This is a genomic window from Candidatus Thiopontia autotrophica, from assembly GCF_982804495.1.
Genome location: NZ_CEYDPX010000002.1, coordinates 1 through 49,255, shown reverse-complemented (window position 1 = coordinate 49,255; position 49,255 = coordinate 1). Strand labels below are relative to the sequence as shown.

At 49.2% G+C, this 49,255-nt stretch carries 48 protein-coding genes and 1 pseudogene; 31 read left to right on the top strand and 18 right to left on the bottom strand.

Annotated features, from left to right (window positions below):
• The first annotated feature begins 312 nt into the window (after positions 1–312).
• On the top strand, positions 313–660 hold the full coding sequence (arsC, locus tag AC3ZFK_RS01650; RefSeq protein WP_487506039.1) for an arsenate reductase (glutaredoxin): 348 nt from the start codon (positions 313–315) through the stop codon (positions 658–660).
• A 7-nt stretch (positions 661–667) separates the two neighbouring features.
• Here the strand turns inward: arsC and AC3ZFK_RS01645 are convergent, their stop codons facing one another.
• Positions 668–1,438, bottom strand: a complete 771-nt coding sequence (locus AC3ZFK_RS01645; protein ID WP_489433712.1) for an MlaA family lipoprotein — start codon at positions 1,436–1,438, stop codon at positions 668–670.
• A 90-nt stretch (positions 1,439–1,528) separates the two neighbouring features.
• Between AC3ZFK_RS01645 and AC3ZFK_RS01640 the strand changes: the two genes are divergently transcribed.
• From AC3ZFK_RS01640 to glmU, 15 genes are all read left to right on the top strand, one after another.
• A complete protein-coding gene (locus tag AC3ZFK_RS01640) occupies positions 1,529–2,314 on the top strand; it encodes a YdcF family protein (protein ID WP_487506041.1) in 786 nt (261 codons plus the stop codon).
• A 16-nt stretch (positions 2,315–2,330) separates the two neighbouring features.
• On the top strand, positions 2,331–4,223 hold the full coding sequence (gene mnmG, locus AC3ZFK_RS01635) for a tRNA uridine-5-carboxymethylaminomethyl(34) synthesis enzyme MnmG (protein WP_487506042.1): 1,893 nt from the start codon (positions 2,331–2,333) through the stop codon (positions 4,221–4,223).
• Positions 4,220–4,840, top strand: a complete 621-nt coding sequence (gene rsmG / locus AC3ZFK_RS01630; protein ID WP_487506043.1) for a 16S rRNA (guanine(527)-N(7))-methyltransferase RsmG — start codon at positions 4,220–4,222, stop codon at positions 4,838–4,840. Before mnmG ends, rsmG begins: the two co-directional genes overlap by 4 nt.
• Positions 4,841–4,890: 50 nt before the next feature.
• Complete coding sequence (locus tag AC3ZFK_RS01625; RefSeq protein WP_487506044.1) at positions 4,891–5,691, top strand: ParA family protein; 801 nt, start codon at positions 4,891–4,893, stop codon at positions 5,689–5,691.
• Entirely contained in the window at positions 5,691–6,617 is a 927-nt protein-coding gene (locus AC3ZFK_RS01620; protein WP_487506045.1) for a ParB/RepB/Spo0J family partition protein, read from the top strand. Before AC3ZFK_RS01625 ends, AC3ZFK_RS01620 begins: the two co-directional genes overlap by 1 nt.
• 36 nt (positions 6,618–6,653) lie before the next feature.
• On the top strand, positions 6,654–7,085 hold the full coding sequence (locus AC3ZFK_RS01615) for an ATP synthase subunit I (protein WP_487506046.1): 432 nt from the start codon (positions 6,654–6,656) through the stop codon (positions 7,083–7,085).
• Between the two features lie 14 nt (positions 7,086–7,099).
• Entirely contained in the window at positions 7,100–7,966 is an 867-nt protein-coding gene (gene atpB, locus AC3ZFK_RS01610; RefSeq protein ID WP_487506047.1) for a F0F1 ATP synthase subunit A, read from the top strand.
• Positions 7,967–8,000: 34 nt separating this feature from the next.
• Complete coding sequence (gene atpE, locus AC3ZFK_RS01605) at positions 8,001–8,234, top strand: F0F1 ATP synthase subunit C (protein ID WP_487506048.1); 234 nt, start codon at positions 8,001–8,003, stop codon at positions 8,232–8,234.
• A 27-nt stretch (positions 8,235–8,261) separates the two neighbouring features.
• Positions 8,262–8,732 (top strand): F0F1 ATP synthase subunit B, encoded by a 471-nt coding sequence (locus AC3ZFK_RS01600; RefSeq protein ID WP_487506049.1) that lies wholly within the window; start codon positions 8,262–8,264, stop codon positions 8,730–8,732.
• A 12-nt stretch (positions 8,733–8,744) separates the two neighbouring features.
• On the top strand, positions 8,745–9,281 hold the full coding sequence (locus AC3ZFK_RS01595; protein ID WP_487506050.1) for a F0F1 ATP synthase subunit delta: 537 nt from the start codon (positions 8,745–8,747) through the stop codon (positions 9,279–9,281).
• Positions 9,282–9,329: 48 nt separating this feature from the next.
• The gene (atpA, locus tag AC3ZFK_RS01590; protein ID WP_487506051.1) at positions 9,330–10,871 is read left to right on the top strand and encodes a F0F1 ATP synthase subunit alpha; all 1,542 of its coding nucleotides are present in this window, start codon (positions 9,330–9,332) and stop codon (positions 10,869–10,871) included.
• 15 nt (positions 10,872–10,886) lie between these two features.
• Positions 10,887–11,747 carry a F0F1 ATP synthase subunit gamma gene (gene atpG / locus AC3ZFK_RS01585; RefSeq protein WP_487506052.1) on the top strand — a complete coding sequence of 287 codons (861 nt, stop codon included), beginning with the start codon at positions 10,887–10,889 and terminating at the stop codon, positions 11,745–11,747.
• A gap of 46 nt (positions 11,748–11,793) precedes the next feature.
• Positions 11,794–13,167, top strand: coding sequence for a F0F1 ATP synthase subunit beta (gene atpD, locus AC3ZFK_RS01580; RefSeq protein ID WP_487541296.1), 1,374 nt, complete (start codon positions 11,794–11,796; stop codon positions 13,165–13,167).
• Positions 13,168–13,193: 26 nt separating this feature from the next.
• The gene (locus tag AC3ZFK_RS01575) at positions 13,194–13,622 is read left to right on the top strand and encodes a F0F1 ATP synthase subunit epsilon (RefSeq protein ID WP_487506054.1); all 429 of its coding nucleotides are present in this window, start codon (positions 13,194–13,196) and stop codon (positions 13,620–13,622) included.
• Positions 13,623–13,756: 134 nt separating this feature from the next.
• Positions 13,757–15,133 (top strand): bifunctional UDP-N-acetylglucosamine diphosphorylase/glucosamine-1-phosphate N-acetyltransferase GlmU, encoded by a 1,377-nt coding sequence (gene glmU / locus AC3ZFK_RS01570; protein WP_489433716.1) that lies wholly within the window; start codon positions 13,757–13,759, stop codon positions 15,131–15,133.
• Between the two features lie 4 nt (positions 15,134–15,137).
• Here the strand turns inward: glmU and AC3ZFK_RS01565 are convergent, their stop codons facing one another.
• Entirely contained in the window at positions 15,138–15,707 is a 570-nt protein-coding gene (locus tag AC3ZFK_RS01565; RefSeq protein ID WP_487506055.1) for a chorismate--pyruvate lyase family protein, read from the bottom strand.
• Positions 15,708–15,822: 115 nt separating this feature from the next.
• On the opposite strand from AC3ZFK_RS01565, the gene AC3ZFK_RS01560 reads away from it, so the two are divergent.
• The 5 genes from AC3ZFK_RS01560 to AC3ZFK_RS01540 are packed head-to-tail and all read left to right on the top strand — an operon-like array spanning position 15,823 to position 20,864.
• Complete coding sequence (locus tag AC3ZFK_RS01560) at positions 15,823–17,232, top strand: PhoH family protein (RefSeq protein ID WP_489433711.1); 1,410 nt, start codon at positions 15,823–15,825, stop codon at positions 17,230–17,232.
• 44 nt (positions 17,233–17,276) lie between these two features.
• A complete protein-coding gene (locus AC3ZFK_RS01555; protein WP_487506057.1) occupies positions 17,277–17,915 on the top strand; it encodes a paraquat-inducible protein A in 639 nt (212 codons plus the stop codon).
• On the top strand, positions 17,915–18,547 hold the full coding sequence (locus AC3ZFK_RS01550) for a paraquat-inducible protein A (protein WP_487506058.1): 633 nt from the start codon (positions 17,915–17,917) through the stop codon (positions 18,545–18,547). The genes AC3ZFK_RS01555 and AC3ZFK_RS01550 overlap by 1 nt, the downstream gene beginning before the upstream one ends.
• Entirely contained in the window at positions 18,547–20,244 is a 1,698-nt protein-coding gene (locus AC3ZFK_RS01545; RefSeq protein WP_487506059.1) for a PqiB family protein, read from the top strand. The genes AC3ZFK_RS01550 and AC3ZFK_RS01545 overlap by 1 nt, the downstream gene beginning before the upstream one ends.
• Positions 20,241–20,864 carry a PqiC family protein gene (locus AC3ZFK_RS01540; RefSeq protein ID WP_487506060.1) on the top strand — a complete coding sequence of 208 codons (624 nt, stop codon included), beginning with the start codon at positions 20,241–20,243 and terminating at the stop codon, positions 20,862–20,864. The genes AC3ZFK_RS01545 and AC3ZFK_RS01540 overlap by 4 nt, the downstream gene beginning before the upstream one ends.
• A 23-nt stretch (positions 20,865–20,887) precedes the next feature.
• Here AC3ZFK_RS01540 and AC3ZFK_RS01535 read toward each other — a convergent pair whose 3' ends face one another.
• The 11 genes from AC3ZFK_RS01535 to AC3ZFK_RS01485 all read right to left on the bottom strand — a co-directional run bounded on the left by AC3ZFK_RS01535 (position 20,888) and on the right by AC3ZFK_RS01485 (position 38,127).
• Positions 20,888–21,535, bottom strand: coding sequence for a class I SAM-dependent methyltransferase (locus tag AC3ZFK_RS01535; protein ID WP_487506061.1), 648 nt, complete (start codon positions 21,533–21,535; stop codon positions 20,888–20,890).
• Between the two features lies 1 nt (position 21,536).
• Positions 21,537–22,790, bottom strand: a complete 1,254-nt coding sequence (locus AC3ZFK_RS01530; RefSeq protein ID WP_487506062.1) for a malic enzyme-like NAD(P)-binding protein — start codon at positions 22,788–22,790, stop codon at positions 21,537–21,539.
• A 49-nt stretch (positions 22,791–22,839) separates the two neighbouring features.
• Positions 22,840–24,246, bottom strand: a complete 1,407-nt coding sequence (locus AC3ZFK_RS01525) for a glutamate synthase subunit beta (RefSeq protein ID WP_489433710.1) — start codon at positions 24,244–24,246, stop codon at positions 22,840–22,842.
• Positions 24,246–28,745 carry a glutamate synthase large subunit gene (gltB, locus tag AC3ZFK_RS01520; RefSeq protein WP_487506064.1) on the bottom strand — a complete coding sequence of 1,500 codons (4,500 nt, stop codon included), beginning with the start codon at positions 28,743–28,745 and terminating at the stop codon, positions 24,246–24,248. Before gltB ends, AC3ZFK_RS01525 begins: the two co-directional genes overlap by 1 nt.
• Before the next feature lie 222 nt (positions 28,746–28,967).
• Entirely contained in the window at positions 28,968–32,303 is a 3,336-nt protein-coding gene (locus tag AC3ZFK_RS01515) for an efflux RND transporter permease subunit (RefSeq protein ID WP_487506065.1), read from the bottom strand.
• Between the two features lie 9 nt (positions 32,304–32,312).
• Complete coding sequence (locus AC3ZFK_RS01510; RefSeq protein WP_489433709.1) at positions 32,313–33,413, bottom strand: efflux RND transporter periplasmic adaptor subunit; 1,101 nt, start codon at positions 33,411–33,413, stop codon at positions 32,313–32,315.
• Positions 33,414–33,530: 117 nt separating this feature from the next.
• Positions 33,531–33,800, bottom strand: coding sequence for a WGR domain-containing protein (locus AC3ZFK_RS01505; RefSeq protein ID WP_489433708.1), 270 nt, complete (start codon positions 33,798–33,800; stop codon positions 33,531–33,533).
• Position 33,801: 1 nt separating this feature from the next.
• Entirely contained in the window at positions 33,802–34,965 is a 1,164-nt protein-coding gene (locus AC3ZFK_RS01500) for a deoxyguanosinetriphosphate triphosphohydrolase (RefSeq protein ID WP_487506067.1), read from the bottom strand.
• Between the two features lie 11 nt (positions 34,966–34,976).
• Positions 34,977–36,062: a 3-dehydroquinate synthase gene (gene aroB, locus AC3ZFK_RS01495; protein WP_487506068.1), complete on the bottom strand. Its 1,086-nt coding sequence runs from the start codon at positions 36,060–36,062 to the stop codon at positions 34,977–34,979.
• Positions 36,059–36,580 carry a shikimate kinase AroK gene (gene aroK / locus AC3ZFK_RS01490; protein WP_487506069.1) on the bottom strand — a complete coding sequence of 174 codons (522 nt, stop codon included), beginning with the start codon at positions 36,578–36,580 and terminating at the stop codon, positions 36,059–36,061. The genes aroB and aroK overlap by 4 nt, the downstream gene beginning before the upstream one ends.
• 2 nt (positions 36,581–36,582) lie before the next feature.
• Positions 36,583–38,127 (bottom strand): type IV pilus secretin PilQ, encoded by a 1,545-nt coding sequence (locus tag AC3ZFK_RS01485; RefSeq protein WP_489433707.1) that lies wholly within the window; start codon positions 38,125–38,127, stop codon positions 36,583–36,585.
• Positions 38,128–38,337: 210 nt separating this feature from the next.
• Between AC3ZFK_RS01485 and tsaC the strand changes: the two genes are divergently transcribed.
• Both tsaC and AC3ZFK_RS01475 read left to right on the top strand, forming a co-directional pair.
• Complete coding sequence (gene tsaC / locus AC3ZFK_RS01480) at positions 38,338–38,934, top strand: L-threonylcarbamoyladenylate synthase type 1 TsaC (protein ID WP_489433706.1); 597 nt, start codon at positions 38,338–38,340, stop codon at positions 38,932–38,934.
• Between the two features lie 77 nt (positions 38,935–39,011).
• Positions 39,012–39,620 (top strand): helix-turn-helix domain-containing protein, encoded by a 609-nt coding sequence (locus AC3ZFK_RS01475; RefSeq protein ID WP_487506072.1) that lies wholly within the window; start codon positions 39,012–39,014, stop codon positions 39,618–39,620.
• Positions 39,621–39,728: 108 nt separating this feature from the next.
• On the opposite strand, the gene AC3ZFK_RS01470 is transcribed toward AC3ZFK_RS01475, so the two are convergent.
• Positions 39,729–40,076 carry an ArsR/SmtB family transcription factor gene (locus AC3ZFK_RS01470; protein WP_487506073.1) on the bottom strand — a complete coding sequence of 116 codons (348 nt, stop codon included), beginning with the start codon at positions 40,074–40,076 and terminating at the stop codon, positions 39,729–39,731.
• Positions 40,077–40,150: 74 nt separating this feature from the next.
• Positions 40,151–40,486, bottom strand: coding sequence for a helix-turn-helix domain-containing protein (locus tag AC3ZFK_RS01465; RefSeq protein WP_487506074.1), 336 nt, complete (start codon positions 40,484–40,486; stop codon positions 40,151–40,153).
• A 222-nt stretch (positions 40,487–40,708) separates the two neighbouring features.
• On the opposite strand from AC3ZFK_RS01465, the gene AC3ZFK_RS01460 reads away from it, so the two are divergent.
• The 3 genes from AC3ZFK_RS01460 (at position 40,709) to tsaD (ending at position 44,192) form a co-directional block, all read left to right on the top strand.
• Positions 40,709–42,250 (top strand): hypothetical protein, encoded by a 1,542-nt coding sequence (locus AC3ZFK_RS01460; RefSeq protein ID WP_489433705.1) that lies wholly within the window; start codon positions 40,709–40,711, stop codon positions 42,248–42,250.
• An 11-nt stretch (positions 42,251–42,261) separates the two neighbouring features.
• Entirely contained in the window at positions 42,262–43,104 is an 843-nt protein-coding gene (locus tag AC3ZFK_RS01455) for a DNA ligase (protein WP_489433704.1), read from the top strand.
• A 71-nt stretch (positions 43,105–43,175) separates the two neighbouring features.
• Positions 43,176–44,192: a tRNA (adenosine(37)-N6)-threonylcarbamoyltransferase complex transferase subunit TsaD gene (tsaD, locus tag AC3ZFK_RS01450; protein ID WP_489433703.1), complete on the top strand. Its 1,017-nt coding sequence runs from the start codon at positions 43,176–43,178 to the stop codon at positions 44,190–44,192.
• Here tsaD and plsY read toward each other — a convergent pair.
• On the bottom strand, positions 44,185–44,799 hold the full coding sequence (plsY, locus tag AC3ZFK_RS01445; protein ID WP_487506078.1) for a glycerol-3-phosphate 1-O-acyltransferase PlsY: 615 nt from the start codon (positions 44,797–44,799) through the stop codon (positions 44,185–44,187). The genes tsaD and plsY overlap by 8 nt on opposite strands.
• 66 nt (positions 44,800–44,865) lie before the next feature.
• Between plsY and folB the strand changes: the two genes are divergently transcribed.
• Complete coding sequence (gene folB, locus AC3ZFK_RS01440; RefSeq protein ID WP_487506079.1) at positions 44,866–45,222, top strand: dihydroneopterin aldolase; 357 nt, start codon at positions 44,866–44,868, stop codon at positions 45,220–45,222.
• Positions 45,222–45,710 (top strand): 2-amino-4-hydroxy-6-hydroxymethyldihydropteridine diphosphokinase, encoded by a 489-nt coding sequence (gene folK / locus AC3ZFK_RS01435; protein ID WP_487506080.1) that lies wholly within the window; start codon positions 45,222–45,224, stop codon positions 45,708–45,710. Before folB ends, folK begins: the two co-directional genes overlap by 1 nt.
• Here folK and AC3ZFK_RS01430 read toward each other — a convergent pair whose 3' ends face one another.
• On the bottom strand, positions 45,711–46,466 hold the full coding sequence (locus AC3ZFK_RS01430) for a pteridine reductase (protein ID WP_487541310.1): 756 nt from the start codon (positions 46,464–46,466) through the stop codon (positions 45,711–45,713).
• Positions 46,467–46,504: 38 nt separating this feature from the next.
• Between AC3ZFK_RS01430 and AC3ZFK_RS01425 the strand changes: the two genes are divergently transcribed.
• From AC3ZFK_RS01425 to AC3ZFK_RS01415, 3 genes are read left to right on the top strand one after another with little or no spacing between them, the layout of a single operon-like run.
• Positions 46,505–47,665: a class I SAM-dependent methyltransferase gene (locus tag AC3ZFK_RS01425; RefSeq protein ID WP_489433702.1), complete on the top strand. Its 1,161-nt coding sequence runs from the start codon at positions 46,505–46,507 to the stop codon at positions 47,663–47,665.
• Between the two features lie 13 nt (positions 47,666–47,678).
• The gene (locus AC3ZFK_RS01420) at positions 47,679–48,476 is read left to right on the top strand and encodes an undecaprenyl-diphosphate phosphatase (protein ID WP_489433701.1); all 798 of its coding nucleotides are present in this window, start codon (positions 47,679–47,681) and stop codon (positions 48,474–48,476) included.
• 8 nt (positions 48,477–48,484) lie between these two features.
• Positions 48,485–48,952 carry a methyltransferase family protein gene (locus tag AC3ZFK_RS01415; protein WP_487506084.1) on the top strand — a complete coding sequence of 156 codons (468 nt, stop codon included), beginning with the start codon at positions 48,485–48,487 and terminating at the stop codon, positions 48,950–48,952.
• Positions 48,953–49,001: 49 nt separating this feature from the next.
• On the opposite strand, the pseudogene AC3ZFK_RS01410 reads toward AC3ZFK_RS01415, so the two are convergent.
• Positions 49,002–49,255 (bottom strand): annotated as a pseudogene (locus AC3ZFK_RS01410) (multifunctional CCA tRNA nucleotidyl transferase/2'3'-cyclic phosphodiesterase/2'nucleotidase/phosphatase); the annotation flags it as partial.

Genomic DNA, 49,255 nt, shown 5'->3' with positions numbered 1-49,255 from the left:
GTCTGGAGGCATATCCAGAGTTCACCAATACGGGCAAATAACCTCCCAAGTCGCCCATAGGTGCGACATTTGCCCCAGCCGAATGGCTGGGGTTTTTTTTGGGCAAAACATTTCAATTCTTGACATAATTACACGGTTTTTGTGAGTGAGAAATGCGGGTTAATAGGATGGGGGCCTGGGGAAAGGCTCTATAGGTATTGTTGTAACATACTGAACCATAACCATTCCCCCATAGGATAATTTGTGATGGAGAGCTGATTGGGTAACGAAGTGACTTAATCAGAGCTTCCTTAGATAAGGAATCAACAGCTGATGAGTGTGAAAATTTACCATAACCCAAAATGCTCCAAGTGTCGTCAGACCCTGGAGTTGATCAAAAATAAGAGTATTGAGCCTGAGATCGTGGAGTATATGAATACTCCGCCCACAGTAGATGAGCTGGATAATATTCTCAATATGTTGGGGCTGGAGCCAGAGGCATTGATGCGCAAAAGAGAGACAGAGTATAAGGAGTCTGGTCTGGATCAGCCAGGGCTAAGCCGTTCACAACAGATCGAAAAGATGGTTGCCTTCCCCAGAGTAATTGAGCGCCCTATTGTTGTTAACGATGGCAAGGCTGCTGTAGGCCGCCCACCAGAGATGGTGCTCGATATCCTGTAAAGATTTATTAAAAGTCTTCTGGAAGCTCAGGAAGCGGAGCATTGCCATCAAAGATCAGATCTTCACGTTTCTGCAGGTAGGAGTCACGCATGAAGGCATAGGGATCAAAGCTTGCATCGTCAATAATCTCTTTCGTGCCCTGTAGATCTGCACGGGTACTGATTGCCTTGGTAACAAACAGAGTGTTTCTTGTCCCTTTTGAGTCTATCTCGTCAGTGAGCTTGAAGATTTGGGTGTCATCAACCTCTACGGTATTTCCGATCCACATCTCCGTACCTGTTCCAAAAGCATCACGTATTGTGCTTGGGCCCAGGATAGGGATTACAAAGTATGGCCCACTACCAACACCCCATACTGCAAGTGTCTGCCCCAGATCCTCGTCATGCTTTGTGAGGCCTGCCGCGGTAGCAACGTCAAACAGTCCGGCAATTCCTATGGTTGTGTTGATACCAAAGCGTACTGTGTCGGATGCGGCATCTCCCAGTTTGAACTGAAGCAGATTATTAAGAATGTTGAATGGCTCGTGCAGATTGCTGAAGAAGTTGCTGATGCCACGCTCAACAGGATCAGGAAATAGGTCATGGTACCCCTCTGCAACTGGTTTCAGAATATTCTCGTCCAGGGCCTCATTAAACCCAAACATGGCTCTGTTATACCCTTCCAGAGGATCATTTACTGTTACCTCGTCTAAATCCAGTATATCCTCCGCAGACCATGCGGTTGTAAGAGGGGCCGATATAGCCAATAGCAGGATAACTGGGAGCGCAATTTTTTTCATAAGATAGCTGATAATTTATCGAAGCGGCCGACCATTGTATAAAAATGGCGCTGTAAGAGCAATGAATGTAAAAAGAGTGATGAAACATAGATGACCGAGACAATAAGATTGATTGAAGCCTGGTTAATGCCGCCGGGGGGAGTGCTGCTGGTACTTATGTTGGCACTATTGGTTGCCTCAAGGAGACGACGATTTGCCACAACATTAATATGGGCGGCAACCAGCGCGCTCTATCTGTTCAGCACGCCGTGGATGATGTTTAAGTTGGCAGAGCAACTAGAGACTATTTCTCCCCTACAGGAGATGCCAGTGTTGGAGAGAGGCCAGTTGGCGGCCATCGTTGTTTTGGGAGGCGGACGCTATACTGCAGCACCTGAATTTGGTCGTGATGTGGTGGGGACATCAACCTTGGCAAGGTTGCGATATGGGGCCTATCTGCACAGGCAGACTGCACTTCCAATTCTTGTTACTGGTGGTACGCCTCTGAACGAGGCTGCCCCGGAATCGCAACTGATGGCCGATAGTCTTAGGGATGACTTTGCGATCGCTGATGTCTGGCAGGAGAACAAGAGCATTAATACCTGGGAGCATGCCCGTTTTGTTCCTCCTGTTCTTAGGCAGAAGGGGGTCTCTACAGTGGTATTGGTAACCCATGCATCCCATTTGCCGCGTGCACTGCGGGTTTTCCAGAGCTCTCCGGAGATGGAGGGGATGACCATAATACCGGCACCAACGGCCTTTACCACCAAAGGGAAGATGGATCATGGTTTTGGGATGTGGCGCCCAAGTGCTGGTGCACTGAGTAAAAACGTAACTTTTCTCCATGAGTGGGGCGGCATGCTCTGGTACCAGATCAGATATTCGGCCGACACCTAGTTGATATAATTCCCTGATGGATTATCCAGATAAGTTTGATGTCATCATTATTGGCGGCGGCCATGCCGGCACTGAGGCCGCGCTGGCGGCAGCCCGCATGGGTGTACGCACGCTGCTATTGACTCACAACATAGAGACTCTGGGGCAGATGAGCTGCAATCCGGCAATTGGTGGGATTGGTAAAGGGCATCTGGTCAAGGAGGTGGATGCGCTTGGTGGTTTTATGGCGCATGCTGCAGATCGTTCTGGCATTCAGTTCCGCACTCTCAACCGCAGTAAAGGGGCTGCTGTACAGGCAACCAGGGCTCAGGCAGATCGCCAATTATATAAACAGGCGGTAAGGGGTGCTCTTGAAAACCAGCCCAATCTGACAATTTTTCAACAGTCGGTTGATGACCTGTTGCTTGATGGTGATTGTGTTGTTGGGGTAGAGAGTCAAGCGGGGATACGTTTTTCTGCACCATCTGTTGTGCTGACTGCAGGCACTTTTCTGAATGGGGTAATCCATGTGGGGCTCTCCAATATGTCTGGTGGACGCATGGGTGATCCTCCATCATTCAAGCTTGCAGAGAGATTGCGTGAGCTACCATTTAGGGCGCGGCGACTAAAAACCGGTACCCCGCCCCGTATTGACGGACGTACTATTGACTATGGACTGCTTGATGAGCAGCCAGGCGATAAGCCGCTGCCGGTATTCTCCTATCTGGGAGATCTTTCGGAGCATCCCCAACAGATTTCATGCTGGATAACACATACCAATGAGCGGACACATGAAATCATTCGTGGTGGATTGGATCGATCCCCCATGTACAGCGGAGTAATTGAGGGAGTTGGCCCACGCTACTGTCCATCTGTTGAGGATAAAGTGGTCCGTTTCTCGGAGCGAGAATCACATCAGATCTTTGTAGAGCCTGAGGGGCTCAACACCCATGAGGTATATCCCAATGGAATCTCAACCAGTCTGCCTTTTGATATTCAGCTTGACCTTGTTCGCTCTATAAGAGGCCTTGAAAAGGCGCACATCACACGGCCAGGTTATGCCATAGAGTATGACTTTTTTGATCCACGTGATCTGAGACCGTCACTGGAGACCAAAGCCCTGCATGGACTGTTCTTTGCTGGTCAGATTAATGGTACAACCGGATATGAAGAGGCCGCTGCCCAGGGGCTGGTGGCGGGGTGTAATGCTGCACGGAGGGCACAAAACCGGGAGGCATGGTCTCCCAGGCGTGAGGAGTCATATATCGGGGTTTTGATTGATGACCTGATTACCCGTGGCACCAATGAGCCATATCGCATGTTTACCAGCAGGGCGGAGTACAGGCTGTTGTTGCGAGAAGACAATGCTGATCTGCGGCTGACAGAACAGGGGCGTGAATTAGGTATGGTTGATAACCAACGATGGGATGCTTTTCGGCAAAAAAGGGATTTAATTGCGAACGAGCAGCAACGATTACGAGAGAGCTGGGTTCGCCCTCAAACAGTGACAGAGAGTGAGGCGATACGAGTGCTGGGAGATAAGATGCGCCGTGAACATAGCCTTATGGACCTACTGAGTCGCCCCAAAGTTGGTTATCGTGAACTTGTGAGCATGGATGGAGTGGATGACCCGGGGCTGGATCAAGCTGTGATAGAGCAGGTGGAGATTCAGGCCAAATATGCGGGCTATATTGAACGTCAGCAGCAGGAGATTGAGAAGAACAGGCGTCATGAGGAGATGAGGCTGCCTGACTCACTGGATTATCGACAGGTCTCAGGGCTCTCCATTGAGATTCAAGAGAAGCTGGAGAAACAGTCTCCAGAAACCCTGGGTCAGGCCGGAAGAATTCCAGGAATGACGCCAGCTGCACTCTCTCTGTTACGTGTTCATCTAAAAAAACGAGACCTCCAAAAGAGGGCTGCTACGTGAGTTACAGCCAGATGGCTGTAGCAGCAGAAGAGATGGGTGTTGATCTGACAGCCAGTGACCAACAGCAGATTGAGCGCTATCTACAACTGCTGACACGATGGAACAGAGTATATAACCTGACTGCTATTCGTGATCCCGCAAAGATGGTGACCCACCATATTCTTGACAGCTTTTCCGTTATCCCTTTTTTATCGGGCAAGCGCATTGTCGATCTGGGAAGCGGGGCAGGCCTTCCGGGTATTCCCATCGCGATAATGCATCCTGATATGGAGGTGGTTATGGTGGATAGCAACATTAAAAAGAGCCGTTTTATCCAGCAGGCAATTCTTGAGCTGGGCTTGTCAAACGCATCTGTTGTACACTCTCGAGTTGAAGATATTGTTGAGGGCCAGCCATTTGATACAGTTGTCTCTAGAGCATTTACCTCATTGAGCAATTTTCTTGTGACATCGTTACCTCTACTGAAAGCTGGTGGAAGAGCTGTTGCAATGAAAGGAAAATGGCCTGAAGAGGAGGGTGGTGAGGTGATCAGTGGTTTTGAGTTGGAGCAGGCGGTTCCGGTTAAGGTGCCGGGCATCCATGCAGAGAGGCACATGGTTGTTTGCAGCAGGCAGTAACTGCTGAGATCACGACAAGTTGCAGCGATATAATTTACAGAGAAGAGTGAATGAGCAAGATTTACGCAATAGCAAACCAGAAAGGGGGAGTAGGCAAGACCACTACGGCAGTCAACCTTGCGTCTGCTCTTGGCTATTTTGAAGAGAAGGTATTGCTGATCGATCTGGATCCACAGGGTAATGCGACTACGGGCAGCGGCATTGACAAGCAGTTTGTGGAGTGGAGCGGTGTGGATGTGTTGTTGGGTGATGTGTCCATCCAGGAGGCGATTCAGAAAACAGATGGAGCGGGCTATGATCTGCTGGCGGCCAATAGTGAATTGACAGCCGCAGAGGTTGAGCTTATGGCGGTGGAGGACCGTTTCCAGCGCCTTTCAACGGCACTTCAAGAGGTATCAACCGAATATAGTTATGTCCTTATTGACTGCCCACCAACTCTGAACATTTTGACTTTGAACGCATTTGTTGCATCACATGGGGTGATTGTGCCTCTGCAATGTGAATATTATGCGCTGGAGGGGCTGACTGCACTGATGGAGACGATGGGGAGAGTACAAGAGACCCAAAATCCTGGCCTGAGGCTGCAGGGTATCGTTCGTACCATGTATGATGCAAGAAACCGTCTTTCGGTAGAGGTCTCGGAGCAGTTGATGTCCCATTTTGGTGATCAGGTTTATGAGACGGTGATTCCGAGAAATGTAACACTGGCGGAGGCACCCAGTTATGGCAGGCCCATAATCCACTATGCGCCGTCTTCTCGAGGAGCCTATGCGTATGTCGACCTGGCGGCAGAGATCCTGGAGCGCGCAGAGAAGGAAGTTAAACAGTCTGAAAATGGAGTTGATGAGTGATGTCTGTAAGAAAAGGGGGGTTGGGACGAGGGTTGGATTCACTTCTTGGGGCAGCTAAGGTGCCGAAGGTGCCGGTCGATCCCTCAGGATCGACCAGTGTGTCAACGGGAGGATCTACTGCACAAGGTCAGGCACCCAGCTCATTGCCACCAGTAACATCCCTGAAAACCCTGCCTGTCGATCTGCTGCAGCGCGGACAGTATCAGCCACGACGAGAGATTAACCAGGACGCCCTGGAAGAGCTGTCCAGCTCTATTCGTGCACAGGGCGTTATTCAGCCGATTGTTGTGCGCTCCATCGGTGAAGGGCGCTATGAGATTATTGCTGGTGAGCGACGCTGGCGGGCTGCACAATTGGCGGGACTTCAAGAGATTCCGGTGGTTATCAAACAAATTTCAGATCAGGCAGCCATGGCGATGGCGCTGATTGAGAACATTCAGCGAGAAGATCTAAACCCTATTGAGGAGGCCGTTGCACTGCAGAGGTTGATCAAGGAGTTTGGGCTAACTCAGCAGAAGGCGGCAGATGCAGTAGGCCGCTCTCGTACCTCGGTAACCAATATGTTGCGCCTGCTGAACCTTAATGCAGAGGTGGGACAGTTACTGGAGAAGGGCAAGCTGGAGATGGGGCATGCCCGCGCCTTGCTTGCACTGGAGGGTGAACAGCAGAGCGAGGCAGCCAAACAGGTAATCCTGTTGGGGCTCTCGGTCAGGGAGGCAGAAAAACTTGTCCGCAAGATGCTGAACCCCCCGAAGAGAAGAGTAGTCGAAGAGGTTGATCCCAACGTCAGACACCTGCAGACGAGGCTTTCAGAAACACTCGGCGCATCGGTTACCATTCATCAGAGTGGTAAAGGGCGGGGAAAATTGACCATTCAGTACAACTCCCTGGATGAGCTGGATGGCATTCTTGAACATATAAAATAGTTACTTTTCTCAATATTCTAATTGACCAGCCTATTTATGATTTCTATAATACCGCCAGTTGGAAGGTTGGGGGTTCTGCTTCTTCAGGCTGTTTTTGTCGCCTTTTTGGCGCTGTTGGCTGAATGGGCATGGAGAGCTGACTCGGCGTTGCCTATTCTATACGGCGGTACAGTGTCTGTTGCCAATATGGCCTGGTTGTTGTGGCGGCTCAAACGGGAAGAAAAAAACAGTTCCCGGAGTGGTGTCGGCCATGATTCAGAGCAGAGTGCTCGCAGGACGGTGATATCGCTTTACATGACCGCGGTAGAGCGTTTTGTTTTGGTCTCTGCCCTGTTTGTGTTTGGAATGGTGAGTTTGGAGTTGGAGCCGGTAGCTCTAATCACAGGGTTCATTGCAGGACAGTTGGCGCTACTTATCGGAAGCGGCTACAATGAGTCCCGTGATATAAAAAAATTAAAGAACAAATAATTAATAATTTATAGATGTCATCAGAAGCAGCAATTACCTCAGGTCAGTACATAAAGCACCACTTGACGAATCTCACGTTCGGTCACTACGATGGCCATTGGGGATTTGCCCATAGTGCTGCTGACATTAAGCAGATGGGTTTCTGGGCATTTCATGTCGATTCCCTGGCATGGTCAGTTGCGCTTGCGTTACTCTTCTTTCTCCTCTTTCGTGCTGCTGCCAGGCAGGCAACAGCAGGCATTCCTGGTGGATTACAGAATTTTGTTGAATGGATTGTCGAGTTTGTCGATAACAGTGTAAAAGAGTCATTTAGCGCAAAAAATAGTCTGGTTGCACCTCTGGCACTTACAATTTTTTGCTGGGTCTTCCTGATGAATCTTATGGATCTGGTGGCAGTAGACTGGTTGCCGATGATAGCTGGCCTGTTTGGTGAATATGCGTTGAGCATGGACCCTCACCATGTCTATTTCAAGGTTGTGCCTACTACAGATCCCAATATCACTTTCGGTATGGCTCTGTCAGTATTCTATCTGATGATTTATTACAGCATTAAAAACAAGGGGTTGGGGGGCTTTCTCGGTGAGCTTGCGTTCCAGCCATTTGGCAAGTGGGGGCTCCCTGCCAATCTGGTTCTTGAAGGCATCTCTCTGATATCCAAACCTGTTTCACTGGCTCTGCGACTGTTCGGAAATATGTATGCTGGAGAGACTATCTTTATTTTGATTGCATTGATGTATGGTGGTGGTTGGATACTGGGCGGATTTGGTGGATTGCTACAGTTGGGATGGGCAATTTTCCATATTCTTATCATTACCTTGCAGGCATTTATCTTCATGACGTTGACGATTGTCTATATGGAGATGGCTCATCACGAGCATTAAGATTTTGAATTTATTTTATTACTAGGAGAAAAAAATGGAACAAGCACTAATGTTCATCGCGGGTGGTCTAATGATGGGTCTGGGCGCGTTGGGTGCAGCGGTAGGTATCGGTATTCTGGGCGGACGCTTTCTTGAGGGCGCAGCCAGACAGCCAGAGCTAATTCCAATGTTGCGTACTCAGTTCTTCATCGTAATGGGCCTTGTTGATGCGGTACCAATGATTGCTGTTGGTTTGGCACTTTATGTACTGTTTGCTGTCGCAGGATAAATCGCTGGATAAACTCGGGAATAGGCTATGAATATCAATGCCACACTGATCGGACAGTCGATCGCATTTTTCCTGTTCGTACTTTTTGTAATGAAGTACGTTTGGCCTCCTTTGATGGCGGCTCTGGATGAGCGTAAAAAACAGATAGCTGACGGGTTGGCTGCAGCAGAGCGAGGTCATCGTGAGCATGAGCTTTCTGAACAACGTGCGACAGAGGTTATTAGAGAGGCGCACGATGAGGCCGGCCAGATTATCGGTCGAGCGCAGCAGCGTGCCAGTGAGGTGGTTGAGGAGTCAAAAGGAAAGGCGACCGATGAAGCGGACCGCATTATTGAATCAGCACACTCCACTATTGAGCAGGAGATAAACAGTGCCCGTGAGAAATTGCGAGCAGACGTCTCGGCCCTGGCCCTGGCAGGCGCATCACAGATTCTTCAGCGTGAGGTGAATGAGTCTGATCACCAGCAGATCCTCGCTGAGTTGAGCGCCAAGCTGTAGAGGCTACAGGAAATGGAAGAGAGAACAACAGTTGCTCGACCCTATGCAGAGGCTGCCTATGCGCAGGCACGTCAGGAAAATCGGATTGAAGAGTGGGCCGGTGCCACCGAGCTACTTTCAATGATTGTTAGTGATTCTGCCGTTGCAACGCGATTGAATGATCCAAGAGTACCTGGTCAGCAACTAACGGATCTGGTAATTGGTATTGATAGCGACACATTTTCGGGCACAACTGAGAATTTCGTCAAGGTTCTACAAGAGAATGGGCGACTTGGTTATGCGCCAGAGATCTCTACCCTTTTTCATCAGCTTAAGGCAGCAGATGAAAATAGTCTGGACGTTGAGGTAATTTCGGCTTATTCGTTGGATGCGGCATCAGAGGATGCAATAGCATCAGCAATAAAAGATAAAATGGGTAAAGAGATCCAGATGACCACAAAGGTTGATCAATCTCTAATTGGGGGAGTCATTGTTCGTGTAGGTGATCAGGTGATTGATTCATCACTGCGCGGCAGAATGAACCAACTTTCAAATGAACTGCATGGCTAACCATCAGTTCAGATAATTTAATTTTACGTACTGTTTTAAGGAGTAATCATGCAACTCAACCCTTCTGAAGTCAGCGAACTGATCCGGAAGAAAATCGAGAGCTTTGAGCCGCTTGCCGAGGCCCGTACAGAGGGAACGGTAGTCAGTTTGGCAGATGGCGTGGTGCGCTTGCACGGCCTTAGTGATGCCATGCAGGGCGAGATGATCGAGTTTCCGGGAAATACTTATGGCATGGCACTGAACCTTGAGAGAGATTCAGTTGGTGCAGTAATTCTAGGTTCATACGAACATATTTCAGAGGGCGACACAGTTCGCTGTACCGGCAAGATTCTTGAGGTTCCTGTTGGTGAGGCGCTGTTGGGACGAGTTGTCGATTCACTGGGTAATCCGCTGGATGGGAAAGGCCCCATTGAGGCAAGTGAGACTCAGCCTATCGAGAAGATTGCACCAGGTGTAATTGCACGTAAATCAGTCGATCAACCAGTACAGACAGGACTTAAAGCGGTTGACGCAATGGTTCCAATTGGCCGTGGTCAGCGCGAGTTGATTATTGGTGATCGTCAGACTGGAAAGACGGCTGTGGCAGTGGATGCAATCATCAACCAGAAGGGAACCGGTGTTAAATGTATCTATGTTGCGGTGGGACAAAAGGCATCATCAATTGCCGAGGTTGTACGCAGGCTGGAAGAGCATGATGCACTGGAGCACACGATTATTGTGGCAGCGGCAGCATCTGATTCTGCTGCAATGCAGTACATCGCGCCCTATTCAGGCTGCACCATGGGAGAGTACTTTCGTGACAAGGGTGAGGATGCACTGATTGTTTATGATGACCTGACCAAGCAGGCATGGGCATATCGTCAGGTTTCACTGTTGCTGCGTCGTCCGCCGGGTCGTGAGGCCTATCCTGGTGATGTTTTCTATCTTCACTCTCGTCTGTTGGAGCGTGCATCACGCATTAATGAGGATGAGGTAAGCAAGCGCACCAATGGTGCAGTAACCGGGCAGACCGGTTCACTAACGGCGTTGCCAATTATTGAGACTCAGGCGGGCGATGTATCTGCCTTTGTACCAACCAATGTTATTTCGATTACAGATGGACAGATCTTCCTCGAAACCGATCTGTTTAACTCAGGCATACGTCCAGCAATCAATGCAGGTCTTTCGGTATCTCGTGTGGGTGGTGCAGCACAGACCAAAATCATTAAAAAGCTTGGTGGTGGCGTCCGTCTTGATCTGGCGCAGTATCGTGAGCTGGCAGCATTTGCCCAGTTTGCATCCGATCTTGATGAGGCTACTCGTAAGCAGATTGAGCGTGGTCAGCGTGTTACCGAGCTAATGAAGCAGAAGCAGTATGAGCCAATGAAGGTTGCAGAGTTGGCAACTTCACTGTTTGCAGCGAATGAGGGTTATCTGGATGATATTGACCCGTCCAAGATTGTTGATTTTGAAGAGGCGCTACAGTCTTACATGAAGAGCTCGCAGTCTGAGCTGCTTGATACCATCAATGAGTCTGGTGACTACAACGACTCAATCGAATCATCATTGCGTGCCGCAATTGATGACTTCAAGACAAATCACAGCTGGTAAGGGTATTTTTATCTCATGGCAGTAGGTAAGGAAATTCGAGAAAAGATCAAGAGCGTCAAGAGTACGCAAAAGATCACTAGCGCCATGGAGATGGTCGCTGCAAGCAAGATGCGCAAGGCGCAGGATCGAATGGAAGCATCTCGCCCCTATAGTGACAAAATTGCAGCAGTTGTTAGCCATCTTGCCAATGCACATCCGGAGTATCACCACGGCTATCTGACAGAGAGAGAGGTAAAGCGAGTAGGTTTCGTCATAATCTCATCGGATCGAGGCTTGTGTGGCGGACTGAATGTGAATATGTTCCGTGAGGCTGTTAAGGCCATCAAGGAGAAGAGTGAGCAGGGTATTGAGATTGATTACACCGCACTTGGCAGCAAGGCCCTCGGTTTTCTGGGGAGAATGGGAGGCAATCTGGTCTCCGAATCATGCCAGTTAGGTGATCAGCCTGAGATATCGAGCCTGATTGGCTCAATAAAAGTGATGCTCGATGCATTTGATGAGGGCCGTATTGATCAGCTTCATATTGTCTACAACCAGTTTGTAAACACCATGACCCAGAAGCCAACGGTTCGTCAGGTATTACCAATACAGCATGACGAGAGTGAAGAGTACAGCCACCACTGGGACTATATTTATGAACCTGATGCAAAAGTGGTAATGGATACGCTATTGCAGCGTTATGTTGAATCGATTATCTATCAGGGTGTGGTGGAGAATATTGCATGTGAGCAGTCCGCTCGTATGGTTGCGATGAAGAGTGCAACAGATAATGCTGGAGATTTGATCAATGATCTGGAGCTGGTCTATAACAAGGCTAGACAGACAGCGATTACTGCAGAACTTGCAGATATTGTAGGCGGAGCAGCAGCAGTTTAGTTGGTTGTATAGAATATTTTGAATATTAATAAAGAGGATTAGAGAGATGTCAGGATCTATTGTTCAGATCATCGGTGCAGTGGTAGACGTAGAGTTTCCTCAGGAATCTATGCCGAAGATTTTTGATGCACTGACCGTGGATGAGCCAGGTTTGACGCTTGAGGTTCAGCAGCAGATTGGTGACGGAGTCGTGCGTGCCATTGCGATGGGTACCACTGATGGATTGAAGCGCGGGCTATCGGTAACTGGAACAGGGGCGCCAATTCAGGTTCCTGTTGGTACCAAAACACTCGGGCGTATCATGAATGTTCTGGGTGATCCAATTGATGAAAAAGGAGAGATTGGTGAAGAGATACGGATGCCAATTCATCGTAAGGCCCCAGCTTTTGACGAACTCTCTGCGGCAGCAGAGATCCTCGAGACCGGTATTAAGGTAATCGATCTGGTATGTCCTTTCGCCAAGGGTGGCAAGGTAGGACTATTTGGCGGTGCCGGTGTAGGTAAGACAGTTAACATGATGGAGCTTATCCGTAATATTGCGATTGAGCATAGCGGATACTCTGTATTTGCAGGTGTTGGTGAGCGAACTCGTGAGGGTAATGATTTTTACCATGAGATGACCGAGGGCGGCGTTCTTGACAAGGTATCGCTGGTTTATGGTCAGATGAATGAGCCTCCTGGTAACCGTCTGCGTGTGGCCCTGACTGGCCTGACTATGGCAGAGGCCTTCCGTGATGAGGGGCGTGATGTGCTGCTCTTTATCGATAACATCTACCGTTATACCCTGGCTGGAACAGAGGTATCCGCACTGTTGGGACGTATGCCGTCTGCGGTAGGATACCAGCCAACACTTGCTGAGGAGATGGGAGCTTTACAGGAGCGAATCACCTCAACCAAGACAGGTTCCATTACCTCAATTCAGGCAGTTTATGTGCCCGCGGATGATCTGACCGATCCATCTCCAGCAACAACATTTGCCCACCTTGATGCAACGGTTGTACTCTCCAGACAGGTTGCTGAGCTTGGTATTTACCCGGCAGTAGATCCGCTGGACTCTACCAGTCGTCAGCTTGATCCACATATTGTTGGTGAGGAGCACTACAATGTTGCGCGTAGCGTACAGACCACACTTCAACGCTATAAGGAGTTGAAGGATATTATTGCAATTCTGGGTATGGATGAGCTATCTGAAGAGGATAAGCAGACAGTAAACCGCGCACGTAAGATCCAGCGTTTCCTCTCTCAGCCATTCTTTGTGGCAGAGGTCTTTACTGGAACTCCAGGCAAGTATGTTTCATTAAGTGATACGATCTCTGGCTTCAAGGCAATTGTCGCTGGCGAGTATGATCACCTGCCAGAGCAGGCATTTTATATGGTTGGCTCAATCGATGAGGCAGTCGAGAAGGCCAAGACCATTTAAGGTTAGAGAGAGACAGGAACAGCATCATGAGCATGACCGTACATGTGGATATCGTAAGTGCAGAGAAGGAGATCTTCTCTGGTGTTGCGGAGATGGTCTATGCTCCTGCAGAGATGGGTGAGGTTGGTATTGCCCCTCGCCATGCCCCAATGCTTACTCGCATGAAAGCCGGTGAGGTGCGAGTTCAGCAGGGAGGGGGAGAAGAGATCGATTTCTTTATCTCTGGCGGAATGCTAGAGGTGCAACCTCATGTTGTGACAGTTTTGGCAGATACCGCAATTCGTGCAGCAGATCTTGATGAAGCTGCAGCACTAGAGGCCAAGCAGCGTGCCGAGGCAGCCATGGAGGATAAGCAGGCAACTATGGATTATGCTGCCGCACAGGCAGAGCTTATTCAGGCAGCAGCTCAGCTACAGGCGATAGATCGCTTACGTAAGCGCTCAGGGGTATCCTGATTGCCGAGATACTGCAAAACAGAGTATCTTCTTGTACACTGCCGACAGGCTATCGGCCAATTCAATTAACAGAAGAGAGAGAATATTGTAGTGGCTGTTTATGTCACCTACGATTCTGATTCAATATGAGAGAGATGGCATCCAACCCTGCTGTTATTGTGCTGGCTGCAGGCCAGGGCACGCGGATGCGTTCATCACTCCCCAAGGTATTGCACTCAATTGCAGGTAGACCACTGCTTGAACATGTTGTGGCTAGTGCCGCATCAATGAATCCGGATTCAATAAATGTTGTATATGGTCATGGCGGTGACCTGGTAAAGGAGAGGCTCTCCCATCTGGATATCAACTGGGTGCATCAATCCGAACAACTTGGTACTGGACATGCTGTTGAGCAGGCCCTGCCCAATATTCAGCCCGGGCAAACAGTTTTGGTGTTGTATGGAGATGTTCCGCTTATAGAGCCTGAGACGCTGCACAGTTTGCTTGGACAGTCTGCAGAGAGCGGCTTCTCTCTGTTGACTGTCTCCATGGATGACCCCACAGGATATGGACGAATTGTTCGTAACACGGTTGGTGCTGTGGAACGTATTGTGGAACAGAAAGATGCCTCAGAAGATGAGCTTGATATTCATGAGATCAATACAGGAATTCTTGCGGTTTCGGCAGAGAGGCTAAAAATCTGGATTGATGCACTGGATAGCGATAATGCGCAGGGTGAGTTTTATCTGACAGATGTTGTTGAGTTGGCAGTTAGAGATGGGGTTGAGATCAAAACCTCCTCTCCATCAACTGTAGAGGAGGTGCAGGGGGTAAATGATCGACAGCAACTCTCTTATCTGGAGCGATTTTACCAGCGTAAACAGGCAGAGCAGCTGATGCAACAAGGCGTAACTCTGATTGATCCATCTAGATTTGATCTGCGCGGCAGACTTGATGCTGCTCAAGATGTAACTATTGATGCAAATGTAATTTTTCAGGGTAACGTTATATTGGGTGCAGGGGTAGAAATTGGAGCTAACTGTCATATCAAGGATGCAGTGGTTGAGGCGGGCACGGTGGTGTTACCAAACTCTGTTATTGATTCTGCCGAGATTGGCCCCAACTGCAGAATTGGACCATTTGCAAGAATACGTCCTGGAACCAAATTAACTGCAGCAGCCCATGTAGGTAATTTTGTAGAGCTGAAAAATGCACAGGTTGCCGAGGGATCAAAGATCAACCACCTCTCTTATGTTGGAGACAGCACAATCGGGGCACGGGTAAATATTGGTGCCGGTGTGATTACCTGTAATTATGATGGTGCCAACAAACATCAAACAGTTATAGGGGATGATGTATTTGTAGGGTCAGACACACAGTTGGTTGCGCCGGTTGAGGTGGGTGATGGAGCAACTATTGGTGCAGGATCTACTATTGTGAAGTCTGTCCCCGAGAGCCAGTTAACCCTGAGCAGAGCTAAACAGGTAACCATAAAAGGGTGGAAGAGACCTCGTAAAAAAGAGGCTACATAGCCCGTTAGTTTGGGAATCTGGGCAGAAAGATCTCATTGACCAGCAGGGGATCTCCATCAATCTGATAGAGGATACGCCGTCCCCATAATGAAGCAGGTTTTCTGTTCAAACATTCGGCCGCCTCTTGAAACAGAAGGTGTTGGGGAAGAAGTTCCGCATATTCAACTGTTGAGCGCTCCATAACCCTGGATGAGTGGAGTACGGCACCCAACGAGCGGTTTCCAAGCTGAGTAAGTCGGCGCAGAGACCGTTTAAGAGCATAGTGTGGTATCACGGTATGGGCAAATACCCAGGGATGTTCACCACAGTATAGAAGGACGGATCTCACATTGGCGGTTGAGCCACTTCGCAACCCCAGCAGCTGCCTTTCACTATGGTTTATTGCAGAGAACTTTTGCATGACCACATCCACTCTAAACTGACTGCTACAGGATTGGACAATTTTTCTGGTTAGAGACCCGGAGTGAACAAGATGTCTACGCATTTGGTTGTCGGGATTAAGCAGTGAAAGCCGGTTTTCAGTAACCCAATGCGGTTCTCTGTCAGGAAGATTCATGTATCTGATTATACGCATCCTCACTCATAGTTTCCCTGTCTCAATTCGTTGTAAATTTAACAGAAATTTAATGGTAATTAGCTGATAGAACTGTATTATCAATCGTATCAACATGCACCAACCGGGGGAGTGGATGATTCAAAAAACAGATAGTGAAACGCGACTTTTTGTGCTGGATACAAATATCCTGATGCACGACCCGACCTCACTATTTCGTTTTCAGGAGCATGATGTGTATCTCCCCATGGTTGTGCTTGAGGAGTTGGATCGAGGCAAGAAAGGGGTCTCGGAAATAGCACGCAATGTTCGTCAAGTAAGTAGATTTATTGATGAACTGGTTGAGAACAGCCCCCTTGATGAGATTGATCAGGGCGTATCTCTGCTTCCGCCAGGCAGCCTTGGCAACCTTCCAAACCAGTCATCTGGGCGCCTCTATTTTCAGACATCCACAGACAGTGTCAAGCTGCCGGAGTCACTACCAGGCAATACAGCAGATAACAGTATTTTGGCCACAGTAATGGCCCTGCAGGGTCAGGTCAACGATGTGCGCCTGGTGACACGAGATATAAATCTACGTATCAAGGCATCTATCCTTGGGGTCCCGAGTGAGGATTATCGTAATGACAAGGTATTGGATGATGTGGATCTGTTGCAGACAGGCTTTCATGAGCTTCCAGCAGGTTTCTGGGAGAGTCATGGCAAGGATCTAGAGAGTTGGCAGGAGGAGGGCCACTCACTTTACCGGGTTAAGGGGGAGGCTGTATCAGATTGGGAGATCGGTGAGTTTCTTGCTAATCCAGAGGCAGAGAGTAACGACTATATTGTTCGAGACATAGAGGGTGATAGTGCAGTGTTGGAACGGGTGCACAACTATAGCTCGGAGCACAATACTATCTGGGGAATTCAGGCCAGAAATCGGGAGCAGAACTATGCGCTAAATTTGTTGATGGATCCTCAGTTTGATTTTGTTACTCTGCTGGGGCCGGCAGGCACAGGAAAGACACTGCTGACGCTGGCGGCTGGCCTGGAGCAGATTCTGGAGCAGAATCTATACAGTGAAATAATAATGACCCGTATCACCATTCCGTTGGGTGAGGATATAGGATTTCTTCCAGGGACTGAGGAGGAGAAGATGGCTCCCTGGATGGGTGCTCTGATGGATAACATGGAAGTTTTGACCATGCATGACAAGAGCTCTCAATTTGAGCGTGAGGCCACCCAGGAGCTTATTAACCATCGTATCAAGATACGCTCAATGAACTTTATGCGTGGTCGTACTTTCGTTAATCGTTATCTGATTATTGATGAGGCGCAAAACCTTACCTCCAAGCAGATGAAGGCACTGATAACTCGCGCTGGACCCGGCACGAAAATAATCTGTATAGGTAATCTGGCACAGATAGATACCCTTTATCTAACAGAGACCAGCTCAGGATTAACTTATGCGGTGGATCGCTTCAAAAATTGGGCTCATAGTGGACATGTAACGCTGCAGATGGGAGAGCGTTCACGTCTCTCTGATTATGCAATTACGGTGTTATAGAGAGGTGTGCAGATATCATTTGATGCCGGGATGATGTGGTAGTAATGATCACAGATAATTTGTTTAATCTCGTGGCATGTCATAACTGTGATCTACTTCACAAGGTGGACACTCGGGAGGCGGTTGGTCACATGGTGCGCTGCACTCGCTGCGGAACGGTACTGCAGCGCTCAACGAAAGACTCACTAAATCGAACCCTGGCTTTTGGCATATCTGGCCTGGTACTATTTATTGTGGCCAATATGTTTCCAGTTATATCCATTCAGGCCAATGGAAACCTTTATGAGAGCACGTTGTTATCAGGGGTAATGGCTCTCTATCATGACGGGATGTGGGGGCTGACGATCCTGGTTTTATTGACCAGTATTGTCGCGCCACTGTTATATCTGTCTGCGCTTGTCTATCTGTTATTGCCGTTATGTATGGGCCGTGTCGCATGGCAATCAAAAAAAATATTTCGTAGCTTGACTCTTGTTGGGCAGTGGGAAATGGTTGGTGTGTACATTATTGGAAGCATGATATCCATTGTAAGGCTTGAAGATATCTCTGCTGCTGCACCTGGAGTTGCCATTTTTGCCCTGGGAGGAGTAATGTTTTCTGTGGCCGCAGTCAGAACAACAATTAATCCGGATGAAATCTGGAGGAGCCTGGAGAGGGGATCTTTGAAGGCAGGTAATAACTGATGGATGATTCTCCTACAGCACTACAGCACTCACTGGTGCAGTGTCATGTATGCGGCAGGGTGACAAGATTGGATTCGGTAGATAATGGGAAAGAGGGCGCCTTTTGTCCCCGTTGTGATACTTCGCTGCGTGCAAATATCCGGACCGGACTATTGCGTAGCTGGACACTTGTGGTTACAGCATCAGTTTTTTATGTTTTCGCCAACATCTATCCAATTATAACGGTTAAGCGTTTTGGCAGGGGAGAGCCGGATACTATTATCAGCGGTGTCTCTCATCTTATTGAAGAGGAAATGTATCTTCTGGCAGTGGTTATCTTTGTTGCCAGTATTGTCGTTCCGTTGATGAAACTGCTAACATTAACTTATCTGCTCATATCAGTTGGTTATTCTTCAACCAGGAGACGAATAGAGCGAACCAGAATGTATCGAATAATTGAAGGTATTGGGCACTGGTCAATGGTAGATATATTTGTACTCGCTACTCTTGTCGCACTTGTCGATTTGGGCTACCTCGCCACAGTCCATGCTGGCTTGGGGGCTGTTTTTTTTGCTCTGGTTATTGTCACCTCCAGATTTGCTGTATGGAGCTTTAATCCCAAGCTGATCTGGAGCAGAGGAAACAGAGCATAATGACAGAAGAAGAGAAACAAAAATTATTTGATGATATTCCGGATGCATTGCTGGAGCGGCGTCGCGGATTCTCGATTATCTGGGTAATCCCTTTGATTGTCGTGTTGATGGCGGGCTGGTTGACGGTAACAACAATAAGTGAGTATGGGCCAGAAATTTCCATCACCTTTCAAAACGGTGATGGGCTTGAGGTAGGAAAAACCCGTATTCGATACAAAAATATTGAGGTTGGTATTGTTGAACATGTGAGGTTTAGCGACGATAAAAGAGAGGTTATTGTCGAGGCCAGAATGGATAAGGGGACGAAGTCATTCTTGGGTAGCGGAGCCAAATTCTGGATTGTCAGGCCACAAATATCTCTGCGTGAGGTTTCAGCCTTGGGGACGCTTTTCTCTGGATCGTATATTGCACTTATCCCTGGAGATGGATCTCCCCAGGAAGAGTTTGCAGGGCTGGAGCAACCACCAATTTCAACTGCTGAAACATCAGGACGCAAGTTTGTGTTGAGAACTGCAAATCTCAACTCCATAGAGGCAGGCACACCAGTCTATTTCCGTGGCATTCATGTGGGTGATGTTCTCAGTTACAAACTTGCCGATGACAACAGTATTTTGGTACATATATTTATCAGCTCTCCGTACCACAGGAAGGTTGATCAAAACAGCTACTTTTGGAATGTTGGCGAAACCAAACTGACCCTAAGTGCTGATGGATTACAGTTAAAAACTGATTCACTTGAGACGTTACTTTATGGCGGTATTGCTTTTGATTCACCAGATAGCGCAGACACATCAGCACCTGCAGATGATGGAGGGCTGTTCATTCTATATGAGAACAAAGATAGTGCATCTCGACAGAGGGGCACCAAAAAAACCTCATATGTGACCTATTTCGACAGGTCAATCAGAGGGTTAAAGATTGGCGCACCCGTAGAGTTCAAGGGGATAAGAATCGGCTCTGTTGCTGATATACGTATGGAGATCGATAGCAAGGAGAGCACCATTCTGATTCCGGTTCTGGTGGATATTGATGCTGAAATAGTTGCCAATATAGTACGGGTGAATGGCTCGACTTCGCCCGAGGTAACAATGGACTTCCTCATGAACAGTGGATTAAGGGCCAGATTATCTGTGGATAGTTATCTGACTGGGCAGCTGTTTATAGATATGGTGCTGGATCCAGAAAGTAATGCTCATGTTGTAGGTTACAATGAACAGTATCCAGAAATACCAACGTTATCATCAGCCACAGTTGACGATGTTGTAAGTGCCATTGCTGCTATTTTGAAAAAAATTCAGGGGCTACCAATAGAAGACATTGGACAGGAGTTGCTTGAAACCGCACAGGGCACAAACAGACTGGTAAACTCCAGTGAGATTCAAACGGTTGGCTCTTCTCTGCAACATACGCTTGCTTCACTCGATGAACTGTCTATCAGATTGAGAAGTAATAGTAAAAGCATGGAAAGCGATGTGGTTAAAACAAGCGCTATGATTCGTTCTGTGCTACAGCAAACCGAAACAACAATTAAACTTATGAACAATATTCTTGACCCAGGCTCACCGGTGCAATATCAGCTAAATGAGATGACAACAGAGTTAACTGCTGCAGCCCGCTCAATGAGAGATTTTATTGAATACCTTGAAAGAAACCCGCAAGTTTTAATTCATGGCCAGGGAGGAATCGCATCACCATGACTGGATATAATTCAAGAGACAAAAAAGTAAATTCCATCCTGCTTTGGTTGGCAATGTTTGCTTTTCTTTTTGGGACCTTGGCTGGATGCTCAGTTGTACCAACTGTTGCTCCAACCACAACACATTTCTTTCTTCTTGATGCTGTTGATATTGTTGAGCGGGCAGATAAGGAAGATGATGGGTATTCAGTTGGCATACATCCTGTGGTTCTGCCATCATATCTGAATAGGCCGCAGCTGGTGTCCAGAATTGCGCTTAACGAACTCTATCTATCGGAGAACAATCGATGGGGGGAGCCACTAAAAGAGAATATTTCCAGGGTCCTGTTCGAGAATATAAAGGCGATACTGGAAAACAGTAAGGTGGAAAGATTGCCAAAACAGGGCAAGCAACCAGCATATGCAATACAGGTTTATATAGACAGATTTGAGCGGTTCCCAGACCAGAGAATTTATCTGGATGCATACTGGAAAATTGGTGGAGGAGATCGGGGCGAGCTGATGCGATCTGCTTCTCTGATAAGTGATCCAGTTGATGTTGCGGGAGAGTCTGCGACAGTCAAGAGTATGAGTGAGCTGCTGAAACAGCTCTCAATTGAGATCAGTGCGTCTATAAAATAGCCAACTGAATACAGCCAGATTTTTCAGGCCATTTTTGGTGCCTTCCTGGCGCTGATAACAACAAACGCACCATCCCCATGGCCCTTGGCAGAGGATGATTCCGTATGACCGGTTTTTGGGAAAAGAGCCTGTCTATATTGAAAATGGCTGAATCCGGTTTTACGCGCTATCTCCACTATCTCTTTAACTGAGTAGAAGTAGGCATGTTGATAAAAGATGCTGTTATGCCTGTTTCGTTCGTACTCTTTTCCAAGGTGGCTTGCCTTATCGATCATGCCAATGATTAAGGTGCCATTTTCTCGCAGGACTCGATAGGCCTCATATAGGGCCTGTGATGCTGAGTCGACAAAACAGAGAGCGGTTATAAAAAGCAGATAGTCGTAGCTGTTGTCTGGTAATGGCAGATCTTCTGCAACCCCATCGTGTAATACGAGCCCATGCTTTGCTGCGATAGTACGCATCGAGGCTGAGGGCTCAATGCCGTTCTCTATTCCGAGTGGCCCCATAAAGCGACCGGTTCCAGCACCTATCTCAATGCCTTTGCCATGAGTGGGCAAGAGCTCTTTAATGGCAGCCAGCTCTAGTTGATAGGTTGTCTGATGGCGCTCAAACCACTGGTCATACCGAGCTGCATTAGAGTCGAATGGATTTGTTAGATTTGGTTTTGGCAAATCAGAACTCGGATTGTCCAGCTACCCCACTCTCAATAGCTGCTCGCCTCACCGCTGTGGAGACATAGCCTCGTAGTCGAGGATCCAGTGGTTTTGGAATAATGTAGTTTGGCCCATACTGCAGCTCCTCATCTGGGTAGGCCTCTCGCATCTCATCAAGGATTGGTTCACAGGTGAGATGCTGCAGAGCCTTGACGGCAGCAACTTTCATCTCGGTATTGATGGTTGTGGCCTTGGCATCCAGCGCGCCACGAAAGATATATGGAAAGCAGAGAACATTATTTACCTGGTTTGGAAGGTCGCTGCGCCCGGTAGCCATGATCAGGTCTGATCGAGCATCACGAGCCTGTTGTGGATGAATCTCCGGATCGGGATTTGAGAGAGCAAAGATGATGGGACGTTCTGCCATGCTCTTGATCATGGCCTGAGTGACCAGGTTGGGGCCGGAGAGACCGATAAATATATCCGCACCTTCCATTGCTTCAGAGAGAGTTCGTCGATCTGTGGTTCTGGCAAAGAGTTGCTTGTAGAGGTTTATATCTGTTCTCCCCCCGTGAACTACACCTTTTCGGTCTACCATGGTTATCTGTTCTTTGCATGCTCCAAGGGTGAGTAGAAGTTGCATCGAGGCGATGGCGGCAGCACCTGCACCAAGACAGACAATGTTGGAAGATTCCAGTGACTTCTCCTGCAGCTTGAGCGCATTGAGCAGACCGGCCGCAATGATAATGGCTGTACCATGTTGATCATCATGAAATACAGGTATGTTGAGGCGATCAATCAGTGCGCGTTCAACCTCAAAGCAGTGCGGCGCCGAGATATCCTCAAGATTTATTCCACCAAAAGTGGGGGAGATGCGTGCTACGGTTTCGATAAATGCCTGGTTGGATGATGCATCAATCTCTATATCAAAGACATCAATATCAGCAAATTTCTTGAAGAGGACAGCCTTTCCTTCCATCACCGGCTTTGCAGCCAGAGGCCCCACATTGCCCAGACCGAGAACGGCACTGCCGTCAGTTACAACGGCAATCAGGTTGCCCTTGCCGGTATAGCGGTTAACCTCTTTAGGGTTGGCGGTGATTTCACGCACAGGGGCGGCAACCCCAGGGCTATATGCCAGACTCAGATCATGTTGGGTCTCGAATGGTTTGGTCGGAAGTGTCGCAATCTTGCCGTATGGTTTTCTCGCATGATAGTCGAGCGCCTCTTGCAGCAGGTGATGGTCTTCCGGGTGTAGTGGCTCATCCGTCACGGACTACCTCCTCTATATGGTGAATATAGAGAAGGTAGCCTGTAGTCAACTAAACTTCAAGGAAATCTAGAATTCCCTCTGCTGCCTTGCGACCATCCCAGATAGCCGAGACCACCAGGTTGGAGCCACGCACCATATCACCACCAGCAAAGACTTTGGGGTTACTGGTCTGCTTCATATACTTCTGCTCTTCAGTGGCTATAACTCTATCACGCTCATCAGTCTCAATCTGGTTTTCACCAACCCACTCTGGGGGGTTGGGCTGGAAGCCAAAGGCAACAATGATGACATCCGCAGGGATAATCTCTTCACTGCCGGGTATTGGTTCAGGGCGGCGGCGTCCATTCTCATCAGGCTCACCCAGTTGAGTAGATATAACCTTCAGCCCCTCAACCCTGCCATCACCTACAATCTCGACCGGCTGGGTATTGAAGCGGAACTGGACACCCTCCTCCTTGGCATTTGCCACCTCCTTCTTGGAGCCGGGCATATTGGCCTCGTCACGACGGTAGGAGCAGGTAACGCTCTCTGCGCCCTGACGGATAGAGGTACGATTGCAGTCCATGGCGGTATCACCACCACCCAGAACCACAACTCTCTTGCCGGCCATATTGATAAAGTCGGCAGGGTCCTTCTCATAACCGTTGTTGTGGTTGATGTTGGAGATCAGGAAGTCGAGCGCGGCATTAACACCCGGCAGCTCCTCACCAGGAATGCGTGCATTCATGTACTTGTATGTCCCCATGCCCAGGAAGATGGCATCATACTCCGACTCAAGTTCACTGAAAGAGAGATCCTTGCCAATCTCGGTATTGAGACGGAACTCGATTCCCATCTCCTCCATAATGGCTCTGCGGTTACGAACCACACCCTTTTCCAGCTTGAACTCCGGGATACCAAAGGTGAGCAGGCCACCAATCTCTGGATGGCGATCATAGACTACACACTGTACGCCATTTCTGGTCAGTACATCAGCACAGCCAAGCCCGGCAGGGCCAGCTCCAACAATGGCAACCTTTTTACCGGTTGGCTCAACTCTGGATAGATCCGGACGCCAGCCACGGGCAAAGGCGGTGTCGGAGATATATTTCTCGACATTACCAATGGTGACGGCACCAAACTCATCATTCAGGGTGCAGGCACCCTCGCAGAGACGATCCTGTGGACAGACTCGACCACACATCTCCGGCAGTGAATTGGTACGGTGTGAAAGCTCAGCAGCCTTCTCAATCTCGCCATCGGCAATCAGTTTCAGCCAGTGGGGGATGTGGTTGTGGACCGGACATTTCCATGAGCAGTACGGGTTGCCGCAGGAGAGGCAGCGGTCTGCCTGAGTTGCAGCATCCTGTTCGTTGAACGGGGCATAGATCTCCTTGTACTCGGTGATACGCTGTTCAGCCGAGGTCTTGGATGGGTCCATGCGGGAGACCTCGATAAATTGGTAGATATTACCCATTATGCGGCCTCCTTCTGCATGCTTAACAGTGACTCAAGCTCAAGCGCTTTCGGCTTGACCAGCCAGAACATCGGAATGAAGTCATCCCAGCTGTTGAGGATGGTCTGCCCCCACTTACTACCAGTAGCTGCGACAAAGTCCTGGATGGTTTCACGCAGATGACTGCGATGGCTATCCATGTTCTCTGGGGTAATACGGTGGATATCAACCATCTCGTGGTTGTAGCGATCCACAAAACCACCGTCCATATCAAGGATATAGGCAAAACCACCAGTCATGGCTGCGCCAAAGTTGACGCCGGTTGGGCCCAGTACTGTGACCTGGCCCCCAGTCATATATTCACAGCCATGATCTCCCAGACCCTCGATTACAGCCCTGGAGCCAGAATTCCTGACCCCAAAACGTTCGCCTGCTGTTCCAGAGGCGTAAAGTACCCCGCCAGTTGCGCCATAGAGGCAGGTGTTACCCATGATTGGAGTCTCATTGCTGCGGAAAATAGATCCCTGTGGCGGATAAAGCACCAGCTTGCCGCCAGCCATACCCTTGCCAACATAATCATTGGCATCACCTTCGAGATTGATATGCAGACCACCTGCATTCCACACTCCAAAACTCTGGCCACTAGTTCCCTTAAGATTGAGAACAACAGGGTGTTCACTCATGCCATGGTTGCCGTGACGTTTGGCAATCTCTCCAGAGAGACGTGCACCAATGGAACGATCTGTATTACGAACTGTATAGCTGAATTCACCACCAGATTTTGATTCGATTGTAGCCATTGTATCCGCCACCATCTGTTCAGCCAGTTCACCCTTGTCAAATGGCTCATTCTTTGGCTCAGTACAGATCTGAGGCTTATCGGCAGGAACATGAGAGCTATCCAACAGTGGAGTTAGATCAAGATTATTCTGCTTGTCACTGTTGCCATCAATCATCTTCAGTAGATCAGTGCGCCCCACCAAATCATCAATAGAGCGTATTCCCATCTGAGCCATCAACTCACGCGCCTCTTCGGCAATAAAGCGGAACATGTTGATAACCATCTCAGGCATGCCGGTAAAGTGGTCGGAACGGAGACGCTCGTCCTGGGTTGCGATACCAACTGCACAGTTGTTGAGGTGACATATTCGTAGATATTTACAGCCAAGAGCAACCATTGGCCCGGTTCCAAAACCAAAGCTCTCTGCGCCAAGCATTGCTGCCTTGATTACATCGAGTCCAGTCTTTAGTCCGCCATCAGTCTGCAAGCGAACCTTGTCACGTAGATCATTGGCACGCAGAATCTGATGAGTTTCGGATAGACCCAGCTCCCACGGCGAGCCAGCGTACTTGACCGAGGTTAGCGGACTTGCTCCTGTACCGCCGTCGTGTCCAGCAATGGTTATCAGGTCAGCATAGGCTTTGGCTACACCGGCAGCAATGGTTCCAACACCAGCCTCTGATACAAGTTTTACAGATACCAGAGCATCCGGATTGACCTGTTTGAGGTCATAGATCAACTGTGCCAGATCCTCAATAGAGTAGATATCATGGTGTGGAGGAGGGGAGATCAGAGTCGTCCCAGGATTACAGTTACGCAATCTTGCGATCAGGCCATTGACCTTCTGCCCCGGTAGCTGCCCACCCTCGCCAGGCTTGGCGCCCTGTGCCACCTTGATTTGCAGGACTTCAGCACTGGAGAGGTAGTGTGGAGTTACTCCAAACCGGCCAGATGCAATTTGCTTGATCTTGGAGACCTTGTTGGTGCCGTAGCGTACTGGATCCTCACCACCCTCACCGGAGTTGGAGCGTCCACCAATTGTATTCATGGCAATTGCCAGTGCCTCATGCGCCTCTGGAGAGAGCGCCCCCAGGGACATCGCAGCCGTATCAAAGCGTTTGACAATATTTTCCCATGGCTCCACCTCATCGAGCGGAATTGACTGCTGACTTTGGCTCAATGAGAGCATGTCACGCAGGGTTGCGGTGGGGCGATTATTTACGTGATCGGCATAGACCCTGTAGTCAGCCATATCTCCTGTGCGGACAGCTTGCTGCAGGCTCTTCACCACATCAGGATTGTATGCGTGGTATTCGCCTCCATGCATAAATTTGAGCATGCCACCCTGGTCAACTGGTTTGCGACGGTTCCATGCCTCTCTGGCCAAAGATTTCTGTTCATTCTCCAGGTCAGCAAAGTTGGCACCCTTGATTCGACAGGTAGTACCACGGAAGCAGAGGTCGACAACCTCATTGTGGAGACCTACGGCCTCAAACAGCTGGGCTCCGCGGTAGCTGGCAATGGTCGAGATTCCCATTTTGGAGAGAATTTTCAATAGACCCTTGTTGATTCCTTTGCGATAGTTACGGGCAGCCTCTGTAAGGTTGTAATCCTGAATATCATTGGTGGATACCATCTCATTGATAATCTCATAGGCAAGCCACGGATAGACAGCAGATGCACCGTAACCAATGAGGGTTGCAAACTGGTGAGGGTCGCGAGCAGTTCCTGTCTCAACCACAATATTTGCATCACAGCGCAGGCCTGTCTGTACCAGATGGTGGTGGACCGCACCGGTTGCCAGTAGTGCATGGATAGTGTTTTTGTCAGATGACAGGTTGCGATCGGAAAGAACAATAACCACCTTGCCGTCACGTATGCTCTTTTCTGCAGTAATACAGACGGCATCAATAGCCTGTTTCAGCTCTTTGTCATCACCATAACCGAGATCAATATATGCGTGAGCGTAGGCACTATCCTGATGCCCAAGCAGTTGTTGGAACTTGGTTTTAGAGAGTACTGGCGAATCAACCAGTAGACGTCTGGCATGCGCCTCTGCCTCTTCAAATATGTTCAACTCACGACCAAAACAGGTCTCCAGCGACATCACAATCTGTTCGCGTAGTGGATCAATTGGCGGATTGGTTACCTGGGCAAACTGTTGACGGAAATAATCATAGGGAGAGCGATTACGTTGCGAGAGTACAGAGATTGGGGTGTCATCACCCATTGCCCCAATAGCCTCCTGGCCATTTACAGCAAGTATTCGAATTACCTCCTGACGCTCCTCAAAAGAGACCTGGAACAGTTTTTGTGCGGCCTGGAACAGCTCGGTATCAACCCCCTCGACCTCAAGATCTTCACCATCGTCAGAGCTCAGTTTAGTGGTCAGATGTTCGGTGTTTTCACTCAGCCACTGCTTGTATGGATTACGGTTTTTCAGATCATCATCAACCATGCCTGGAAGTATGAGATCACCTGTCTCTGTATCTACGGCAATCATCTGGCCAGGACCGAGACGACCTTTCTGTACCACATCCTCTGGCGCATACTCATAGACCCCAATCTCTGAGGCGAGAGTAATATGACGATCCTTGGTGATTACCCAGCGTGCTGGACGCAGGCCATTACGATCCATGGTACAGGCTGCGTAGCGTCCATCTGTAAGCACAATACCGGCAGGGCCATCCCATGGCTCCATGTGCATGGAGTTGTATTCATGGAAGGCGCGCAGATTAGGATCCATCTGCTCAATATTCTGCCAGGCGGGCGGGATCAGCAGGCGCATGGCGCGGAAGATATCCATCCCTCCCATCAATAGCGCCTCCAGCATGTTGTCCAGACTGTTGGAGTCTGATCCGGTCATGGAGACAAGTGGACGAACCTCATCCATATCAGGGATCAGTGGGGTCTCAAATTTCATCGCACGGGCAACAGACCAGTTGCGGTTGCCCTGTACGGTATTGATCTCGCCGTTGTGTGCAAGCTGACGGAATGGCTGCGCCAGACGCCACTGTGGGAGGGTATTGGTTGCAAAGCGCTGGTGGTAGACACAGAGGGCCGACTCAAAACGATCGTCACCCAGGTCACTGTAGAAGACCGGGAGATATTCCGGCATTACCAGCCCTTTATAGGAGATTACACGGGAAGAGAGGCTTGGGATGTAGAAGACCTCATCCTCTGGCTCAATGGCTTTTTCTGTCTGGCGACGTGCGATGAATAGGGCACGCTCAAAGTGAACCTCATCCATATCTGCGGCCGCATTGACAAAGACCTGTTCAATTTGTGGCAGAATGGCCAGAGCGTGAGGCCCACAGGCATTTTCTGCATCAACCGGAACAGTGCGCCAACCAAGAACATCCAGCCCCTGACCGGCAAGGTTTTTCTCCAGAGTAGCGCGTGCAGTGGAGGCTCTCTCTTCATCCTGATGAAGGAAGACCATGCCAACTGCAAAATTTTCAGCCAGTTTGTACCCTTGTTCAGTGGCAATGCTCTTCATGAATCCAGCCGGCTGCTTCATAAGCAGTCCGCAACCATCACCAGACTTTCCGTCAGCTGCAATTGCACCACGGTGGGTCATGCGGTTGAGGGATTCAATGGCGGTTTTTACCAGATTATTGCTGGGCACTCCATCCATGTGGGCAATCAACCCGAAGCCACAATTGTCCCGTTCAAATTCGGGGCGATACATGGAGCCAAAATGGTTGTTTGGCTCTTGGTTATTTTCAGATTTGTTCATGATTAGCTTGACTGTTTTAGATGAGCGGACACACTCTTCCACTCCAAAAATCGGCCGGCAAGTATAGAACAGCAGGCCATTTTATTCAATTTTCTGGCGTATATTCTGGTGGATATTCAGGCTCTTGATCATGTGATCTCTTCTGTAGAGACAAAGAAAAATGGCATTGAGAAGTTGCCGCCTCAATGCCATTTTCGGGAGTTATAGTTGTTGCAGCTGGTTCTACTGTGCCCCCTTGTCCTCAGGCTCCATAAATACCTTATCACCTGCACTGATGCAGCCTAGAGGAATCACCAACAGGGTCAGCAGGGTTGAGACGAAAACCCCAAACAACAGGGATACCGCCATCCCCTGGAAGATAGGATCTGTCAGAATTACCGCAGAACCAAGAACCAGAGCAAGTGCGGTAATCAGGATGGGCCGTGTTCTGGATTTTGCTGCGAGAATAACCGAATCAGTCAGGGACATTCCTCCACGGAAGGCGTGCATGGTGAAGTCCACCATAAGAATGGAGTTTCTTACAATAATACCAGCCAGGGCGATCCATCCAATCATTGATGTCGCAGTAAATTCTGCATTCATGATCCAGTGACCAGGCACGATTCCAAGCAGGGTAAGCGGGATTGGTGACATGATAATTGCAGGAATTACAAAATTGCCAAAGGCCCATACCACCAGCATGTAGATTGCTACCAGTGCAACACCGAAGGCAATTCCCATATCACGGAAGGTTTCGTAAGTAACAGTCCACTCGCCACCCCACTCAAAGCCGGTCTGCTTGTCGTTGGCCGGAGCACCTGTGTACTCACCGCTACGGAGAGAGACTCCATCTGGGGTCACATAACCAGTCTCTTCGAGCAATCTCTCTACATCAAGCATGGCGTAGATTGGTGCACCAAGACGACCGACGGCATCACCAACCACAAACTCGACATTTCTGAGGTCTTTGTGGAAGATAATCGGATCACGTTGAACCTTCACAAACTTGCCGAGCTCGGAGAGGGGGATAGTTCTCTGATCCATGGTCATGATTGGAAGATCTCCCAGGCGATGGAGGTGAGACCTCTTCTCGATGGGGATTGTCATGACAATATATGTTGGCTCAAGAATGAGAGACTGGAAAATAGTTGCAGCCTTGAACTCACCCATCACCATTGCCAGGTGCTGATTGATGGTCTCGACGGAGATCCCCTGTCGTGATGCCTTCTCACGATCAATCTCGAAGCGCCAGGTCTCCATGGAGCTGCGCATCAGGTTATCAACATCGGAGATGCGCTCTGAATCACGAAAGATCTGGGTAATATCATCTGCAACCTGTCGGCGAGTCTCTGCATCAGGGCCATGAATTTCGGCAACAACTGTTTGTAGCACAGGAGGCCCTGGCGGCATCTCTACTACTGTGATCGCTACGCCTGCTGCCTCGGCAATTGGTTGCAGCTGCTCACGAACATAGCTGGCAATCTCGTGACTGGTTCGGTCACGCATGGTCTTGTCTGTCAGCTGGACCGCAACTTCTGCCTGCCATGGGAACTGGCGCAGATAGTAGTGACGCACCAGACCGTTAAAATCAAATGGCTGTGCAGTACCAATATAGTTTTGGGTAGCCACAATCTCCTCGATATTACTTAGCTCGGCAGCAACCTGACGGGTAAAGTTGGCTGTAGTTGGTAGTGCGGTGCCATCAGGCATATCAATTACAACACTGAAGCTTGATTTGTTATCAAAGGGCAACATTTTTACTGGAACGACTGTGTTGTAGAACATATACATGGCAGCAAAAAAGCTGAGAATCAAACCCAGGAGAAAACTCCAGCCGAGAGTTTTGTTGTTAGCCAGTGAGAGGATTGCCTTGCGGAAGAAGACATCCATCTTCTCGTCAATCTTCTCGTCACGCTCCTCCATCTTGCGCAATTTGTCCATACTAGGGGCGATACGCATTGCCAGCCATGGGGCGAAAACCAGTGCTGCAAACAGAGAAAGTACCATGGCAACAGAGCCGAGAGCAGGGATTGGTTCCATATAGGGCCCCATCATTCCGGAGACAAACCCCATAGGAATGAGCGCAGCAACAACAGTATAGGTGGCGAGTACGGTTGGGTTTCCTACCTCACGTACTGCATCAACGGCAGTCTTGGTGTCCATGGTGCCTGCCATCAGCCAGCGACGGTAGATGTTCTCTACGATAACGATGGCGTTGTCGACTAGGAAACCAATGGAGAAGATCAGAGCGAAGAGACTCACTCGATCAATGGTGTAACCCATTAGCATGGCAACAAATACTGTGCCGACCAGCACCACAGGGATAGTTAGCAGTACCACAATGGAGGGCTTGATGCCGAGACTGAGCCAGACTAGCAGGGTAACGGCAGCGGTTGCCACAAAGAGTTTGAACAGCAGGTCATTTACCTTGTTATTGGCGCTCTCACCATAGTTTCTGGTCACCTCAACATGAACATTGTCAGGGATCAGATATCCCTTGAGGTTGTTGTTTACCTCATCGAGAATGCTGTTGACCACGGAGACACCGTTGGAGCCACGCTGTTTTGCAAGAGCAATGGTGACGGCTGCGGCATCTTTCACCGATTTTTCATGTGTGCTGGCAAGACCGGTTGAGAAGGTGACAATCTCCTTGGTCTCTTGCGGACCCTCAGATACACGGGCAACATCTCTCAAGAAGACAGGGGTTCCGCGGTGCTGTCCTACCACAAGCTGTTTTACTTCATCGACCTTTGAGAGGAAGCCTCCTGATTCAACGAAGAAGAAACGATCCTGCATCTCAATAGAGCCTACAGTGTGACCGGTATTGGCAGTCTGAACTGCATGGACAATCTGCCCCGGACTTACCCCAAAGCCGGCCAGCCGCTCAGGCAGAATCTCGATTCTCACCTGTCTTGAGCGTCCACCAGTAACAAATCCGACACCTGTCTGTGGTATCTGTTTGAGGTGCTGAAGCACACTAACCCCAAGAGTCCTCAGGGTCTCGTCATCAACCTCTTCAGACCACAAGGTCAGGGTGACAGATGGAACATCATCAACCTCTTTGGGTTTAACCATTGGGGGCTTTATCCCCTGGGGTAGCAGATCGAGATTGGATTGAATTTTGCTGTGAACCTGAACAATAGATGGGCCCATGGGCTCACCAACCTTGAACTGGATGGTGATAATGCCATACTCGCGATCACTGGCAGAGTAGACATGCTTGATTTTCGGGATCTCGCTCAGAACTCGCTCAAAAGGGTCAATAATCTGATTGGCAACCTCGCCTGATGAGAGGCCTGGTGCAGGGAAGAAGATATCGATCATCGGTACCGAGATCTGAGGATCCTCCTGACGAGGAGTTGCGATCAATCCCCATATACCTACCACCATCATGGCGATAAAAAACAGAGGAGAGAGTGGTGAGTGAATAAATGACTCTGCCAGGCCACCAGCAAAACCAAGCTCTTTGGTTACCTCATCAACATCGCCAGTCACATTCCCTGTAAAATCATGTGATTCAGGCTCACTTGTTTCAGGAGGGAGCTCTTCCCCCGGGGTTGGTTCTTTGTGATCACTCATGGTCTATTCTTATTTTGTAGAGGTTGTTGTAGATGATGGGTTTGCAAGCACAAGCTCTCCGGGCTTAACTCCAGAAAGTACACTCTGCCAGCCGTTATCTGCACGATCTCCGACACGGACCAGACGCATCTCGAGGTTGCCGTCTTCTTTCTGGACGAAGATTGCAGGAAGGCTGCCACGCCACTCAATGGCGGAGTGTGGAATGGTAACCAGTTCGGTTGCTTCTGCTGATGGGTCAGGAATCATTACCTCTGTATACATTCCAGGAGCAGCGTCTGCATCGTTAGGGATATTGAATTTTACGGTAACGGTATGGCCCATCATGTCTGCCATTGGGAAGATTCGGGCAACGGTAATGGGGATAACTGCGTTGCTTTGGTCCAGCCTGGCACTGAGCACCATTCCCTTATGTAGTCCACGAACCAGGCGTGCAGGAACCTCGGCACGGATCTGTAACTGGCTGGTATCGCCAAACAGAAAGAGAGGAACCCCCGGCTGTGCAGGTTGCCCTACCTCTACCATTTTTCTCAAAATAACCCCGTCAAATGGGGCCACAATGGTGGCCTGCTCTATATTTTCATCAAGCTCACGAATTGCTGCCAGCGCCTGATTGTATGCATTCTCGGCAGTCTCAACCTGTACATTCATACCGTATACATTTGTCTCTCGCTGAATGCCGGAGTCACCACGGCCGCTCATGTTTCTCATCGGGTTGGAGAACATTGTCATCATGCTGGGGAGACCTCCCATCATGGCGTTAGGCTGAGAGTTGGGGTTTTCAATCTCGTTACGCAGTTGCATCTGTGCATTTCTGATGCCTGCATCAGCACTGGCCAGTTGGGCCTCTGCCTGAGCACGTTTTGCCATCATTGCATCAATGTCCTGACTGGCAAGACGCTCACCTTTATTGAAGGCGTCTCCTTCCTGTCCCGCTATGAAGAGGACATCACCAGGCATTTTTGCCACTAGATTGACCTCCAGATGGGGTATAACAGTCCCTCCCAGAGAGATCATTGCACCTACGCGGCTACTCTTGGCAGCAATAAACTCACCGGCAAAGAGGGTGGTTGAGGCAGATAGCAGAAGGAGTGATGTAATGGTGCGTTTCATAAAAGGTTTTTTCATGGACTTGGTCCCAAGTTTGTCGTGCGAAAAATAATGCACATTGTATTCCAGAGAATACTTGAGTGTCAACTAATATAAGGAAAGCGGAGTGAGCGATAACTTTTATAAATCAGTGGCTGAGGAGTTATTCGTGGCCCCGGTAGCAAAGGTGGTTTGAAACCCTTTTCGGAGTTGTTGGTCTCTAAGTGCCAGCAGTGCATGCTCGGCATCTTCGCGGCACTCGTAATGAACTTCTCTGTAGCTGCTTCGTCCTCCCTGAGTCCCGGATTCACGAATCAGGGTCCAGCCATCAATCAGATCTTCCTGGATCTGGAGCTGGTAGAAGCGGAGAGGTGCGCCTTCAACAGGAGGCGTCTGCATATAGATGCGCATATCAAGCAGTTTGGTCAGGAGAGCTGAAGAGGCGCTGATGTTCTGACAGGGCATAGCGATCCGTCATCCCGGCAATATAATCGGCAACTATACGCGCACAGCTCTGTTCCCGCTGCTCTGGGCTCTCTCCCATAATCTCTCTGTATGGCTCATCAGGTAGAAGTCGCGACTCTTCCATAAAGGCCTCAAACAGCTCGGCCAGGATACGTTCTGCCTTTGCGCTCATGCCCACCACACGATGGTGACGATATAGATTTTCTCGTAGGAACTGCTTTAATTCACGATTGAGACCTGCCTGTTCACTGCTGAATTGAATCAATGGTGACGGATGGTTGCGGACAGTCTCAATATTATCCGGATTGGCACTGGAGATGTTGTTCTGGCTGGTCTCTATCAGGTCAACCACCAGGCGGTTTATCATGCGGCGAACAACCTCGTGAATTGTCCGTCTCTGATTGAGTTCAGGGTGCTGCTGGATAACAGACTCATACTGCTCTCGAAACAGGGAGACCTCTTTTAGTTGCTCAATAGTAAGAAGACCGGCGCGCAGACCATCATCAACATCATGGTTGTTATAGGCGATCTGGTCGGCAAGATTGACTAGCTGAGCCTCCAGGCTTGGTTGAGTCTGGTTGATAAAGCGCTCACCTACAGCACCAACATCTTTTGCATTGGCGATACTGCAGTGTTTGAGAATTCCTTCGCGTGACTCGAAGGTGAGGTTGAGGCCGGAGAACTTGGCATACTTCTCCTCCAGGTGGTCAACCACACGAAGTGATTGAAAATTATGTTCAAACCCTCCGTATGGAGCCATACAGCGGTTAAGTACATCCTGTCCAGCATGACCAAAGGGGGTATGCCCCAGATCATGTGCCAGTGCAATTGCCTCGGTAAGGTCCTCATTTAGTCTCAAGGTTCGGGCGATGGAGCGGCTTATCTGTGCCACCTCGATGCTGTGGGTAAGGCGGGTACGGTAGAGATCACCCTCGTGGTTTACGAATACCTGGGTCTTGTACTCCAGTCGTCTAAAGGCGGTGGAGTGTACAATTCGATCACGGTCTCGCTGAAATGCACTTCTGTATTCCGGCAGCTCTTCCGGGTACAGTCTGCCTAGTGTGGAGCTGTCATGGGCTGCATAGGGGGCAAGATTGCAGGGGTCAGCCATGATCTATCTTGTCAGGCTTCTGAGCGGCAGTGCTCAAGAGTTTCAAGCAGTTTCTCCTGCGGGAATTGGTTGGTAACCACTGCCTCGCCAATCTGTCTCTGCAGAACCAGATGAATTTTTCCAGCCTCGGCTTTTTTGTCAACAGCCATAAGCTCCAGATAACGTGATGATGTCAGTTGAGTAGGCCCTGAATCAGGCAGGTTGGCGCGCTGAATGAGTTTGCGTAGACGCTCAAGATCATTGTCGCCGAGCCATCCCATTCGTACCGAGAGATCGGTAGCCATCACCATCCCTGCGGCAATAGCCTCTCCATGTAGCCAGGCCCCGTATCCCATTCCTGCCTCGATGGCGTGGCCAAAGGTGTGTCCGGAGTTTAGAAGGGCACGTTGTCCTGCTTCAAGCTCATCAGCGGCAACAATCTCTGCCTTGTTCTCACAAGAGCGCTTGATTGCATAGGAGAGTGTCTCTGGATCTCTAGCGGTCAATTTCTCCATGTTCAGTTCCAGCCATTGGAAGAAGTCAGGATCACGAATCAGGCCATATTTGATAATCTCGGCAATGCCCGCACTGAGTTGACGGTCATCCAGGGTGTCAAGAGTGTCAGTGTCGGCAACTACGCAGCGGGGCTGGTGAAATGCCCCAATCATATTTTTTCCCAGAGGATGGTTGACCCCGGTTTTGCCCCCTACCGAAGAGTCCACCTGGGCAAGCAGTGTGGTGGGGATTTGAATGAAATTGACCCCGCGTTGATAGCTGGCGGCAGCATAGCCGGTAATGTCACCGACAACACCGCCACCAAGAGCAACCAGGGTACATTTGCGGTCAAAGCGTGCACCGAGCAGAGCATCAAAGATGGTATTCCATACATCCAGGTTTTTATACTGCTCTCCATCAGGCAGGATGACACTCTCAACCTGAAAACCCGAGAAGGCCTTTTTGGTTTTTTCGAGATAGAGGGGGGCAACAGTCTCATTGCTGACAATCATTACCTGGGTTCCAGAGAGATGAGATGAAACCAGTTGTGAGTCCCCAAGTAGACTGGACCCAATATGTATCGGGTAGCTTCTTGCCCCTAAATCAACTTCAAGCGTAGTCATAAGTTCTCGATTTTCTCAATTAGTGAGGGTAGCGCCTGTTGTATAGAGCGATCATCAGTTTCTGCCACCAGATCGGCAATCTCACGGTAAAGTGGGTCACGCTCCTCAAACAGTGATTGCAACCGCTCTTTTGGGTTGGATGTCTGTAGCAGTGGGCGGTTACGGTCCATTCTGGTTCTTTTGTAAAGTTGCTCCACAGAGGCGTTAAGGTAGATAACCATGCCACGAGCAGCCAGATATTTGCGGTTTTCCGGGCGTAGAATGGCGCCCCCGCCTGTTGCCAGAATAACCCCTTTTTTCTGGGTTAGTTCATCTATTATGGCGCTTTCACGGTTACGAAAACCCTCTTCCCCCTCAATATCGAAGATGGTCGGGATAGTTACACCCGTGCGTTCCTCTATCTCGTGGTCACTGTCGATAAACTTTTTACCCATGGACTCTGCCAGTCGTTTGCCAATTGTGGTCTTGCCGGCTCCCATCAGTCCAACCAGGAATATATTTTTTGTTGTTCTACTCAAGATTAATGCTCTAAATTCTGCAGACCACTATTTTGATCTGAAAGTATGGATGGAGTGATAAAAATTAGTAGCTCATCCTTGCCATCAGTCTTGCTCTTGCTCCGGAAGAGCGGTCCGATTAACGGAATATCAGCAAGCAGGGGCACCCGGTTTTCGGTCTGAGAATTTCTCTCTTCATAGATGCCACCAATCACCAGGGTCTCACCATTTTCCATCATTACCCGTGTCTTAACCTCTCGAGTGTCGACGCTAGGCTCACATCCGCTGCAGAGGATAGCACCAACTGCATCTTTTTTAACCAGTAACGTAAGGATAATTCGGTGATCCGGGGTTATTTGTGGGGTGACACGAAGCTCCATCACTGCATCCTTGAAGTTGATATCTGTTCCTCCACTCAGAGTGTCAGAGCGGTACGGGATCTGTACACCCTGCTGGATAGTGGCCTCATATCCATCAGAGGTTATGATTCTGGGGCTGGCTATAATCTCGGTCTTTCCATCTATCTGGGCGGCAGAGAGCTCTAGATCGATCAGGCTGCCGGTTGCCAGTTTTGCCAGAGTCAGGCCAACCCTTCCTGTCGGGTTGGCTACAGGCATATTAACGGAGAGCCTGTTGGCATCGCCTGTTACCCCTGGAGTGGTGCCGGACAGCGCGCTATCTGCTGCCTCACTACTGCCGGAGAGTGAAAAACCCCATTGGTTTTGGGCAGATTCAAGATGGGTTAGCCCTAGACGGGCCCCCAGTTCATGGCTGAAATCATCGGTAGCAATAACGATTCTGGATTCAATTAATACCTGTTTGGATGGGGTGTCTAGCTCTTTGATCAGTTTGCGAATCTGCCTGAGGTTTTCTATGGTGTCACGAATCAGCAGAGAGTTTGTCCGTTCATCAACTCCCAGAATCCCCTCCTTTGATAGTAGTGGATTCTGTTGCCCACTCTCCAGAGTTTTTTTCAGGTCAGATGCGCGTGAGTAGTGAAGCTGGATAATCTCTGTCACCACCTCTGGGACGTGAGGCTCGGGAGGAGCGTGGTCTGGAGTTACAGTAATAGGCAGCTCCTCCACTATTACGGGCTCTGCTGGTCCTGCTGATTCTGTAGAGGTGGTGACACTCTTCTGCTCGTAAAGTGAGAGTCTTAGTGAGTGTGCCTCATATTGCAGACGATAGAAGAGGGGGGCCAGTGTCGATATAACAATCCTGGTTTTATCTTCACTAGAGGCGAGTTGAATTTGTTGCAGAGGTTTTGGCAGCAGCTCTGGTAGAGAAACACTGTCGGAGCGAATGCTGGTAAAGTCGATCACCAGCAGTTCCGGATTGTGTATCGAGAATATACGTGGAGTTGGAGCAACCTGATCAAACTGAAATAGAATGGTGGCAACATGATTTTTGGTTGGGTCTGCGGCAACCTCTTCAGCAGTGGATTGGGGGGCAAGCAGGATATGGTGCAGGGCCACCCTGTTTGCTTCAGCAGATGCGTCTACTGTAGAGAGCGCAACAGAGAGAAGAATAAATATAACCCTTGAGGGCAAAAACAGTATGGTTTGCATGGGTATGTAGTATATGCCCCAAACCCCCAGATAGAAACATGAATACGGCACAAGCTTTTGATCCGTATAACAATATTTGTTCCTTTGGGGGTATCAATAAATACACCACACCGTCACAGATTTGTTCTGCAAATCAATATGTTGCACATTATCCTATGTTTCTATCTGGGGTTTTGGGTATGCGATTGGAATGGATTGAGTTGATGCTGAGTGTTATCGTTGAACGCAGTTATGTTTGACAGCCACTATACTCCGTGGAAATTACGCCAGTTCTCCAGTATGTTTCATGGAGGTGGGGTCTTTGCATACCCTACGGAATCAGTCTATGGGCTTGGGTGCGACCCATGGAATCCGGAGGCAGTTTCTGATCTATTGACAATAAAACGGCGTAATCCATCCAAGGGGCTGATTCTGATTGCATCCTCTGAGGAGCAGCTGGCTCCGTTTGTCTCGCTGAGAAGGGTGTCAGACTGGAAAAAAATGAGATCAACTGGCAACAGGCCGATTACCTGGGTCGTCCCTGTCTCGGAAGAGACACCATGGTGGATCAAGGGCAACCACACAAGTGTGGCAGTGAGAATTACAGAGTTTAAGCCAGTGGTACAGTTATGCAACAGAGTCAACTCTGCTCTGGTATCTACCAGCGCAAACCAGGGAGGACGTCCGGCATGCAGGAATAGTGTCTCAGTGAGACAGCTCTTTGGAAATCAAGTAGATATGTTGATTTCTGGGGGTACCAGTGGAGTTTCAATGCCTAGTGAGATCCGTGATTTTTACTCAAACAGGGTGATTCGTGCAGGCCAATAAATAGTGATTCATTGGGGACAATCACTGTCTCAGAGTGTATCATATAGACCATCTTCTTGGTCACTTGGGATATAGAGATGCTTCACAATATTAAGGAAGTTTGTGAGTTAACGGGGAAAAGTCGCTCCAGTATCTATCGCATGTTCAGTCGCGGAGATTTGACTTACGTTGTGGGAAAGGATGGGAAACGTCGTGTAGAGACATCCGAACTACTACGAGTGTTTGATGACATAAATTTCAATGACTCACCAACCCTTTCTGTTCCGGAGGATATTCCTTCTAGCCCTGCATCTGGAGGTGACCCTTACGTTACAGCCAGAGAGCTTACTGATCTGCGAGGCCTTATCCATGACCTAAGATCCGAGCTTGATGATATTCGGGAGGATAACCGTAGATTGTTGCGTCTACTGGAATATCAGACTGTTCAAGGGTCTGCGCAACCGCAGAGTCGACCAGTCGAGCCACAGGGTCAGGCTCAGGGTGATTGGGTAGATGATATATCAGCAGAAGAGGATACGGTTCCGGTTACCGAGGTGGCTGGACAGGGCTGGAAAGCCTATCGTCAACAACGCACAGAACAGACCCAATCTGGATCCCAAACAGCGTCACCAGTCACGTCAGGTCTGTTTGGAGAGCTGGGTATGTGGTTGAGAAACTTTTTTCTGGGTGAGTGGCAGAAACGTTAATACGCTACCAACTGTTGTCCTGCACAGTTTTTCTATTACCCAAATCCCCACTTAGAAAGAGTGCAGTATGCATGTTTCTAAGTGGGAATTTGGGTATTGATTTGGATATTACTGAATCAGGCTGAAGACACCATGTTCCGCAGCGACCTGTTGTGAACAGAACAGCTCCTTGATCTTGGCAATCAGGGGTCGCATCTCTGCCGTCTGGACTGAGCAGTAGACCTTGTTGTGTACGCGTCTCGACTGGATGACTCCAGCATTCCGGAGCACCTCCAGATGCTGGGATATGTTGCTCTGAGTGCTGCCGGCATACTCCAGTATTTCGTTGACAATCTTCTCCTGATCACCAAGGAAACAGAGAATCTTCAGTCGTGTAGGGTGGCTTATTGCCTGCAGTGCAGACGAGATCTGCTGGATCTCACCCTTATCAGATGGCAAATCAAGATTATCTTCCATTTCTCCTCCTCGAAAACAAAACAGCTTAATAGCTATTTAGAGTTATCTAATTATACGGTAATATTTTTCTGTTATCAAATCGTTATGCAGCACTTGATGTTGTATTTCTCTTCAATGTAACGCGCAAGCACTCTCTGTTGATCCTTGTCTAGCTGGACGCAGAGAAGAATAAGCTGGGCAAGTTCATTATCATCTGCATGAAAGAAGGCAACCGGCACCCTGAGGACGGCAGACAGTTTTGCAATTGTCTGGTCACTGGGGCGATGACGGTTGTTTTCGTATTGGTTTACGCGTGGGCTGGCAGTTGCCGGATCAATCCCTATCTCCAGCCCCAGCTGTTTCTGTGACAATCCCAATTGTTGCCTTGCCTGTTTCAGGCGTTCACCGAATACTATCTTCTGGCTTCCCATGCCTTGCAAGGCCTCCTTCCCTTATAGAATGTAGGCACTTTATGTTGAATGGCAAGCAAAAACAATTAAGTAAAACTTAATGTCATGGCCTGTTTATGGATCTCTATGTTGGGGGGTGGCCCTGGATTTGTGAGATGGTATGGCGGTCAGGATATTATTCGACTAGACTGTTTAACATGTCTCAAATTTGTTGGATGAAGTGAAAAAACAAGGGAGCTGTCTGTGAAAAAATTTATCTCATTAGTGTTGTTGGTCTTTTCAGCGGGGGCATTTGCGAATCCTGTAGCTGACTTGGAGGGAAAACATGGATACGATAGAAGAGCAGCCATTACCAGAATGTCTGATACAGATTGGGGTGGACAGCGATTCTCGATAGAAAAAGGTATTGAGCTTCTGCAGGGTTTGACAGGTACAGACAGATACTATGCTGCTAAATCATTGCTGGGATCGAATCGCTACAAAAGAAATATGTTGCCTGGCAATATGTCTGTGCGGCAGATGAATGCTGTTCTGGATGGTGTTGGTGAGCAGCGCGGCGATCTTATTGCCCATCTTGCTGACTTTGAGATACCCGCAGGAAATTTTGGAGTGGCAGAGATCCAGTCATTAATTGGTGATGTGGCCGGTGATGATTATGAGCGCTCAATGAAAGCCCTTATGGGATCTAATCAGATGCACAGAAATTATGCCATCTCCTCTCTTGGTGTAGATCAGGTTGATGCTCTTCTGTCCAGAGACACGAATCGTGCGGGGATGATTCGTTACATGGCGGACTACGCAATTCTTGAGGGAAATTTTACAGTTGATGGTGCAGAAAAGATGATGCGTACCCAGAGCGGCATGGATCGTCATGACTCTGTCAAGGCGCTGTTGGGGTCCAACCAGCAGAAACGTAATTACCTCAATATACCTCTCAGCTTTGTAGATGCACAACGTCTGCTCGACGGTACTGCATTGAGATCTGAGCTGATCAATTACTTTTCTGACCGTGGGGTTTTTGCGGACAGGCTGACAGCAAATGAAGCAGCCAGATTGCTGGAGAACATCAAACATACTGATCGTTTTGAGACGTTGAAGACCCTGCTTGGATTCAATCAGCAACAGAGGGACTATCTGCGGTCACCTCTCAGTGTGAATGATGTGTATACACTGCTTGCCGGCACAGCATATCGTGACGAGATGATCGGATTAATGGCAGATCGTGGTGTAATCGTCGACGGTATCTCAGTGGCTGATGCAGTTATGATGATGGAGCAAATCACGCGTGCCGATCGGTATGATGCAGTTAGTTCTCTGCTGGGAAATAATAAACAGAAGAGAAGCTATATAACTTTGCCGATTACAGCTGCCGGTGCCATTCAGCTAATGGAAGGCGGCGCATATCGGGATGAGTTGATAGGTTTTATGGTTGATCATGGCCTTATTGAAAATAGACTGAGTGCCGATGACACAGTAGCGCTACTAGAAGATCTTGTTGGTATGGACAGGTACGACGCTCTTCTCGCACTGATGGGAGAGAACGGGCAGACAAGAAATTATCTCGATATGCCAATGGGTCCATCCTCAATGGTATCGCTATTCGAGAGGACGGCTAACAGAAAGGAGCTGATAGCATTGATTGCTGATCAGGGAATGGTTGATGGCACCATAAATGCTGCAGAGGCAGAACACCTTCTGGGGAGGCTTTATGGAGAGGAGCGTGAGCAGGCGCTGAAGATTCTGCAGGGTGATAACAGACTCAAGAGGATATACCTCTCCAATTAGAGGCGCATGTTGTGAAGATTGAGAAAGGTCTGCAGTGGGTGTTATTGCTATGGATCTTTGGATTATCTCCGCTATATGCGGATGATTATTCTGATCCGATTCTGGCAAAGGTCTATCAAAGTGAGGATTTGACCGGTTGGTGGGTAAGTGAGAAGCTGGATGGAGTGCGCGCTATCTGGAATGGCAAAATTCTTCTTTTTCGTAGTGGACGTCCTATTAGTGCCCCGAACTGGTTTACAGAGTCATTTCCAGAATACTCTATGGATGGAGAGCTCTGGATGGGGAGGGGCACTTTTGACAGGCTTTCCGGGACGGTGCGAAGAGATGTGCCTGTGGATGATGAGTGGAGGAGAATACGCTACATGCTGTTTGAGCTCCCGGATCAGCCAGGTACATTTACAGAAAGAGTGGAGAGAATGGAACAACTTGTGCGCTCTTTGAAGATACCCTGGTTGCAGGTAGTTTCGCAGGAACGAGTGGGGAATGACGCTCTGTTGATGCAGTGGCTGGAGCAGATAGTGCAGCAGGGAGGGGAGGGTTTGATGTTGCATCGGGCAGATTCACACTATCATGGAGGCCGTAGTAGCGACCTGTTAAAGCTGAAATCATGGCAGGATGCTGAGGCCGCAGTGGTTGAGATTCTACCCGGTAAAGGGAAGTATGACGGCATGATGGGATCTCTGCTGGTGGAGAGCGAGAATGGGAGACGTTTTCGTATCGGCAGTGGCTTTAAGCTGCAAGAGAGGAAAAATCCGCCATCCGTGGGAACCGTGATTACTTACAAATATACTGGCCTAACCCCAAACGGGTTGCCGCGTTTTGCCAGTTTTTTACGTATTCACCATACGTTTTGATGTAATAATTGTCATCAGGTTACAACGCCAAGCCACCCAGCTGCTAGAGTGGATAATAGTGAATTAGAAAAATGATTGTTCTAGGAATTGAAAGCTCCTGTGATGAGACGGGTGTTGCGATCTATGAAACAGATATCGGTCTGCGAGGAGATCTGCTCTACAGTCAGGCCGAGATGCATGCACAGTATGGAGGGGTGGTTCCGGAGCTGGCCTCACGTGACCATATTCAACGGGTAATCCCACTGATTGATCAGTTGCTCAATGAGGCAGACATCACTTCAGAGCAGGTGGGCGGTGTCGCCTATACTGCCGGCCCCGGCCTGATGGGTGCCTTGATGGTTGGAGCATGCGTAGGTAGAAGTCTCGCATACTCATGGGGGGTTCACGCGGTCGAGGTGCACCACATGGAGGGGCATCTGTTGGCACCACTGCTGGAAGATAAGAGGCCAGAATTCCCATTTATTGCACTCCTGGTTTCCGGTGGTCACACCCAGTTGATTCGGGTAGATGGAGTTGGTCGGTACCAGTTGTTGGGGGAGTCGGTAGATGATGCTGCTGGCGAGGCCTTTGACAAGACAGCCAAGCTGTTGGGCCTGAGGTATCCGGGAGGCCCAGCCCTCTCAAAATTGGCTGAGGAGGGCAATCCTGAACGCTTTACTTTTCCGCGACCAATGGTAGATCGTCCCGGACTGGACTTCAGTTTTAGCGGACTCAAGACTTATGCTCGCAACACACTACAAAATGGTTCTGAAGAGCCAACAATCGGTGCTGATGTGGCGCGCGCATTTGAGGATGCAGTTGCAGATACATTGGCAATCAAGTGCAGACGAGCCCTAAGAGAGAGTGGTCTGAATCGGTTGGTAGTGGCAGGTGGCGTTAGTGCAAACCAGAGAGTTCGTCTGCGACTCTCAGAGATTGCAGAGAAAGAGGGGGGGGAAGCATTTTTTCCTCGCCTGAATTTCTGTACCGATAATGGCGCCATGATCGCTTTTGCCGGAGCATTGCGTCTGCAGGCCGGGGAGCATAGCTCGCTTGCTATCGAGACCAGGGCCCGTTGGCCGCTGTCGGAATTGGCCGCAGTCAGCTAGATTTTTTTGCCCCAATCCGGTCTTCTCTGCCTGAGATGAGGTTCTGTATATTGCTGCGGTGTCGCCAGTACAGAAGAGCAGTAACAGTAGCCATGGTGGCTGTGAGAATTTCGCTATTGGGCTCTGGAAATAGATGCCAGACATAGAGAGGTGCCAGCAGTATGGCAGTTAGTGCCGACAGTGATGAGTAGCGGAAGAGTGCGGCCATCAGCACCCAGGTGGTGACAGTAGCTAGTCCAATGCTCCAGTGCAGCCCAATCAGAGCTCCCAGTGCGGTGGCGACCCCCTTTCCCCCTTTGAACCCAAAGAAGATGGGGTATAGGTGACCCATAAATGCAGCCAGCAGAGTGAGAGAGAGCGTGATCTCGTCTACCCCCAGCTGGACAGCAATAGCCACCGGCATAAGCCCCTTCAGCATATCGCCACCCAGGGTAAGAAGGGCGGCTTTCTTCCCTCCAAGACGGAGTACATTGGTCGCTCCCGGATTTTTGGAGCCTTCTGATCGGGGGTCGGGCAGTCCAAGTAGACGACAGACCAGTATTGCGGCGGATAGTGAGCCGATCAGGTATGAGGCTGCAACAAGTGCTATATCAGTCAGTTCATTCATAATGAGGGAATTATGGGATAATCTGAACAGGGTTACAAACATAGTAGAGGAAGAGAGGTCAGGGCCATGGATATCGTCTATATCAAGGATCTACAGATCAAAACGGTTATTGGAATATATGACTGGGAGCGTGAGATAAAGCAGACAGTCAGTATCGACCTGGAGATGGGAACAGATATTTGCAAGGCTGCAGAGAGCGACACCATAGAACACACACTTGATTACAAGTCTGTATCCAAAAGAATCATCAGTTTTGTGGAGGAGAGCAGCTTTCAGCTGGTGGAGACAATGGCAGAGAGAATTGCCGCGATTGTGCGCTCGGAGTTCACTGTGTCATGGGTTCGTCTTCGGGTCAGTAAGCCTGGTGCAGTAACAGGATCCAGGGATGTGGGAGTTATAATTGAGCGCGGCGAGAAGATCTGATGCCGCGAATTTATCTCAGTATTGGCAGCAATATTGACCGTGAGCAGAGCGTATCGAGGGCGGTTGAGCAGTTGAGAGAGGATTTTGGAGGGCTGACAGTATCAACAGTCTATGAGAGTGAGGCTGTGGGTTTTGATGGTGATGCCTTCTACAATCTGGTGGTCGGCTTTGACTCAGAGATGGGGCTAAACGAGATTCAGCAACAGCTACGAACAATTGAGACAGAGAATGGAAGAGAGCGTGGTGCAGAGAAATTCAATCCGCGCACCCTGGATCTGGATCTGCTTCTCTACGGAGATCTGGATCTACAGGACCGGGGGGTAGATATTCCACGTGCAGAGATATTCCGTTATGCGTTTGTGCTAAGACCGCTGTCCGAGATTGCGGGCAATGAGCGTCATCCACAGACTGGAGAACAGTACAGCACCATATGGGATGGGTTCGATCACTCCAGCCAGCCTCTTTGGCCCGCACCGCTACAGTTTTAATCAGTTACTGAGAGTTCGGCCGCCATCTACACTGATGATCTGGCCAGTTATGTAGTTGGCGCTGCCGATCAGGAACAGGATGGTTTGAGCAATATCGTCAGGCTCTCCAGATCGTTTGAGCGCAGTTCTGGATATGATCTCCGCACGTGTATCGTCATCCAGGCCAGACTCAGGCCAAAGTATGGCTCCAGGTGCAACCCCATTAACCCGGATCTCTGGCCCTAGTTCACGCGCCATACTTTTTGTAAGCATGGTTATGCCGGCTTTCGCAATGCTGTATAGGGTATGTTCCTTGAGCGGGCGCTCAGCATGAATATCAACGATATTGACAATAGTTCCATGAACTCTTTTCAGTTCGGGGGCTGCCGCCTGCGAGAGAAATAGTGGCGCCTTAAGGTTGGTTCCAATCAGATCATCCCAGCCATCCTCATCCATTGAGCCGACTGGAGTAGGATAGAAGGTTGATGCATTATTGATCAGCACATCAAGCCTTCCCCAGTAGCCGGCTGCCTGCTGGATAATAGAGTCAAACCCTGAGATTTGGTGAAGGTCGGCCTGAATTAGCTCTACAGAGTCAGGACGATTTTGTTGCAGTTCATCTTGTAGCGCAACAGCATCTGTTGCAGAGTTGCGATAGTGAAGCACAATATTCATGCCCGACTTGTGCAGTAGGCGCACAGTTGCGGCGCCAATTCTATGGGCTGCACCTGTGATCAATACGACCTTGCCCTGGTAACTGTTGGTATCATTGCCCACAAATATGGCCCCACAAATGAAAAAATTAATTGTAACAGATGACTAACACCTTCCTTGCGCCAACCCAAGAGATGGAGAGTATATCCAGGCAGCTACAGGCCAGTATGGTTGAGTCGATTCAGCAGGCAGGGGGCTGGATGCCATTCGACCAGTGGATGTCTCAGGCGTTATATACCCCGGGGCTTGGTTATTACAGCAACCTTCATGGTCTGGGGCTCTCTGGTGACTTTATAACTGCGCCAGAGATTTCGCCACTATTCTCAAGGGTGATTGCAAAACAGATCATGTCAGTGCTGTCGGATATGGAGTCTCCAGAGATACTTGAGTTTGGCGCAGGCTCCGGGGCAATGGCAGCAGAGATAATGGCAGAGCTTGAGAGGCAAGGGCAGCTTCCAGACAGTTACAACATTCTTGAGGTGAGTGCAGGGCTGAAAGTAAGGCAGAGAGAGCTGCTTGGCGAACGTATTCCTCATCTAGTCGACCGTATCAATTGGCTGGACACCATGCCGGAAACACATTTTCAGGGAGTGGTTGTTGCCAATGAGGTGATGGACGCCATCCCTGTAGAGCGTTTTGTTGTTCGTAGAGGTACGGCTATCGCACTAGGGGTTTCCATTGATGAAAATGGTATTCTGGTTATGAGAGAGCACCCTGATGGTATGGCGGTTGAACTGCCGGCAGAAATCGATATGGAGAGCATGGATGATGGATATGTTTCCGAGGTGAGACCAGGGCTTTCACCATGGATCGCCTCGATTTCGGATCAGTTGCAGAGGGGGATAGTTCTGCTTATTGATTACGGTTACTCACGTGCCGAGTATTATCGCCCGGAGCGCAACAGTGGTACTTTAAGCTGCTTCTACCGGCACCATAGACATGAGGATGCCCTTGCTCTACCAGGACTTCAGGATATAACGGCGCATATTGATTTTACTGCTGTCGCCGAGGCGGCAGATGAGTCTGGACTGGATGTTGCCGGTTACACAACACAGGCATATTTTCTGCTGGCTGGAGGGATTGCAAAGATGGCAGAAGATGAGAATCTGGATGATATACAGGCCCGTATTGAGACATCACGGGCAATCCAGCAGCTCACAATGCCGGCACAGATGGGTGAGGTGGTAAAAGTGATGGCCTTGACCAGAGGTGTCAAATTACCAGATACATTTACTATCCACGACCAGCTTCACACACTGTAGTAGAGTAGATAGCATGGATCTTATTCAGATTGTTCTCTTATCACTAGTGCAGGGGCTGACAGAATTTCTCCCCATCTCCAGCTCGGCACACCTTATTCTGGTTCCGGTTCTGACTGGTTGGCAGGATCAAGGGCTGGCCTTTGATGTCGCTGTACATATCGGCACACTATTGGCAGTGGTCAGCTACTTTCGCTCTGAACTGATAAAAATGGTTTCAGAGTGGGGCGGCTCACTGGTTGGTCGAGGGGTGACGGCTGATGCGAAACTGGCATGGGCAGTTGGGCTGGGAACAATTCCTGTTGGGCTGGCAGGCCTTGTATTTAAGGATCATATTGAGCTATACCTACGGTCTCCGCTGGTTATTGCCACCACCACCATACTCTTCGGGCTGCTGCTCTGGTGGGCCGATTACAGAGGAAAGCGACAGAGTGATGAGCACCAAATGGGGTGGCAGACAGTTTTGGTGGTTGCACTATCACAGATATTTGCCCTGATCCCGGGAACCTCCCGGTCAGGCGTCACCATGACAGCAGCACTAGCTATGGGGATGACAAGACAGGGTGCAGCAAGATTCTCGTTTCTGCTCTCCATCCCGGTAATTTTACTGGCTGGGGGACTGGAGGTGGTGGAGTTGATCCAGCAGGGAGATGGTGTTAACTGGGCCACACTGTTGCTGGGAACGGCACTATCTGCAATAAGTGCATACCTCTGTATACACTACTTTCTGAGACTATTGGACCGTATAGGGATGGCCCCATTTGTGCTCTATCGCATGATTTTGGGCGGACTGTTGCTGCTGTTATATCTGTAAGCTATAGAATGTTTAATGGCGCAAAATTTACTCTACCAACACAGGGCGCTTCAATGATCTACGTTGTAGTGCAGTTTGCCTGTATCATCTATTTAGTCATTAACGCACAGTTGACCAATTTTGATCTACCTGTTTATATCCTGATGGCGCTTTCTGCAGTTATTGGCGGTATGGCTATCATCAATATGAGGCTTGATAATCTCAATATTGTACCCACCCTAAAACAGAGGCATCAATTAATCACTACAGGCATCTATGCCTACATCAGGCACCCAATGTACAGCAGTGTGCTGCTCTTCTGTTTAGCGCTGACCCTAAGCAACATCCATCTGTATGCGCTGCTTGTTATGTTGGTGCTACTGATTGATTTAATTATGAAATCAAATTTTGAAGAAAAACTCCTGGCCGAGCGTTTTGAGCAGTATAAAAACTATAAAACAGACACAGGAAGGTTTTTGCCCTTCAAAAGGTATTAGAAAGAACGAATTGGATAAGGCCTCTTATTCAGCAGTCGAAAAGCATTCGCTATGGCGGGACAGCACCCCTCTTACCACAACTTGAGGAGGTGGTAGCGTCTGCCTTTACAGCCTGAGCACGTCTTTTCTGTAGCTCATTGCTGATCTCTTGCCCTCTGAACCCATCAGCAATGATCCCATCAGTTTCTATTGACTGCGCAGCTATGAAGGCAGCTCTTAGAGCGTTGCCCTGGGTGAATGTCTCATTCTCAAAACCGGTTCTGCCACGCTGATCTGCCTCACATGTAATCAGGAAATCCTCAA

Excerpts from the sequence above, each read along its gene's own strand:
- arsC (WP_487506039.1), top strand. The coding sequence starts at position 313 with ATGAGTGTGAAAATTTACCATAACCCAAAATGCTCCAAGTGTCGTCAG.
- AC3ZFK_RS01645 (WP_489433712.1), bottom strand. The coding sequence starts at position 1,438 with ATGAAAAAAATTGCGCTCCCAGTTATCCTGCTATTGGCTATATCGGCC.
- AC3ZFK_RS01640 (WP_487506041.1), top strand. The coding sequence starts at position 1,529 with ATGACCGAGACAATAAGATTGATTGAAGCCTGGTTAATGCCGCCGGGG.
- mnmG (WP_487506042.1), top strand. The coding sequence starts at position 2,331 with ATGGATTATCCAGATAAGTTTGATGTCATCATTATTGGCGGCGGCCAT.
- AC3ZFK_RS01625 (WP_487506044.1), top strand. The coding sequence starts at position 4,891 with ATGAGCAAGATTTACGCAATAGCAAACCAGAAAGGGGGAGTAGGCAAG.
- AC3ZFK_RS01620 (WP_487506045.1), top strand. The coding sequence starts at position 5,691 with ATGTCTGTAAGAAAAGGGGGGTTGGGACGAGGGTTGGATTCACTTCTT.
- AC3ZFK_RS01615 (WP_487506046.1), top strand. The coding sequence starts at position 6,654 with ATGATTTCTATAATACCGCCAGTTGGAAGGTTGGGGGTTCTGCTTCTT.
- atpB (WP_487506047.1), top strand. The coding sequence starts at position 7,100 with ATGTCATCAGAAGCAGCAATTACCTCAGGTCAGTACATAAAGCACCAC.
- atpE (WP_487506048.1), top strand. The coding sequence starts at position 8,001 with ATGGAACAAGCACTAATGTTCATCGCGGGTGGTCTAATGATGGGTCTG.
- AC3ZFK_RS01600 (WP_487506049.1), top strand. The coding sequence starts at position 8,262 with ATGAATATCAATGCCACACTGATCGGACAGTCGATCGCATTTTTCCTG.
- AC3ZFK_RS01595 (WP_487506050.1), top strand. The coding sequence starts at position 8,745 with ATGGAAGAGAGAACAACAGTTGCTCGACCCTATGCAGAGGCTGCCTAT.
- atpA (WP_487506051.1), top strand. The coding sequence starts at position 9,330 with ATGCAACTCAACCCTTCTGAAGTCAGCGAACTGATCCGGAAGAAAATC.
- atpG (WP_487506052.1), top strand. The coding sequence starts at position 10,887 with ATGGCAGTAGGTAAGGAAATTCGAGAAAAGATCAAGAGCGTCAAGAGT.
- atpD (WP_487541296.1), top strand. The coding sequence starts at position 11,794 with ATGTCAGGATCTATTGTTCAGATCATCGGTGCAGTGGTAGACGTAGAG.
- AC3ZFK_RS01575 (WP_487506054.1), top strand. The coding sequence starts at position 13,194 with ATGAGCATGACCGTACATGTGGATATCGTAAGTGCAGAGAAGGAGATC.
- glmU (WP_489433716.1), top strand. The coding sequence starts at position 13,757 with ATGGCATCCAACCCTGCTGTTATTGTGCTGGCTGCAGGCCAGGGCACG.
- AC3ZFK_RS01565 (WP_487506055.1), bottom strand. The coding sequence starts at position 15,707 with ATGCGTATAATCAGATACATGAATCTTCCTGACAGAGAACCGCATTGG.
- AC3ZFK_RS01560 (WP_489433711.1), top strand. The coding sequence starts at position 15,823 with ATGATTCAAAAAACAGATAGTGAAACGCGACTTTTTGTGCTGGATACA.
- AC3ZFK_RS01555 (WP_487506057.1), top strand. The coding sequence starts at position 17,277 with ATGATCACAGATAATTTGTTTAATCTCGTGGCATGTCATAACTGTGAT.
- AC3ZFK_RS01550 (WP_487506058.1), top strand. The coding sequence starts at position 17,915 with ATGGATGATTCTCCTACAGCACTACAGCACTCACTGGTGCAGTGTCAT.
- AC3ZFK_RS01545 (WP_487506059.1), top strand. The coding sequence starts at position 18,547 with ATGACAGAAGAAGAGAAACAAAAATTATTTGATGATATTCCGGATGCA.
- AC3ZFK_RS01540 (WP_487506060.1), top strand. The coding sequence starts at position 20,241 with ATGACTGGATATAATTCAAGAGACAAAAAAGTAAATTCCATCCTGCTT.
- AC3ZFK_RS01525 (WP_489433710.1), bottom strand. The coding sequence starts at position 24,246 with ATGGGTAATATCTACCAATTTATCGAGGTCTCCCGCATGGACCCATCC.
- gltB (WP_487506064.1), bottom strand. The coding sequence starts at position 28,745 with ATGAACAAATCTGAAAATAACCAAGAGCCAAACAACCATTTTGGCTCC.
- AC3ZFK_RS01515 (WP_487506065.1), bottom strand. The coding sequence starts at position 32,303 with ATGAGTGATCACAAAGAACCAACCCCGGGGGAAGAGCTCCCTCCTGAA.
- AC3ZFK_RS01510 (WP_489433709.1), bottom strand. The coding sequence starts at position 33,413 with ATGAAACGCACCATTACATCACTCCTTCTGCTATCTGCCTCAACCACC.
- AC3ZFK_RS01505 (WP_489433708.1), bottom strand. The coding sequence starts at position 33,800 with ATGCGCATCTATATGCAGACGCCTCCTGTTGAAGGCGCACCTCTCCGC.
- AC3ZFK_RS01500 (WP_487506067.1), bottom strand. The coding sequence starts at position 34,965 with ATGGCTGACCCCTGCAATCTTGCCCCCTATGCAGCCCATGACAGCTCC.
- aroB (WP_487506068.1), bottom strand. The coding sequence starts at position 36,062 with ATGACTACGCTTGAAGTTGATTTAGGGGCAAGAAGCTACCCGATACAT.
- AC3ZFK_RS01485 (WP_489433707.1), bottom strand. The coding sequence starts at position 38,127 with ATGCAAACCATACTGTTTTTGCCCTCAAGGGTTATATTTATTCTTCTC.
- AC3ZFK_RS01475 (WP_487506072.1), top strand. The coding sequence starts at position 39,012 with ATGCTTCACAATATTAAGGAAGTTTGTGAGTTAACGGGGAAAAGTCGC.
- AC3ZFK_RS01470 (WP_487506073.1), bottom strand. The coding sequence starts at position 40,076 with ATGGAAGATAATCTTGATTTGCCATCTGATAAGGGTGAGATCCAGCAG.
- AC3ZFK_RS01465 (WP_487506074.1), bottom strand. The coding sequence starts at position 40,486 with ATGGGAAGCCAGAAGATAGTATTCGGTGAACGCCTGAAACAGGCAAGG.
- tsaD (WP_489433703.1), top strand. The coding sequence starts at position 43,176 with ATGATTGTTCTAGGAATTGAAAGCTCCTGTGATGAGACGGGTGTTGCG.
- plsY (WP_487506078.1), bottom strand. The coding sequence starts at position 44,799 with ATGAATGAACTGACTGATATAGCACTTGTTGCAGCCTCATACCTGATC.
- folB (WP_487506079.1), top strand. The coding sequence starts at position 44,866 with ATGGATATCGTCTATATCAAGGATCTACAGATCAAAACGGTTATTGGA.
- folK (WP_487506080.1), top strand. The coding sequence starts at position 45,222 with ATGCCGCGAATTTATCTCAGTATTGGCAGCAATATTGACCGTGAGCAG.
- AC3ZFK_RS01425 (WP_489433702.1), top strand. The coding sequence starts at position 46,505 with ATGACTAACACCTTCCTTGCGCCAACCCAAGAGATGGAGAGTATATCC.
- AC3ZFK_RS01420 (WP_489433701.1), top strand. The coding sequence starts at position 47,679 with ATGGATCTTATTCAGATTGTTCTCTTATCACTAGTGCAGGGGCTGACA.
- AC3ZFK_RS01415 (WP_487506084.1), top strand. The coding sequence starts at position 48,485 with ATGTTTAATGGCGCAAAATTTACTCTACCAACACAGGGCGCTTCAATG.